Below are 53,377 nucleotides of genomic sequence, written 5' to 3' on the forward strand. Positions count from 1 at the left end.
GTTAAAGGCATAGACATCTTCCACCGAACCCGTGCGATCGAAGTTCCGGACCAGAGGCACATAGAGCGTAGTCTCTCGCGCCGACACGGGTGTCGCGATGTTCATGATCTTGAGCACGCCTTCGTTGGGGAAATCGACAGTGAGGAACGCGACAAATGGTGGATGGACGTCGAAGGTGCGCTTCCAGATGAAGCCTTCCGGCTCCAGATGCTGAACGGCCTTCGGGAAGTTGCTGACGTCGCTGATGTATATGGTTTGAAAGCCATAATCGGTCGATTTCGTCTGATAAAGTGGGACCATGCTTTTCTCGCGATTTGCGAAAGCCTCGTGATGTATCCATGCGAAATGAGCGACGTCAATGAAGCCTTCTACCTGCCGCCCAGGGGCGGCCTGCATCGTAACTGGAGGGCATACAATGGCTTGAAAGTCGGAACCGTCGAACTCGGGAAATGGAGGGATCTCTCCTGCCGCATTATCCGGATCGAGACAGGTCCAGACCAGCCCGTAGCGCTCGACAGCCGGCAAGTTCGTTGCCCTAAAACGGTCCGAGGGAACGACGTTAGGCTGAGCCGGGATCTTGACGCAGCGTCCGTCGGCAGCGAAGCGCAGCCCGTGATAGGCGCAGACCAATTCGTCGCTCTCGACCCATCCCATGCTGAGCGGCACCCCGCGGTGGGGACAGAGGTCGCGCGCAACGTTGATTCCTGAAGTCGTGCGGTACACCACGAGCTTCACGTCTAGGAGTTTCGATGCGACCGGCTTGGCCCCGATATCGTCGGCTCGGGCGACAGGGAACCAGAATTTTGATAGAATTTCCCAGTCATCTTCGGCGTAGGAGCAGTTCCTGGGGCGTCCCATCCGCGGCAGGCGCGCCCTGGCCTGAAGCTCTGGAGCGGCGGCCTCCTGCAAAAGCGACGATGCCTGGTTCATACCGGCACTCCGGGAAAGTTGATGCGGAACGCGTTGCCGTCGGGATCGCGCAGGACTGATTGATACCAGCCGTAGTAGGTCGCAAACGGCTCCTTTACGGTGGCCGCGCCGAGCGACCCCGCCTTCTCGGTCAGGGCGCGCACTTCTTCCGGGCTATCCACGTTGAAGGTTTGGAACACGCGATCGCCGGGAGCGGTCTGGGGCTCCATGCCGAGGAGTTCGTACGCGCCGATTCCGCTGAACCCCAGCGAAGTCCCGCCGGCGGCGAAGCCGCGGAAGATCGGCGAGCGGCTCTCCATATATTCCGTAAAGCCGAAAAGCGTACTGTAGAACTCAGCTAGCCGGTCGATGTCGGCGGTGTAGATGTTTGTATAAGCCAGAGCGGGCATGATTTTTTCCTTTACGCTGCGAGGCCGTAGGTCTTGCGATACATTTCCGCGATGTGTCCGCCGACGGTGGTGGCGGCGTAGTCCGGCTTGCCATTTTCCGGCATGCAGGTCGGAGCGCAGCTCACCTCATAAAAGTAATTCGGGTCGAAGAAGGTCGGAACAGAGTAGCGATCACGGCCGCTCTGGTTGTTCAGCACGCGATGCATGTTTGCGTGATACAGTCCGTTGGTGAGGAGACGGACCATCTCCCCGAGATTGATGATGAACGTGCCGGGGATCGGCGGGGCCGCGATCCATTCGCCCGCCGCATTCTCGACTTCCAGGCCGCCAACATCGTCCTGAAGGAGGATGGTGATCATGCCCCAGTCTGTGTGCGCACCCGCGCCGATCTGGTTGAATGCGGCATCAGCTGGCTGAGGCCCGTATTTCAGAAGGCGGCCGTTGAATAGCGGCTCCCTCAAACCTTCGGCGAAGTAATCCTCTGGCAGGTCCAGCGACAGGGCAATCAGGCTCATCAGGTGCCGTCCGATCCGGAACATCTCGTCCACATAGCCCTCATAGCGGGGGCGAAAGCCCTCCGGCTTTTCCGGCCACTGGTTAGATCCGCAGTTGGGAACGCCGTCGCGGACATAGGGGTGATCGTCGGCCAGATCGACACCAATCAGGAAGCCCTCCTTGAGGTCGGGCGGTGAGCCGTCGTCGAGGGTCTGGAGACCGGGCGATTCATAACCGCGCGTGCAGCTTGACTTGCTCGCGTCGACCTTCATTTTCTCATCGACGGGCAAGTCGAAAAATTGCTTAGCCAGCTCGAGCTGGCCGTCCATGGTTGCCTGCGGCACGCCGTGGTTGGTAATGTAAAAGAAACCCGTGTCACGGGCGGTCTTGTGGATCTCCCACGCGACCGCCTTCTTGAGATCTGTGTCGTCGGCGAAGCTCGGACCCAGGTCGATCACGGGGATGTTATCTGCCGGCTTCGGCGGTGTGTAGACGATCATCGCGCGTTCCTCAGTTGGGATCGGCCTCAGGCCGTTTCAGCGTCCTTGAATTTCGGGGTGTCGTTCATCTGGTTCATCTTCATCTCCAGATGCTCAATCGAGGTCGTCTTGGCGTACTTTGGGGCCTTCTCGACGGCGCAGGTGGGGATGCACTCAATCACTGCGTCGTAATTGGGTTGGTGGAAGAAGACCAAGGACTGGCGACGGCTGCCTACGCCCAGATCACGCGGCGGATTGACGACACGGTGCATCGTCGACACCCAATCGTCGTTGGTCCACTGCGCCATCAGGTCGCCGAGGTTGATGATGAAGGCGCCGGGGACAATGGGCACCGCTTCCCAGCGGCCATCGGAAGTCTGGACTTCGAGGCCGCCAGGCTTATCTTCGGTCTTCAGGATGGTGAGGCCACCATAATCGGTATGCGCGCCAGCACGCAGCTGACCTTCCTCCAGCGCTTCGGGCTGATCGGGGTAGTTGCTGACAACCATGTTGGTGATGTGCTTATCGATCTTGTCCGCGAACCAGTCTGGCGAAAGGTCGAGAGCCCGTGCGCACAGCTCCATCAGAAGTGCGGCCAGCTTCTCCATTTCGCGATAGTAGGCCGTCATCGCAGGCTTAAATTCCGGCACGTCGCGTCGGGCCAGATGTTTTCGTGGAAGATTCGCTGAGCTGTGGAGGTCGAGAAATACGGATCGGCATCGTTGAAGTCGAAACGGCCGAAGTTGAAATACTCGCGATGGTCGGGCTTGGCCTCCTCCTCGCCGATGGTACTGGCGAGATTTCCGGTTTCGATGCCGAAGTAGCCTCGATAAATCTCAGTGCTGGGCGAGCGGTACTTGCCCTTCTCCTCGGGGGAGAGGTCAAACAGGTTACGACTTGCAACCGACGCGCCTTCGATGATGGCGGCGGGCACACCGTGGCCGGAAACGACCAGGAAACCGATGCTGCGGGCAGCTGCGCCGACCTTGTCGGCCACAGCCTGCTTTTCCGCTTCAGAACCGGTGCGCGCTGGAGTGAGATCGATAATTGGAACTACGCTACCGTCGAATTTCATTTCAGCCTCCTATAGTGCCGGACGTCGCGGTCGGCAGGCCACGGATGTCAGTGTCCCGCTGATCAGCATCGCTTTCATTGCGATTCCGTCCAGCGCGGAGAAACAGGTTGAGCGCAATCGCAGTCACAATGCCAAGCAGAACTCCGCTATGCGTGAATGGTGCGAGGGCAGGGGGCGCCGAGGCAAAGAAGCGATCGGAAAAGGTTGGGATAAGACCCACGCCCAAACTTATCGCGACAACAAGCAAATCCTCTCGGGAATGGTCAAGGCCTGCTGCCGCTAACGAGCGGATGCCCGACGCAGCGACCATTCCGAAGAGGACAAGCGCCGCGCCGCCTAGAACGCTCGGCGGGACCGCCGCAACGACGGCCGACAACTTCGGAAAAAGTGCAAGAATGAGTAGGATTACGGCGGCGCCAGCGCAGACGAAGCGACTCCGCACCCCTGTCATGCTCACGAGTGCGATGTTTTGCGCATAGGACGTATACGGGAAGCTATTGAAAAGGCCGCCGATGACCGCGCCCATGCAGTCGGCACGCAGGCCTCGCGAAAGGTCCCGGGTGGTAACAGGCCGATCCACTATGTCACCGAGCATTGTCAGCATCCCGCTCGACTCTACGAGCGTAACAAGCAGAACAACAACCATCGAAGCTATCGCGCCTAGGTCGAAGATGGGCATGCCGAAGTGGAACGGGGTGATCAGTTGCAACGCGGGGGCCGCCGTCGCATCAGTGAGGTCCACCAAACCCATTGCGGCCGCGAGTATATAACCGGACGCCATCCCTATAAGGATTGCACAGTTCGCGAGGAATCCCACCCCGAACCGAGTGACAAGAAGAATGATTCCAACCGTCACGCTAGCGAGCAGCAGATGCGTTGGTGATCCATAGTCCTTGGCACCCTGACCACCGGCGGACCAGTCCACCGCAATTCCCATGAGCGAAAGACCGATGAGCAGCATCGCGGTGCCGGTGACGGTCGGTGTAAGCACTGACCGCAACCGTCCAATTAGAGGGACAAGCGGGATCACGATCAATCCAGCAGCGATAGCTGCGCCATACACCGCTGGGAGACCCATACCTGGCTGGTTCGCGATCGCAATTGACGGCATGACACCTACAAAGGTCACGCCCATGATGATCGGCAAACGAATTCCAAACGCTCCGACGCCTAGCGACTGCAGGAGTGTGACGAGACCGCACGCGAAGAGGTCGGCGCTAACGAGATAGGCGGTATTTTCAGACGAAAGGTGAAGCGCAGAGGCTACCAGCAGGGGAACCGTGATCGCGCCGGCATACATTGTGAGGACATGCTGGAGGGCGAGCGCTCCCAGCGCCCCGACTTGCGGGACGCTGTCGACTGGATGGACCTCGGCGCGATTAGAACTCATATTTCACCGAGCCGATGACTTGGCGGGGCGGAATATACATGTCGCTGGTCGTGAAGCTGCCGAACGGGTTGGAATAACGTGACGCGATCCCCGCCTTGTCGAAGACGTTGGTCAACGTCACGGCGATCGTCCAATGCGTGTCCTGCGGCGTAAAGGCGAAGTTGGCGTTCACCTGCGTATAGTTAGGAACCACGTCGCGGGCGCCATCGTTGAAGATGCGATACTGGTACTTACCGCGATAGATAAACTCGGCGTGGGATTTCAGCGTGCCGAACGAAGCGACCTCCAGCGTGTGGCTGATCCCGATGGCACCCTGCCACTTGGGTAGCTTAGGTGGCAGGTTTCCGTTGGTGTTGCGAACCGCAAGCGCTCGTTGGCCAATCGTGTAGCCGTCAAAAGGACCAAAACCGAGAGCTGCCGCTGCCAGTGTTGCCTGATGAGCGCGCGAAGGGTCGAGAGTGATATAGTCTCCGACCAGTTCGCCATCGAGATAGGTCAGGTTGCCATCGAGCTTCAGGTTTCCAGTGATCTGGACCGTGGCTTCAGCCTCGGCACCCCAGATCCGGGTCTTGGGTACGTTGGACACACCGCCTTGGAATGGGATGGGGTCTTCTTCCTGATATTGCAGGTTCTTATAGTCGTAGAAGAAAGCGGCCGCATTGAAGGTGACTCGGTTGTCGAAAAAGCGGTTTTTGGTGCCTAACTCATAGGCCCAGACGTGCTCGGGCTGGTAGGTCAGCGGCACAAGCAGCGGCGTGCTGTTGTTGCTAACGCCACCTGGCTTGTAGCCACGGGACACGCTGGTATAGACCATGTTGCGCGGGGTCAGCTCGAAATCGAGTTCACCCTTGCCGGTCAGCGCGTTCTCCTTGGTCTGCGCATATACCGTCGGTGCGAAGATATTGAACAGCGTGCTGTTGCTGCTTGTGAAATAGTCATGGTTATAGCGCAAGCCAACGGTTCCACTTAGCCGATCTGCAAACTTCCACTTCGCTTGAGCAAACCCAGCATAGCTGTAGCGACGCTGAGCTGAGTTCAGGGCATAGTTGAGGTTGTAGGGATAATTGGCGAAAGTGAGCGGCAGCGTCAGATTATAGGTCGGATTGGCATCCGTCCCCGCGTATTCGAGGATGTCTTGACCGAGCTTTTGGTAAAGGAAATAGGCGCCCACGATGTAGGTGAATGGTCCATTGCCATTGGAACTCAGGTTCAGCTCCTGGCTGAACGCATCGACCCGATTGTTCCAATAAGGCTGAGCATCATAGGCGCCAGTAGTAGCGAAATCGGAGCGATCGACGTCGATCTGGTTGTGGTTCCGGGTCTGCTGGTAGGAGGTCAGCGACTTTATGGTGCCAAAGCCTAGGTCATATTGCAGGTCGGCATACGTCAGGAAGAAATCGAGCTTGTATTTGTTGGGATAGTCCTGCGAGATACGACGCGGATCGGGATCAAGATCGTCGAGGTTCTTCTGCGCAGCTCCATGCTCGTCGGCATTGAAATATTGAGCGGTCAGCTGCGCGGAGAAGCGATCCGACGGCGTCCAGAGTACCGACAGCTTGGCCGAAATGCGGTCAGCATCGTCGAGGCCATAATTGCCGTAGGCTGAGCCAAGACTAGTCTGCTTCGCGAAGCCTTTATGATAGTAGCGCTGAACCGTTCCACGAATTGCGAGCGTATCAGTCAGCGGCACATTCAGCGTCGCCGTCGCACGGATTAGGTCATAATTGCCGCCCTCAATCTGAGCAGAACCACTAAGTGCCTCTATGCTCGGCTTTTCGGTAATCGCGTTGATGATACCGCCGGTTGCGCTCTGCCCAAATACGGTTCCTTGCGGTCCGCGCAGCACTTCGACCCGCTGCAGATCCAGGAAATCCTGCTGCAGCGCATAGGGACTGGCTACATAAACGCCGTCGATATGGAAAGACGTGCCCGGCTCGGCGCTCAGGTTATCTGAAGCCTCATAACCGATGCCGCGGATCGAGACGACCCGAACAAAGCTGCCGCTGTTGGCGACAGTTAGGCCCGGCACGAAGCCGTTCATGTCAATGAGTTGGGTGATGTTCGACTGCTTGAGCGTGTCATTGGACAGCGCAGTAAGCGCGAGTGGAGCCCGCTGGAGCGTCGTGGCCTGCTTTTCGCCAGTGACGATGATGTCGCCTGCGTTTACGCTTGCAGCATCAGCATCGGCGGCCACCGGAACCTGCGCATTTGCTGCCGCGCTGAGTCCGAGTGCCGCCGGAAACACAGCCCCTACGAGAAACTTCGATTTGCCCCGCATAATTTTCATTCCAAAATCCCCGCTTCGAAAGGGCGATCACCTGATCGCTCGGTTGACTCGCCCTCTCGCTTTTTTGCTGTGCGTCAAAAGTGCCATTGAATTGCGTCCTGATCCATCGCAGAATACAGCAACGCCTGTTCGCAAAATGTGATCACTCACCAATTCTGGAGATTTGCGATGTTACTTGGTCGAGCTGCGATCTATTTCGACGAAGTTGCGCGGCGAGGCGCGCTTCGCAGAGCAGCAGATGTGCTTCATATTGCCCCCTCCGCTGTTGATCGACAGATCATCCAGCTCGAGGAGGAGCTCGGAACTAAGCTTTTTGAGCGCACTCCGTCCGGTATGCGCATGACCGCAGCCGGGGAATTGCTAATCGACGGCGTGCGTCGCTGGCGTCGCGACCTACAGCGGATTCGATCGGAGATCGACAATTTGGTGGGATTGCGCAGGGGCAGTGTGGCCATTGGTCTGGTTGAAGGCGCCACAGAATTCATGGCGTCCGCTGTGTCGGCATTTCAGCAGCACTATCCTGCGATTCAGTTCAAGATGGAAGTGTTTGGAGCTCAAGGCGTCATAGACCATGTGCTTTCTGGCGAAATTGACGTTGGTGTCACCTTCAATCCGCCGGACAATCCAACAATTAGGCTGGATCGGACAATGATCTACCGGCTCGGACTTATCGTAAAGCCGGGCCATCCGTTGGCTGATCGAAAAGAGGTAACGCTCTCGGAATGCGTCAGCTTCCCCCTCATCGTGCCAAGCGAAAATCTCTCCTTGCGACGTGTCCTTGATCTTGCATGGTCGCGACATGTGGGCGGCACGCCACGCGCCGCGGCTGAGGTCAACAGCATCGGCCTGATCAAATCCCTGACAATGCGCGGGATGGGAATTGGGTGGCTGACCGCTTTCGATGCCATCAGCGAGATTGAGGAGGGTTCGCTCATTTTCATCCCTCTTTCTCATGAGAGAGTTGAACTCTCCACACTTTCAATCGTCAGTGCAGCTGGGAGAACATTGTCTGTACCGGCGTCGCTGCTCATCCAGCATCTTGCACAAACGATGGAAGAACATGGCGTCCCGGTAGTATGATTTTCCAGCGCAACTCGTGGTGCGAAGGCGCTATAATGCTGAATGAAAACGGCGGCGCCGGCAGAAGACCAGTTAGAGCTCCGTAATGAGATTACCTACCGTTTTAGGCATTAGAAATAGGCCTATCATTTGATGCGGAGTCGAAGAAGCGACCGGTCTTGCATGAGCACTCTTTCAGAAATTAGGGCAGGAACGGGCTGATGTCGTCTAAAGCTGCCGGCTACAATGCGCCACTTGTCGCCATTCGAGCGCTGTTTTCGCCCGCTCTGAAGGGGACATTCGTTTAGGGCGCCCAGCGCCCCGATATCATCCCTATATACCCTTGAGGGTCGCTCGGGGCTGAGTGGCTGCACTCATCTATTTTCACGACCTGGGAACCAAGGTAAATTATCCTCAGATTTTTTCGTAACCTTTCAAGAATCACGATATACGCCAATTGCCCCAGCGCGTGGCCATGCCATCTATTATGCATGGGGAACAATCTATCTCATTTGCAGACGATGGCCGCCAAGATGAGCACCAGCAGTGCGATGAACCCCGGCCTGATATTCTGCTTGATGATTTGTCCGTTGTCGCTGGGTGGGTCGATTACGCTATTTCGCTTTGGTATGCCCATCCCGGCGTCTGCGTTGCTGGCAATCTGCTGCTGGCCTATCGGCATCGTGGGATGGCAGCTTATCCGCTTCACTATTAAGGAACCTGATCGGCTCCAGCGGGACGAGCATTTGCAGCGCATGTTTGAATTGAAAAGCACGGTCGGGATTAAGGATCACGGCCAGATCAAGGAAGTCACGGTCAGCAGCCAATTGGCAACGAATCCTGCTCTGGAGAATCGCAGCGAGGAGGCACAGGCCGGTGAATAACTACCTGCTCTCATACAACACGTTTGCGCTAAATCCAACCGAGCCGCAATTGCTAAACCATGTGCAGGTAAACCGCTATATCACGCAGTATTACCAGCCCTTCATGGGAACATATATTCTCAAGAGCGAAGCGCCAATTGATGCCTTGTCGGAGAGCTTGAAAGGCTTCTTTCACAATTCGCCCTACATGCTTTCGCAGCTATTCGCGCATTTGGCTGGAGGATCGCTTCCTTCTGATATTTGGCACTGGATCAACTACGGCTTTATCCCAGCACCGCAAGCACCCCCTCCACCGCCTCAAGGTACTACTCTCGCGCAGTTGGCTGGGATTGGCGCGCGTTCATTATCGAAACCGCCAAGTACGCCTTAATGGGTGATGTTGGTTCCAAGATGTGTATCGCAGAGGCAACTATGACATTCCCGGCGTTCACTAACTTGGCGGCAGTGGCGGAAGAAATTGCTAGCCACGGAAACGTAAAACTGCGGGCAATCGTCACGCAGGCATGGCGTGCGCAATCTTGTTTGGGTGACCTGAGACAGGCGAATGATTGCACGGACGTATTGCGGGATATGCGTACGCCTCCGTTGAGAGTCGCCTTCCCCCGGGCGTGATGGACCGCTCTTAAGTTCGCTCTTGAGAGCGGTCGTAGGAGCGGTTTTGTGGGTCAAATTACGGTTTTCGGCGGGCCTGAGCGTCGGCGACGCTGGCGTGAGGACGAGCGGGCGAAGATTCTGTCCGAGGCATTCTCACCGGGTGCCTGCGTAGCACGGATAGCCCGGCAGTATGATGTATCGACGGCGTTGGTTTACACTTGGCGCCGCAAAGCTGAAATGCAGGCCGCTGCGTCGCCGGCGGAGGTCGGCTTCGTCGAAGCCGTCATGCTTGACGAGGCAGGCGGCAACCAGTTGTCATCTGCGCCAGCTGTTGTGGTGGATTTGCCTGGCGGGCGACGCGTGAACATCTTCGCCTCGGCGCCGCCGGATGTGGCCGCTGCTGTTCTGAAGGCGCTGATCCGATGATCCCGGTCCCGAGCGGCGGTAAGGTCTGGCTCGCGCTAGGGCATACAGACATGCGCCGGGGAATGAGGTCGCTGGCCTTGCAGGTTCAGCAATCGCTGAACAAGGACGTCCATGCTGGTGACCTTTATGTCTTCCGGGGCCGGAGCGGGTCGCTTTGCAAAATTCTGTGGCATGACGGCCTCGGGATGTCCTTATACGCAAAACGTCTGGAAAAAGGGCGTTTTGTGTGGCCCGCCGCAAAGGACGGAACGGTCGCGATCTCGGCTTCAGCGATGGCCTGCCTGCTCGAGGGCATAGACTGGCGTAACCCCCAGGAGACCTGGCGCCCGACGCAGGTCGGCTGATCCCCAGCGTCAATCAAGGTGAGAGAAATCCCGCCTGTCCAGGCACCTTGGCGGGAAAAATATGCGGGAAAACTGGCTTAAATCCTGGGGTTTTCGGCAAGTTCGTGCTATAAAAGAGCATGGCCGCAAGCGACCCATCCGACGAGCTCGTCCAGCTTCGCGCTGAGGTTGCCGTCGTTCGGGAGCGGGCCGAGCAGGCCCAGGTAAAGCTGTTCGTAGCCGAGGCCGAGGTCGCGAAAGTTTGGGCGATCAACGCTGATCTGCTGGCCCGCAACGCCCACCTCGAACTGATGAACGAGACGATGCGCCGCGACAAATACGGCGCGAGTTCCGAGCGCAGCCGGCGTCTGCTGGGTCAGCTCGAACTCACCTTCGAGGAACTCGAGGCCAATGCCAGCGAGGCCGAACTGCTTGGCCAAATTGCAGCCGACAAGACCAGCACGGTTGCAGCGTTCACCCGCAAGCGTTCCACCCGCCGCGACTTCCCGGCCGACGTGCCGCGCGAGAAGGTCGTTATCCCGGCGCCAGAACTCTGCCCGTGCTGCGGCTCGGACGATCTGAGCCATCTCCCCCCGGCGATCACCGAAACGCTCGAGAGAGTTCCTGCCCGCCACAAGGTGATCCAGACGGTCCGGGAAAAGGTCTCGTGCCGTAAGTGCGAGAAGATCAGCCAGCCGCCGGCACCCTTCCACGTGACGCCGCGCGGGATGTTCGGGCCGCACTTCCTGGCAAACCTGGCCTTCCAGAAGTACGGTCTGCACCAGCCCCTCAATAGCCAGCGTGATCGGCTCGAGGCCGAAGGCATCCCCTTGAGCCTCTCGACGCTCGCCGATCAGATCGGCGCGATCTGCGTGGCGGTGAAACCCCTGTTCCTGCTGCTGGAGGCTCATGGGCTCGCCGCTGACCGCCTGCATGCCGACGACACCACCGTTCCACTTCTGGCCAAACTGAAAACCAGCGTGGCGCGGATATGGGACTATGTGCGCGACGATCGCCCGTTCGGCGGCCCGGCGCCGCCAGTGGCGCTGTGCTACTACTCCAGCGATCGCAGGGGCGAGCATCCGCGCGCCCACCTGGCCGGCTATACCGGTATTCTCCAGGTCGACAGATATGCCGGCTTCAATGCCCTGTTCGCGGAAGGCTGGGCGGATAAGCCCATGACGCGCGCAAATTGCTGGGTTCATGCACGCCGGGAATTCTTCAAGCTCGTCGACATCCGGCAGCAGCTCAAGCGCAACAAGAAAAAGGGCACCGCGCCGCTCATCTCGCCGCTGGCAACCGAGGCGCTCGAGATCATCGATCGGCTCTTTGCCATCGAGCGCGACATCAACGGCAAGCCTTCCGCCGAGCGCCTGGCCGTTCGCCAGGAGCTGTCCGCTCCGATCGTTGCCGAACTGGAGGCATGGATGCACGAGACGCGCAGCAAGCTCTCTCGTCACGATGCCGTGGCCAAGGCCATCGCCTACCTTCAGAACGACTGGGCGGGCTTCACCACATTCCTCGCCGATGGCCGGATCTGCCTCTCGAACAACGCCGCGGAACGCCAGCTGCGCAGCGTTGCCCGGGGAAGAAAAGCCTGGTTGTTTGTGGGCTCAGACCGCGGCGGCCAGCGCGCCGCGATGATGTTCAGCCTGTTCGGCACGGCTCGGCTCAACGACGTTGATCCGCTCGCCTGGTTCACCGACGTCCTCGCCCGGATCGCCGACATCCCACAGAACCGCCTTCACGAACTCCTCCCTTGGCATTGGAAAGCTGCTCAGCAGCAGGCCGCCGAAGAAATCGCCGCCTGAACCCCCGCACCGCGACAACTCGCGGCGGCTATCGGATGCGTACGTTAGAGATGTCACTCTCGACGTAGCAGTGCGGGTCATCGGTGGCATGGTCATCTCCTGATACAGGAGGTGGCGCTTATGACGGTGATTGGCATGAGCCATGGCGAGCTTTCCCGTTACGATACGCTGCTGCGGGTCGAGCGTGGCGAATTGCGTGTTGAGGATGCGTCGGCGCTATTGGGCCTTTGTCGAAGGCAGATATTCCGGTTGCTGTCACGATTACATGCGGCCGGTCCCGAAGGCTTGATTTCGGGTAAGCGTTGCCGACCAAGCAACCGGCGTTATGATGACGATTTCCGCGAGCGCGTCGTCGCGATCGTGCGCGAGCATTATCATGATTTCGGACCAACCCTGGCTCGCGAGTATCTTGCCGAGCGGCACGATATTCATCTGGCCTGCGAGACGCTGCGCCAGTTGATGATCCAGGCTGGTTTGTGGAAAGATCGCGATGCTCGTCGCCCTCGCCCGTATCAGCCTCGCTATCGCCGGGATTGCCGTGGCGAGCTGATCCAGATCGACGGTTCAAAAACATTGGTGGTTCGAAGACCGCGGGCCGCAATGCACCCTGCTGGTCTATATCGATGACGCGACCAGCGAGCTGATGCACCTCCAGATGGTCGAGAGCGAGAGCACCTTCGCCTATATGGAAGCGACCCGCGCGTATATCGAACGGCACGGCAAGCCGGTGGCCTTTTATTCCGACAAGCACACGGTCTTCCGCAACCCAAAACCTACAGCCAGGCGCGATGGCATGACGCATTTCGGGCGGGCACTGGATGCGTTGAACATCGAGATTATCTGCGCCAATTCGCCGCAGGCCAAGGGCCGGGTCGAACGGGCCAATGCAACCTTACAGGACCGGCTGGTCAAGGCGATGCGCCTTGAAGGCATATCGTCCATCGCGGAAGCCAATGCATTTCTGGCGGCCTACATGGCCAGGCACAATGCTCAGTTTGCTCGCCCCGCCTTCGATGCCCGCGATCTGCACCGCCCCCTCGCCCCGCATGACGATCTGCGCTCGATCATGGTCTGGCAGGAACAACGGACGGTGACGGCGGCACTGACTCTGCATTACAACAAGGTGATGTTCATTTTGGAGCCAAGCGATCTTGCCAGGAAGCTGGCGCGCAAGCGGGTGACTATTTGCGAGTATCCCGATGGCCGGCTGGAGATCGAGCATGAAGGGCATGTCCTGCCCTATCGCCAGTTCGACAAGATGCGGCAGGTCAACCAGCCAGCCATTGTCGGGAACAAACATCTGGACGCGGCTCTGATCCTGGCAAAGCAGCTGCAGGCGATCATGCCGCATCATCGTAAGCGCAATAATGACGCCCCTGCCCGCCGTGACCAGCCCATGCATCTGTTCCCCGAGCCAGACCCGCCACCAAAGATCGATCGCCGCAAACTGGGTGGCTCCAAGCTCAAGCGCGGCCCCAGGCTGAGCGACGCAGAGTTGCGCGAACGCGGTACGCTCAGGTTCGTGCAGACGACATGACCGGGCCCACTGCAGAGCAGCGGGTCCATGGCTCAGCTACCCCGAGGTTAGCGTATCAGCAGGGTCTGCGCTGCGCTAACCCGATGGCTCCACGCAGCCCCTGCTATTCCCCACCCTGTGACATTTCTATATGGCACAGATTGTGACTTCTCTATTTAGCGAGAACAGGGACCATGACTGCAGTCTCACCCTCTGTGACCGCAGAAGCGTTTGACGTCTGCCCATTCAGCGCATAGGCGCATGGCCACATTCACCCACGGGGTGTCCTGGCGTTGTCAGGGCTGAGACGCGGATCGGGCGCAAGGGGCGCTTAGTCTGCAAACCCGCGAACCTGATCCGGGTCATACCGGCGGAGGAATAGGGACTATGCGTCGTTACGCCATCATATCGTCTGCCTGCCTGACTACCCTGCCCGTCGCCATCGCGCTGGGCGGCCCAGCGCAGGCCGCCGAAGGAGTCGAGGCCGATCGCATCATTGTGACAGCGCGAGGCCGCGAAGAAGCCGAGATCGGCGTACCCGATACGGTGACGGTCTATGGCCGCACGGCCATTGTCGCGCACAAGATGACCAGTATCGACGATTTCATCGCGGCAACGCCAGGTATCTTCATCGTAAACGATCAGGATCCGGGTACGAATTTGATATCGGTACGCGGCGTATCGACCAATCGCAGCCAGTCACCCTCTATCGCCTATATCGTCGACGGTTTGGCGCTGGCGGATTCCGAACTCTTCACCCTGCGAACTTATGATGTCGCACGGGTCGAAATATTGAAGGGACCGCAGGGCGCGCTATTCGGGCGCTCGGCATCGGGCGGCGCGATTACAGTCGCAACGAACGATCCCGGACCGGACTGGGGCGGCGAGGCGGCGGTCGGTATCGGCAACGGGCTTAGCTGGACCGCCGATGGCGTGATCAATGCGCCGCTGTCCGACCGGGTGCAAGTGCGGTTGGCGGGTTCTTATCGCAACAGTGAGGGGTTCATCCGCAACAGCTTCCTCGACAAGAAGGTCGATGGCCAGATCAGCCGCAACCTGCGGTTGAAGGCGACGATAGCGCTGAGCGAAACCGCGACGCTGAAGGTACGCGCAAGCTGGGCGGACGAGGAAGGCGGCGCGGCCTATATCTCGTCGGGTAACGTGACAGGCTTGTATGGCGGGCGACTGGCAGGCGAAGCGCTGACCGATCCGTTCGGCGATTTCGAGGGGCGTTCCGACCGCAATTATTGGGGTCTTCAGACCACTTACGAACAGGTGCTGAGCGATGCCCTGAGCCTAAGCTGGACCGGTGGCTATGATGAATATCATAAGAATTTCGTGGAGGAACTGGATTTCCGCAATGATACGCCGGTCACGCTGGGCGGCCTTCCGCTCTTTCCAAATGGCATTCAGCCTATCTCTCAACCCGTTGATATCCTGGCATGGACCAGCGAGTTGCGACTGACATCGCGGGGGGAAAGTCCGCTGCGCTGGCATGTCGGACTTTTCTTCCAGCGGCTTGAGCGTGATCGGACAGACGATTTCGGGCCGTTGCTGTTCGGCGCGGAAGCGCTGCGCGCGGAAACACGGTCGAACCAGATCGGTGTCTTTGCCCAGGCAAGTTACGACATTGCGCCGCAGATCGAATTGACCGCCGCGCTGCGCTACGACCGCGACCGCCGCAAGGAAGATACGGTTGGCACGACAAGTGGGGCGCTGGTGGCGGAGCGGGCACGGACCTTCGACAAATGGCAGCCCAAAGTCTCGCTGGCGTGGCGGCCTAATGCGAACCTGACCGCTTATGTGACCGGCGCGGTCGGCTTCAAGGCGGGCGGGTTCAATCCTCTGCCGGGCGCTACCGATGTGTGGCAGGCGGTGTTTCCCGGCGAGACGACCAAGTCGGTCGAGGTCGGCATCAAGGCACAGAGCAGCGATGGCCGGGTGCGCGGGTCGATCGCGGGCTTTGTCACCGATTACAGCAATTTCCAGAATACCGTGTTTCTGGGCAATTCGGTGGTACTGTCTGTGGCGCAGGTCGATGTCCATGGGTTAGAAGCATCGGGTGATGTGGCGTTGGGTGCCGGATTCCGCGTTGATGGCGGCGTCGCCTGGACGCATAGCCGGACGGGTCGCTATCTGACCCCCAATCCGACGCCGGAGTCGGGCGAACCGGCTATTGTCGACATGAGCGGCAAGCGGACGCCCAATGCGCCCGACTGGACCGTCAATGGCGGGATCGGCTGGCAGAGTGCAGCGGGACCGGCGTTGGTCGATGCGCGGCTGAGCGTTGCCTATGTGTCGCGGGTGGATTTCGAGATCGACAATATCCTGCATACGCCGGGCTATACATCGGTCGATGGGCGGATCGGCGTGACGCAGGGCGCTTGGACGTTTGATATCTGGGCGAAAAATCTGTTCGACAAGCGCTGGGCGATCTCCGCCTTTGGCCAGCAGCAATTGCCGCTTTTGTTGGGTCTTGGTCCCAACGGGCCATTCGATAGTTTCACGATCAATACGGGCCGCCAATTCGGGGCGAGCGCTGCGGTCAGCTTCTGACAGGAGACAAGATGATGGGCTTTTGCGCAGAGATATGGGACGAGGTTGCATCGTTGCGGCGGGCGATATTAGCCCACCCTTTCCTGAGCGAACTGGCAGCGGGGACATTACCGCCGTCTAGTTTCCAGCACTATATCTTGCAGGATAGCCTGTACCTTGCCGAATATGCACGGGTGCTGGCGATCGCGGCGGCGCGCGCGCCCGATGCGGCCGGGCGGCTGGAATTTTCTGATGGGGCTAAGGTAGCGGTGCAGGTAGAGGAAGGCTTGCACCAGGCCTTTTTCGCGCAGTTCGGCGTCAGCGCGGACATGGCGGCGACGATCGAACCCAGCCCGGCGTGCCTGGGCTATACCGGCTATCTTTCCAGCCTGGCGGCGACGCGGACGTATGAGGAACTGATCGCGGGAATATTGCCCTGCTTCTGGGTCTATTGGGACGTGGGCTGCGCGATCCGGCCGCAGGCTGTCAGCCCCAACCCTTATGCACCCTGGATCGATACCTATGCCGCGCCGGAATTTGGCGAAGCGACCGATCGGGTGCGAACCTTGGTGGATGCGGCGGCGGAGGCAGCGAGTCCGGCCGTGCGTGACGCCATGGCCAGGGCGTTCCGGGTGGCGACGCGCTATGAATGGATGTTCTGGGATTCGGCCTATCGGCGCGAGGCCTGGCCCATTTGATCGGGCCAGTTAAAGCGTAACGCCGCGCTTCCAGATGGCGATGTCGCGTTCGCCGTTGATTTCGTTGCGGGCGGGTTCGCCCGAGGCGATCGCGCAGATACGGGTCATCAGTGCATCGGTCGCGGCGTCCATTCCCTCGTCCAGCACGATAGCCGCGTCGAAGTCGATCCAGCCGGGTTTGCGGCGAGCGAGGTCGTGGTTGGTGGCGAGTTTGAGCGTAGGGATCGGGCTGCCCAGCGGCGTGCCGCGGCCGGTAGAAAAGAGCGTGATGGTTGCACCCGCCGCTGCCAGCGCCGTGGTGGAGACGGCATCGTTGCCGGGGGCTTCGAGGATCGTCAGGCCGGGGCGGCGCAGGCTTTCGCCATAAGCGAGGACGTCGGTGACGGGGGCATGGCCGCCCTTCTGCACCGCGCCCAGCGATTTTTCCTCCAGCGTGGTGATGCCGCCCGCGACATTGCCGGGGCTGGGATTTTCGGAGATCGGTTCGCCATGGTCGATGAAATAGCGCTTGAAGCGATTGACCAGGGCGACCAGCGCATCGAAGATGTCACTATCCCCAGCGCGCTGCATCAACAGCCGTTCGGCACCGAAGATTTCGGGAATTTCGGTGAGGATTGCCTGCCCGCCCGCGCCGGTGACGACATCGGCGGCGCGGCCGACCAGGGGATTGGCGGTCAGGCCGGAGAGGCCATCCGAGCCGCCGCATTTGAGGCCGAGGCGCAGGGCGTCGATGCCGACTTCTTCCCGCTGGTCCTGCGCGGCGGTTTCAACCAGTTCGTCGATGGCCGTGGCGGCGTCGGCATATTCGTCGGCGCTCAGTTGTGCGCCGACGCTGCGGATGCGGGCGCGGCGGTCGGGCGGGATGCGTTGCAGCAGGGCGGCGAGTTGGTTCTCTTCACAGCCCAGGCCAATGAGTAGGACGCCGCCTGCATTAGGATTGCAGGCAAGCGCCGCCAGCAAGCGCGCGGTGGCGTCGAGATCATCGCCCAGTTGCGAACAGCCAAGTGGATGCGGAAAGGCGAGGATGGCATCGACGCGGCCAGCGTGGCGGAGGGCGGCCTGCTGCGCGACGCGATCGGCGGTGCGGGCGACGCAGCCGACGGTAGGGATGACCCATATTTCATTGCGGGTGCGACCGATCCGTCGGCGCGGCGATAGCCCCGGAAGGTCCAGCGCGAGGTCGGAGCGGCGGCGACCGAGGGGACCGGGACGAAGGCATAGGGTTCCTCCGCCTTCAGGTTGGTGGCGAGGTTATGGCTATGGACATGATCGCCGGGGGCGATGGCCTGGGTCGCGGTGCCGATAGGCCAGCCATAGCGCAGCACGGCTTCGCCCGCCACGATGGGGCGAAGCGCGAACTTATGGCCGCGCGGAATTCGTACACCGACCCGGACATAGGTTTGATAAATTGACACCGTCTCGCCCGCTTCCAGGTCGCGCAGGGCGATGCCGACGGTGTCAGTTTCCGCGATGCGGATGGCGGCGGGGAGTTGAATTTCGGGCGGTGCCAATTGGTCCATGGATGGCGGAATAGCAGCTATGATACCGGTGGCACAAGGGCGCTGCCCTGATGTTGGACAGCCCTGTCCATCAGGCGCGGGCGGCGGTGATGATGATTTCGACCTTATAGCCGGGGTCCGCCAGCTTCGCTTCGCCGGTTGCACGGGTTGGTGCGGCGACGTCCGCGATCCAGCTGTCCCAGACGGCGTTCATTTCCGCAAAATCGGCCATGTCGGCAAGCCAGATGGTGGCGCGCAGGATATGCGCCTTGTTGCTACCAGCCAGTGTCAGCAGACGCTCGATCTCGGCGAGGGTTTCCCGGGTCTGGTTGGTGACGCTATCGCCCGGTGTGCCGACCTGCCCCGCGAGATAGACAGTGTCGCCATGGATGACCGCTTCGCTCATGCGCGGGCCGGTTTCGATGCGGGTGATGGTCATGAGTCTTCTCCTTGAATGTCAGCGGCTGTAGCGGGCAAGGCCCAGATCCGCAGTTTCGATGGCCGGGGGGCGGCCGCCGATAATGTCGGCGATCACTTGCCCCGATCCGCAGGCCATGGTCCAGCCCAACGTGCCATGGCCGGTGTTGAGGAAAAGATTCTCGAGCGGCGTCACGCCGATGACGGGCGTGGAATCAGGCGTCATGGGGCGCAGGCCGCTCCAGAAGGTCGCCTGCGACAGGTCGCCTGCGCCGGGAAAGAGCGTACCAACACTATGGTCGAGCGTGTCGCGCCGCGCTTGGGGCAGATCATTGGTATATCCCGATAGTTCGGCCATGCCGCCGACCCGGATGCGATCGCCCAGGCGCGTGATCGCAACCTTGTAGCTTTCATCGAGCAGGGTCGAGACCGGGGCGGCGTCTTCCTGGACGATGGGCACGGTGATCGAATAGCCCTTTACCGGATAGACGGGCAGACGCAGGCCGAGCGGGGCGAGGAGCAGCGGCGAGAAGCTGCCCATCGCGACCAGATAGGCATCGCCAGTGACGGGGCCGTCAGTGGTGACGACATGGCTGATCCGTCCAGCTTCGCGCGCCAAACCCTGAATGGTGCGACCCATCAGAAATTCGACGCCGCGTGCGCGGGCCATGTCGGCAAGGATGTTGGTGAATTTGAAACAGTCGCCCGTCTCGTCATTGGGCAAACGAAGCCCGCCTGCGATCGGCGATGCGCTGGCGCCGAGGCCCGGTTCGGCGGCGATGCAGCCAGCGCGGTCGAGGACTTCGAAGGGCACATTGTCGGCGCGCAGCACCTCAATATCCTTGGCGATGCCGTCCAGCTGCTTTTGTTCGCGGAACAGTTGCAGCGTCCCCTGGGTGCGTTCGTCATAGCGAATGCCGGTCGCTTCGCGCAGCGCGATCAACTGGTCACGGCTATATTCGGCGAGGCGCACCATGCGCCCTTTGTTGATGCGATAGTCGGCCGCGTTGCAATTGCCGAGCATCGCGATCATCCAGCGGATCATCGCCATGTCGACATTAGGGCGCAGGATCAGCGGGGCATGTTGCATGAACAGCCAGCGCAGCGCCTTGGCCGGGATGCCGGGCGCGGCCCAGGGGGAGGCATAGCCGGGCGAGATTTCGCCTGCGTTGGCGAAGCTGGTTTCTTGCGCGACGCCGGTCTGACGGTCGATGACGACGACCTCATGGCCCGCCTGCGACAGATACCAGGCGGAGGTGACGCCGACGACGCCGCCGCCCAGAATTACGATCTTCATGGCTTATTGCTCCTGAATGGCGGCGGCAGGCGCGGGCAGATAGGTGCGCGCGTAGCGGGGGCCGAGCCGGGTCAAAATCTCGTAAGAAATCGTTTCTGCCTGCGCGGCGACATCATCGATCGACTGGTGCGGGCCGATGAGTTCGACGGCTGCTGCGGGATAGAGGAGATGGTCGGGGACGTCGGTGACATCGAGCGCGAGGCTATCCATCGAGACGCGGCCGACGATCGGTGCGCGCACGCCGCCGATATAGGCAAAGCCGCGGTTGCTGAGGTGGCGCGGCCAGCCATCGGCATAGCCGACCGAGACAGTGGCAAGGCGCGCGGGGCGGTCGAAGCGGTGGGTGAGGCCATAGCCCACCCCTGCCCCGGCTTCGACGGTGCGCAGTTGGACGATATAAGCGTCGAGCGCGACGACGGCGTGCATCGGGTTGGGCTGGCCATGAGGCGCGCCGCCATAAAGGGCGATTCCGGCGCGGACGATGTCGCCATGGGCAACGCCCGACGTCATGGCACCGCCTGAATTGTCGATCGAGCGGGGCACGCCGGGGAATTGCCGGGCGATCGCGTCGAAGGTGGCGCGCTGATGCGGGTTGAAGCTGTCTTCGGGATGATCGGCGCAGGCGAGATGGGTCATGATCAGTCGCAGGTCGATGCCCGCCAGCCGATCCGGCTGATCGCGCAGGGTTGCGAGTTCGGTGGATGCGAGGCCGAGGCGCGACATGCCGCTGTCGACCTGGATCACCGCCGGGAGCACACGGTTCAGTGTGCGGGCCGTCGCGGCCCAGCCGTCAATCTGCTCCAGCGAATTGAGGACCGGGAGCGCGTCGATCGCCGCGCAAGCCGCCTCTACGCCGGGTTGCACACCATTGAGGACATAGAGCGTCGCGTCGGTCGGCAGATGGGGCCGCAAGGCCGTCGCTTCGCAAAGATGGGCGACGAAAAAGTGGCGGCAGCCCGCATCGAGCAGTGCGCGTGATACTTCGCTGCGCCCAGACCATAGGCGTTCGCCTTGACCACGCCCGCGACACTGGCGGGGGCGACCTGCGCCGCGATCAGCCGGTAGTTGGCGACCAGTGCGGCAAGGTCGATGCGCAAATTGCCGGCCATCTGCAAATCCATGCCGCTTGCCCTTCACATCCTGCCGCAATGTAGATCACGTTTCTTCAAAATGGGATGGCCATTGATCGACGATTGTTCCATTTTATGCTGTAAAGTCGCAGAATATTCCAATGGATTCGCATATATGGCCATTTCCTTCGATACGACTGACCGCGCCATTCTGCGCCTGCTCAAACTCAACGCGCGCCGCTCCAATGCCGAGATCGCAGCGGAGGTCGGCCTGTCGCCGTCCGCCTGCCATCGGCGCATCCGGCAATTGGAAGCGCAGGGCGTCATTCGCGGCTATACGATCGTCGCGGGCGGGCGCGATGACAGCCCGTTGGTCAATGTCGTGGTGCAGGTGACGCTCGACCGGCAGACCGAGGATTATCTCGCGCGATTCGAACATGCGGTGCGGCAATGCCCGGAAATCCGCGAATGTTTCCTGATGACCGGGGCGGTCGATTATTGGTTGCGCGTCGAGGCGGACAGTGTGGACGCCTATGAACGCATCCACAGCGAAATATTATCGCGCCTGCCCGGCGTGACGCGGATCAATTCCAACATCGCCATGCGCGACACGCTGCGCCCGCGCCGGAGCAAGGGGTAAATGCGCGGGTTAGAAAGCGTCGGCCTCCAGCGCCATGAGCGTGTCTTCACCTGCCATGATGCTGGCGGCCAGAGCGTCGGCCTGGGGCAGCATGCGTTGCGCGAAGAAGGCGGCGACGGATCGCTTGGCCTGGTGGAGCGGTGTGTCGTCCTGCGCGGCGGCAGCCATGCGGGTCCACATCCAGCCCATGGCGACCAGCGCGAAGAGGCGCAGATAGTCGACCGCGGCCGCGCCCGACGCATCCACCGATGCGCCGCGCAGAGAGGCGGTGACATCGCGTAATTTGCCAAGCGCCTCGCGGGTGCGGGTTGCGATCGGCAGGTCGGTGGCGTCGAGATCGGCGGCGATCAGGTCGAAAAAGCCTTCGACCACCGCGCCGCCGGACTGGGGCAGTTTGCGCGCGACCAGATCCATCGCCTGCACGCCGTTGGTGCCTTCGTAAATCTGGGCGATGCGGGCGTCGCGGACATATTGTTCCATGCCCCATTCGCGGATGTAGCCATGGCCGCCGAACACCTGCTGCGCTTGTACCGCGCTTTCAAAGCCCATGTCGGTGAAGGCCGCCTTGACCACCGGGGTCAGCAGCGCGACCAGCGCGTCGGCCTTTGCCCGCTCGGCGGCATCGGGATGGGCATGGGCGCGATCAAGCTGGAGCGCGGTCCAACCCGCTAGCGCGCGGCCAGCCTCGACAAAGGCGCGGATGGTGAGCAGCATCCGGCGGACATCGGCATGTTCGATGATCGCGACCGGGTTGCGGGTGCCATCGGCGCTGCGGCCCTGTAGCCGTTCCTTGGCATAGCTGGCGGCCTGACCATAGGCGGCACCGGCAATGCCCAGTCCCTGGATGCCGACCATCAGCCGTTCGGCGTTCATCATGGTGAACATGGCGGCGAGGCCGCGATGCGGTTCGCCCACCAGCCAGCCGGTCGCTTCGTCATAATTCATGACGCAGGTGGGTTGGGCATGGATGCCCATCTTCTTTTCGAGCGCGCCGACCGACATGCTGTTGCGGATGGTAAATCCGCCATCGGCGTCGGCCAGGAATTTAGGGACGAGGAAGAGGCTGATCCCCTTCACGCCGGGCGGGGCGTCGGGGAGGCGCGCGAGGACGAGGTGGACAATATTGCCGCCGAAATCATGGTCGCCCGACGATATAAAGATTTTCTGGCCGGTCAGGGCATGGCGGCCATCGCCGAGCGGCACGGCCTTGGTCTTGAGCAAGGCCAGATCGGTGCCCGCGCCGCTTTCGGTCAGCGCCATAGCGCCGGTCCATTCGCCGCTGACCAGTGGGGCGAGATAGGCGGCTTTCAAGTCTTCGCTGGCATGGGCGATGATCGCTTCGACAGCGCCGCGCGTCAGGCCGGGGAAGAGGCCAAAGGACAGGTTGGTGGCCGAGAGCATCTCGTCCAGCCAGAGTTGGAGGATGAAGGGCAGCCCCTGCCCGCCATGGTCCGGCGACGCGGCGAGCGCGGGCCAGCCGGCGGCCACGAACTCACGATAGGCGTCGGCAAAGCCGGGCGGCGTGATGACGGCGCCCTCGACAAGGCGGCTGCCCAATTCGTCGCCTTCGCGGTTGAGGGGTTGGAGCCGGTCGGCGCATAGGCGCCCCGCCTCTTCCAGCACGGCGACAGCGAGATCGGTGTCCACATCCTTGCCGACGTCGGCCATCGCTTCATCGAAGCGCAGGATATGCGTCAGCAGGAAGCGATAATCGTCGATCGGTGGGACGTAGCTGTACATCGGGCCTCTCCTATTGGCGCAGTCGAGGACTATACCAAACGCCTGTTACAGTCAATCGTCGGTAGGCGAGACCGCTTTCGGCGCGGTCCCTTTAGCGGATCATCGCATCAATCCGGCCTTGCGCAGGGCGTCCTCAATGACGGCGGCGACGCCCGTGGCTTTATGCGGTGCCTTGGGAATCGGCTTCTTGGCCTGCGTGGGTTGCGGAGCGGTGTTGAGCGGCCGGGGGCGCTCGCTCTGCGTTGCCGAGGCTGGGCGTGTTTTGGCCTTGGTCATCAGCCCCCAGGCTTTTGCGATCTGTCCGGTCGAGGAGATGCCCGCTTCCAGCATATAGGGGGCGGCGCTGCCATGCCCGTCCGGCCCAACCGTGTTCAGCGGCGTTCCATGGCCCATGCCGACGATTTCATAAGCTTCGATTACCGCCCGGCCCATTTTGTCGTGCCAAGTGCGGCGGGGGCTGCCGTCGACGATCGCCTGCTCGGTCGGGATGTCTCCCACGCCATGCAGCGCCTGCCACTGGGCGATGATTCGTTCTGCGTTGGACGGCGCGACGGTCTTGTCGGCGCTTCCCTGCCAGACGGAGATGGTCGGCCATGGCCCCTGATGGCCGGACGCGGCCCGGACCAGTTCGGGCAGGCGATCGTCAGAGGGGTAGCCCTCCCCCCGCATGCGGGCAAAGGCGTCATTCACCGAGGTGGCGCAACCGAAGGGGAGGCCAGCGATAATCGCGCCGCCCGCGAAGAGTTCGGGATAGCTAGCCAGCATGATCGACGTCATTGCGCCGCCCGCAGACAGGCCAGTCACGAAAATGCGGCTTTGGTCGATGTCATGGGTGGACACCATGGTATCGATCATCTGGCGAATCGACAGGCTTCGCCGGAATTGCGCCGGGAATCGACCGGCGAGAACCAGTTGAAGCAGAGGTTGGGATTGTTGGACCGCTGCTGTTCGGGGAAAAGCAGCGCAAAGCCCTGCTCATCGGCAAGTTGCGACCAGCCCGCGCCATGATCATAGCCCGCCGCATTCTGGGTGCAGCCATGGAGGACGACGACCAACGCCGCCCCTTTGGCGAGATTTGCGGGCACATAGATTCTCGCGCGCAAGGCACCTGGATTGCTGCCAAAAGCCTGAAGATCGTCCAGCCGATCCTGAACCGGATCAGTCATTGCGCCAGGTGCCATCGCGCGGAATTTGGCGAGCTGGGATATGGTCGAACTTAAACGGGTCATCATTTGGTCTCCGGTGCGGCTTACGCCTTCAATTACGCTATATCGCTCCATCTGCCCAGATTGTTGCTGCGCCGCACAATAGCGTGAGTGCCATTATCTACCTATCTATATAGGGTCGTCGGGATAAATTATCTTATTATGATGCATTGCAGCGCATTTTAGGCGTCCGGTTCGCTTTCATGTTCAGCCCGTCGGGCCGCTTCGATCAGGCTCTTGCCCGTTTCGGATGCGGCATAGGCGGTCATGGTCACAGCGACGCCGTTGGGCCCGTCGAGCAGGACCAGCCCGCCCTCCACGGTGGCGACACCTGGCCGCGTTTGCGTGCCGACGATGGAAGGGGTGGCGCTCATGAGCCATGACTTTCGTTGGAGGATTGGGTCGGATCGGCATCGATATAGAGATAGTCGGGGTCGAACTGTCCGCGCCTGGCAAGCCCCTTGACGTCCAGAATGTCGACGAGCGAAGAGCGAAAAACGCACAAGCCTTCCTCGCGCAGCTGACGTAGCACACGATTGGCGTGGACATTGGTAATGCCACATATTTCGGCGATGTCGTTCTGAGTCACGCCCAGGGCAAAGCGGCTTCCGTCGCTCAGGCCCACAGGCAGGAGCCGGGCGTTCGTTTCGCTGAGAAAATGGGCGACGCGGCCGACTGCATCCAACCGACCGAGGCGGAACAGCCAGGCCCGGTGGATGGCGGCATCGAGCAGGGTCGAGAACCATAATTTGCGGGTGAGTTCCGGCATGGCCGCGTTGATTCCGTCCAGTTCCCGGTGAGGCACGATCGCGACGGTCGCGGCGGTCAGCGTCGCGACATCATGATCGAGCGTCTTGAGCGGGTAGGCATGGAGATCGACGAAATCGCCTGGCACTTGCACCGCGACGAGCTGGCGCATGCCTTCCCTATCATCGAGATAGCGGCACATGAAGCCGTCGATCAGCAATGTGCTGTGGGACAACGGCTCGCCAGCGCGGACGATGGTAGCGCGCGCATCAATGGTGCGGACTTCGGATATGGCACCTTCCAATACAGCGCGTTCTTCCGCCCCCAGTTGGACGCCCCGACGCCCTTTCAAAAACCGATCCGTGAACAAGATAGTGTCCTTCACATATGATGGCGACCTTTGCCCCGATCACCTTTGACTGCCTAAACGGGCCGATGCGCCAGTATATCCAAGCCATGGCCGCAAAACGTTATGACGCAGATTAGTATTTGTCAGACAGCCGCAACTTGCAACGGTGCCGAGTGTTTTCCGGACATAGCATTTCTGCAGACCGTCCCTGCGTGCATAGCTGAGCATGGCATTGTCTCTGTTCGCGTATGCGCGCGCTCTCACAATGAGGATTTCTCATGGCTAAGTCAGACAAACCCGCCAGCGCATCAGGCAAAGTAGCCGAGCAATCCGCTCGCATGATGCCGCCCCCCGCCCCAGCGGATGGCGTGTCGGAAGTTTTTGCCGAGCCGCAGGCAGCCGGCGGCGAAACGCATCAGACGGCCGGCGGCGATGTGGCCACATTGACGACGGCGCAGGGCATCCCCGTTGCGGACAATCAAAATTCGTTGAAGCAGGGCGCACGCGGGCCGACCCTGTTGGAAGACACGCATTTTCGCGAGAAGATGTTCCATTTCGACCATGAACGTATTCCAGAGCGCGTCGTCCACGCCCGTGGCTATGGCGCGCATGGCTATTTCGAGCTGACGGAGTCACTGAGTGACGTGACGCGCGCCGACGTGTTGCAGCGCGTGGGTGAAAAGGTGCCTGCCTTCGTGCGCTTTTCGACCGTCGCCGGATCGAAGGGGTCGGCCGATCTCGCCCGCGATGTACGCGGCTTTGCGGTCAAGCTCTACACGCAGGAAGGCAATTGGGATCTGGTCGGCAATAATATCCCGGTCTTCTTCATCCAGGATGCCATCAAATTCCCCGACCTGATCCATGCCGCCAAGCCCGAGCCGGATCGCGATTTCCCCCAGGCGCAGACGGCGCACGATAATTTCTGGGATTTCATCAGCCTGTCGCCTGAGTCCATGCATATGATCATGTGGACGATGTCGGATCGGGCCATTCCGCGCTCGCTACGCACCATGGAAGGCTTCGGCGTCCATACGTTCCGCCTGGTCGATGCCGAAGGCAAGTCGACCTTCGTCAAATTCCATTGGAAGCCCAAACAGGGCCTGCAATCGGTTGTCTGGAACGAAGCGGTCAAGATCAACGGGGCCGACCCCGATTTCCATCGCCGCGACCTGTGGGATGCGATCAATGCGGGCGACTTCCCCGAGTGGGAATTGGGTGTGCAATTGTTCGACGATGCCTTTGCCGACAGTTTCGACTTCGACGTGCTGGATGCCACAAAGCTTATTCCCGAAGAACTGGTGCCCGTTCGCGTCATCGGACGTCTGGTGCTCGACCGGGTGGTCGACAATTTCTTCGCCGAAACCGAGCAGGTTGCCTTTTGCACGCAAAATGCGCCGCCGGGCATCGACTTCAGCAACGATCCCTTGTTGCAGGGGCGGAACTTCTCCTATCTCGACACCCAGCTCAAACGGCTGGGCGGCCCCAATTTCACGCATATCCCCATCAATGCGCCCAAATGTCCGATGGTCAATTTCCAGCAAGACGGACATATGGCCATGCGCAATCCCAAGGGCCGCGCCAATTACGAACCCAATAGCTGGGGCGCGGAACAGGGTGGCCCACGCGAAGACCCGGCACGTTGCTTCGTCAGCGACGCGCGGGTCGAGGATGGCCTTAAGCAGCGGGTCCGTTCGGAGAGTTTCGTGGACCATTATAGCCAGGCACGCCAATTCTATGTCAGCCAGATGCCGATCGAGCAGAAGCATATCGGCGATGCGATCGTGTTCGAACTGAGCAAGGTCGAACGGCCCGACATCCGTTCGCGGACGGTATCGCATCTGCGCAATATCGACGAAACGCTGGCGGCCACCGTGGTAGATGGCCTGGGCATGCCCTTGCCGGATGCCGCGCAGGCGGCACGCGCCCCGATCATGGACTTGCCACCCTCGGATGCGCTCAGCATCCTCAAAAATGGGCCGGACAATTTCAAGGGTCGTAAGCTCGGCATCCTGCTGACCGATGGTGCCGACGCCGCGATTTTCGAGGCGCTGGTGAAGGCGGTCGACAAGGAAGGCGCGGTGTATGAAGTCATTGCGCCCAAGATCGGCGGGGTCACCCTGTCCGATGGCACAGCGGTTGCCGCCAAACAGAAGATCGATGGCGGGCCATCGGTCCTCTATGACGCGATTGCAGTGGTCGCGTCGCCCGATGGCGCGGCGCTACTGGCGATGGATGCTGCGGCCAAGGACTTCGTCACCGATGCCTTTGCCCATTGCAAGTTTATAGGGCTTACGGCAGAGGCACAGACCTTATTCGAAAAGGCGGGTATCGCCGACGATCTGGATGAGGGCTGCCTGCCGCTTGCTACAGCGAAGGATGCCACGACGCTGCTAACCGCCTGTCGCGGGCTGCGCCATTGGCCACGGGAAATGACCGTGGATTTGGACGCCGTGCCCGACGCCTGATCTCGATCTTCGATCAACCGGGGGCGAATGCGTTTTGCTCCCGGTCCCTATCTTGCCCAAAGGATATCGTTGATGCGGATTGGCATTATCGCCCATCTCAAGCATCCTATCGCAGAGCCGTTTGCGGGCGGTTTGGAGATGCATACGCATCTTCTAGCCCGCTCCTTGCGCGATCGCGGCCATGCCGTGACTGTCTTTGCGTCGTCCCAGTCCGAACCCGCATTGGGACTGGAGGCGATCTGTACCGAGACGGCGATAACGTCCGTTGGCACGACGGAAGCGAGCGACATCGCCTTCTTTCGCGAGCATCACGCGTATCTGAGCCTGATGACCGGTTTGCGAAACCGGAATTTCGACATCATTCACAACAATGCGCTTCATTATCTGCCGCTAACCATGGCTGACAGCCTGCCCATGCCGATGGTCACGACGTTGCACACGCCGCCATTCTGCTGGCTGGAAAGCGGCATTCGCCTGTGCGAAGCGCCCAATCATGCGCTGGTGGCGGTATCTCAGTCGGTGGCGTCGCAGTGGAGCCATGTCGCGCCGGCAGATACAGTGATCCTCAATGGCATCGACCTGCGTAAATTTGCCTTTCGGGCGCAAGCGGACAGCGATGCCTATCTGGTCTGGTATGGTCGCATCGTCCCGGAAAAGGGCCTGCATCTGGCAATCGAGGCCGCTCGGTTGATTGGATTGCCTCTGCGCATAGCCGGGCCGATGCTGGACGAAAATTATTATCGGACGGTGATTGTACCCGCGCTGGGCGCGGATATGATCCATGTCGGCCATCTCGCGCATAAGGAATTGGCGCAATTGGTGGCGGGAGCCAGCGCTTTCCTGTGTACGCCTTTGTGGGACGAACCTTATGGGCTGGTCGTGGCCGAGGCGCTGGCCTGTGGCGTGCCGGTCGCCGCCTTTGCACGGGGGGCGATCCCGGAAATTCTTGATTCCAGTTGCGGTGTTCTGGCGACGCCCGACGATGTCGGGTCGCTGGCGCAGGCAGGACGGGCGGCGCTGGCGCTGGATCGTCGGGCCTGCCGCGCGCGGGCGGAGCAGATGTGCGATGCCAACCAGATGGTGGAGAGCTATGAAGCGCTCTATCAAAGACAAATCGATCTGGGCAAACCTGTGCCGCGCGATGGTCGAGCCGCGATGCATCTGGTGCCGCCATCCTCGCCCGAGTCCTTGCGTGCGATGTTGAATGGCTGACACCGAGCCTGTCCCGGCGATGACGCTATGCGTTTGCGTTCCCGCGCGGAATGAGGCCGAACGGTTGCCGGTGCTGCTCGACGCGCTGGCCGCGCAGGATTGGCCGACGCCGGTGATGGTGTCGATCGGCATCAACAATACGACCGACAATAGCCTGAACGTCATTGGCGCGGCGCAGCGGCGGCATGGCGATCGGCTCGACATCGCAGTTGTGACCGCTGATTTTGCGCCGGAACTGGCGCATGCCGGGTCCGCCCGCAGGCTGGCGATGGATGCCGGGTTGGCGAGGATTATAATGGCTGTCGACGGCGTGCTGATCAGCACGGACGCAGATAGTCGGCCGCCCGCCGATTGGCTGCGCAATATCGCGGCGGCGCTGGATCGTGGTGCGGATCTGGTGGGTGGTCGGATCGACATCGACGGGCAAGAACCCCTGCCCCCGCCTGTGCTGGCTCTGCGCGCTGCATGGGACGGCTATTGGAGCGCGGTGCGCGCGATCGAGGATGCGATCGACCCCCTCCCCTGGGATCCGGCACCGCGCCATGGCGATCATACCGGCGCATCGCTGGCCATTCGTGCTGAGGTGTATCGGGCGTGTGGCGGTGTGCCGTTGTTGGCGACGGGCGAGGATCTGGCGTTGGTGATGGCGGCGCTTGCCATCGGCGCGCGGCTCGCGCATCCGGCTGATGTGCGCATCGCCGTGTCGCCGCGCCTGGAGGGGCGCGCGCAGGGGGGTATGGCGAGCGCGATGCAGCAGCTTTACAAAGTTGCAGAAGACGGCGGGCGACCCTTGGCACCGGCGTTCGATCATTGGCGGGCGCGCGCGATGTGGCGCAAGCGCCTGCGCGCGCGGGCGGATGGCCATGCGCTGATCGCACGGCACGAACCGCTGCTGCCGCCTATGCCGCACGACATGGCATTGGAGGTGGGGACATGACGCGACGACCGATCGGCTATTATGTCCACCATCATGGTGCCGGGCATCGGGCACGGGCGCAGGCGATTGCCGCCGCAAGCAGCTGGCCGATCACTCTGTTGGGAACCGGGGTTGGCGAGGCCGGGATCGATTTGGCCGATGATCGGCCGGCGTCGGGCCGGTTCGATGGGGTGGATGCGAGCGGTGGGCGACCGGCGGCGTTGCATTATGCGCCGATCGACCATGACGGGGTGCGGATGCGGGTGGCGCGGGTGGCGCAATGGATTGCGACGGAACGGCCTGCGCTGATGGTAGTCGATGTGTCGGTGGAAATGGCGATGCTGGCGCGGCTGGCATCGGTGCCGACCGTTTGCGTTCGGTTGAACGGTGAACGGAACGATGCGCCGCATCTTGCGGCGTTTCGCAGCGCGGCGGCATTGCTGGCCCCCTTTCATGCCGATCTTGAGCTGGCATCGACGCCGACATGGGTGCGGGAGCGGACATGCTATTTGCCCGGCATCACGCAAGCCGCCCCCGGGACGATGCCGTCGTCCGGGCGCATATTGGTGGTGTTTGGACGTGGCGGTGCGCCAGGCGATGGCGCGCGCCTGGCCGAGGCCGCGCGGGCCTGCCCGGATGTGCAGTGGCGGGCGATTGGGCCGGTGTCGCCCGTTGGCGATTGCCCGCCCAATCTGGAGATCGCGGGTTGGGTTGACGATGCGGCGCGCGAGATCGGTGCGGCCGACGTGGTGATCGGCGCGGCGGGCGAAGGGCTGGTCGGCGCGATTCTGGTGACGGATCGGCCATTTATCTGCCTGCCCGAAGCGCGCCCCTTTGGTGAACAACAGGCAACGGCTAGTGGTCTGGCGCGGCTGGGTGCGGCGGTGGTGCTTCAAGATTGGCCGGAGGCAGCAGCGTGGCCCTCCTTGCTGGCGCAGGCAAAGGCCTTGCCGTCGCAGGCGCGGCAACGGTTGCACAATCCGCAGGGCGCGCAGGCCGCCGCTCAATGGCTCGGCCGTCAAGCGGCGAAGCTGTGCGCAGGGACGATGGCGGCATGAGTGCGTCACCCTCCCCCGCCACGGCCATCGATCTGCCCGCAGCGCAGGCGAGTGCCATTGCGCCAAGGCTGACGGCGTTAGGGGCACGCTATGATGCCGCGCCGGTTTTCCCGATCGAGAGTATGAAATGCTTGGCTGACGCTGGGCTGCATCGCTGCTTTGCGCCTGTCGCCAGTGGTGGGCATGATTTCGGGAGCGTTGACGCCTGGCATCTCTGCTTGTTCAATGTCCTTCGGATTATAGGTAGGGCAGACCTCAGTGTCGGGCGGCTCTATGAAGGGCATGTCAATGCGATGATCCTGTTCGATCGTTTCGGATCGGCGACGCAGCATCATGGCTTAGGGCAGAGGCTGGACGCGGGGGCTTTTTACGGCATGTGGGCGACCGAGCCGCCGCCGGGCGTGCAGATGATCGGCCGGGTGCTAAAGGGCGCGAAATCCTTTGCGACCGGCGCGGGCGGGCTGGCGCATGCGATCATCACGGTGCAGCCCGAAGACGGCGCGCGACGGTTGATCGTGGTGGCGGCGGACGATGCGGCGCGGGCCGACCTGTCGCAATGGCGGGTGCGGGGCATGCGCGCGACGGGGAGCGGCCTATATGATCTGACCGACATGATCGTTGCGGAAGATGACCTTCTGGGGGGGCCGGGCGACTATGATCGCGAACCGCTGTTCACGACCGGTGCGTGGCGGTTCACGGCGGTGCAGCTGGGCGGGATCGAAGCGCTGTTGATCGAAACCCGCAAGGCGATGTCGGACGCGGCGCGCGGCGACCCGATGCAACGCGCGAAATTCGCCGATGCGGTGGCGGCTACGCGCACCGCCTATCTGTGGGTGCGCGAAGCGGCTCTTCGCGCCGCGCGGGAGGATGCCGATGGCCCGGCCTTTGCGCGGATGACGCGCGGGGTTGTGGAGCGTGCCGCTTTGGATGTCATGGAACTTGCGGCGCGCATCGTGGGTACGCGCAGCGCGATGGACGGGCAGCGGATCGACAAGATCAGCCGGGATTTGAGCCTTTATCTGCGCCAGGGCGGTCCCGATTATGCGCGGGATCAGGCGGCGCTCACCTGGCTGGATCATGACGCTTGGGGCGCGGAGGATCCATTATGGTGACGGCCACTCTGTCCTCGCGCCAATGGCGTGATCTGCGCTGGCTGGTGCTGGCCCCGCATCCCGACGATGAGACATTGGGGGCAGGCGCGCTGATTGCGCAGACGGCAAGAGCGGGTCGGTTGGCGGGTCTCGTCTATCTGACCGATGGCACCGGATCGCATGCGACGGCGCAAAGACTGGCGGCGGCGCGGCGGCGCGAGGCGACCCGGGCGGTGCACCGGTTGACCGGTGGACGGGTGCGGCGGCCCGTGCATCTGGATTGGAAGGATGCAACGCCGGCACGTCCCGGTGACCCGCTGTTCGAACGGACGGCGCGCTATCTCGCGGCCTTGTGTCGGCGTTGGCGGGTGGATGCGCTGGCGGTCACGGCCAGGCATGAACCGCATTGTGACCATGCCGCAGCAGCGGCGCTGGCCTATGCCGTGCATGCGCAGGCAATGCGCAATTTGTTGGTGGCGGAATATCTGGTCTGGGCGGACAGGCCTGATCACCATATGCGGCGCGTGATCCAGACGGCGCCAATGCCTGCGGGGCAGCGGCGGTTGGCGCTGGCGGCGCATCGCAGCCAGTTGACCGCAGCGCATGGCCCCGGCTTTCGCCTTTCCCCCGATCAGCGACGCATGGCGGCGCACGACATCCTTTATGTGCGGAGACGGCCATGACACGGCATGTGAACAGTCTGGAGCCCCTCTATTTCGAACAGATGTTTCAGGGGACGCCCGATCCCTGGTCGTTGGAAACGAGCGCCTATGAGCGGGCCAAATATGCGCATAGCGTTCGGGCGCTGGGCGATCGACCCTATGAATTGGGGTTCGAGGTCGGCTGCGCAAAGGGCATGTTGACGCGCGATCTGGCCGAACATTGCCGGGCGCTGGTGGCCATCGACGTCAGCGAAACAGCGCTGCAGGGTGCGCGTGAGCGGTGCGCGGCGTTCGATCATGTCTCGTTCAACCGCATGACCTTTCCCGCGCAAGTGCCGCTGGGTGGCCCGTTCGACCTCATCATCCTGTCCGAAGTCGTCTATTATTGGGATGATGACGATATTCGCAGGGCGGCCCAATGGGCTGGCACACACAGCGCGCCGGGCGGCGACATATTGCTGGTCCATTGGACGGGCGAGACCGACTATCCGCAAAGTGGAGATGAAGCGGTGGAGAAGTTTCGCGCGGCGCTGCCGGAGCCGATGGAGGTCATCGCGACCGATCATCGGGAAGACTATCGTCTGGACCTTTGGCGCAACTGCGCATGAGGATGAGCGTCCTGACGATCGTGAAGGACCGACCGGAGCATCTGGCGCAGTTGATCGAGGGCTTGGGACGTAGCGAAACGCTTCCGGGTGAATTATTGATCGTCGACATGGGCAGTGACCCGCCCGTCGAAGTGCAGGCCACGCCATACCCCGTCCATATCGTGCGGCTCGATCAGGCGGGCCTGCCGCTTGCCGCTGCACGCAATGCGGCGGCGCACGCGGCGCGCGGCGACATGCTGCTGTTCTTGGACGTCGATTGCATCCCAATGCGGGGGCTGACGACGGCTATGGCCGATGCGCTGGACGGGCAAGACGCTCTGATCTGCGCCGAAGCGCTGTATCTTGGCCCCAGGGATGCCCGCGGCCAGTGGGACGAAACGGCATTGATGTCACGCGCCAAGCCGCATCCGGTGCGCCCTTTTCCCGCTGTAGGACTGCGGGAGGAACAAAATGCCGGGCTGTTCTGGTCGTTGATCTTTGGTATCCGGCGCGAGCGGTTCGTCGAGCTTGGTGGGTTTGACGAGGGCTTTTCCGGCTATGGAGCGGAGGATACCGATTTCGGCTTTCGTGCGAAGGCGGCGGCCATGCCCTTGCTCTTCATGGGCGGGACGGGTGCTTTTCATCAATATCATGATGTGATCGACCCGCCGCTGCAACATCTGGCCGATATCGTGCGCAATGCACGACTGTTTCGGAAAAAATGGGGTATGTGGCCGATGGAGGGTTGGCTCGACGCATTTGAAAAGGCGGAGTTGATCGCGCGCGTGGGCGATTCAATATCGTTGCTTCGATTGCCGACCGTCATCGAACTAGATCGAGCACGGGTCGCAACGCCGGATTGAGCGGCGGTAACGGACAGTCGGCGGGGTTGCCCCCGCCGATCTGGTTTTAGTGCTGCATCGAATGCTTGATGTCGCGCATTTCGTCATGCCCGGCCTTGACCGAGGTATAGCAGCCTTCGATCACGCTGCGCACGGCGGGCGTCAGTTCCATGTCGCCCAGCGCGTCTTCGAACTTGGCCTTGATATGATCTTCGCCAGCTTCGACTTCGTTGACGATCGCCTTGTCGTCATGGCCGGTCACAACCGCCTTGAGGTTGAGGAACATGCGGTGCGCGCCGGCAAGGACGGTGCCATCATCTTCCGGATTGCCGCCGAGACGGGCAACTTCCTGCTGCAAACGGGCAGCGACTTCGCGCCGCTCAGTCGCGCGGCTGGTGAAAAGGGTAACGAAGCGGCCGCCGTCGCTGTCCTTGGCAGCTTCGGTATAGCCATCGGCGCTGTCTATCGTCGTTTCGATCAGGCCGTTCAGGGTCGAAATATCATGGTTGTTGTCGGACATAGTGGTTCCCGTCTTGAAAGATGAAAACCGGCGCCAGTGGCAACCGGATATCTCCCCAACGACGGGCCACTGGGAAAGTCGCATATAAATATGGCCCCTTAACCTCCATCAATGAGATTGATTGGCGGGCCGTCAATCGCCTGCTGCGGCCAGCATCCGATAGTCGCGGATGCCCAGTTCCAGCAATCGTGCCTCCGCGCGCAGCAAATGGGCGCGGCCCAAGGGGTTGGGGGCATGGAGCGTGGTTTGCAGGGTCGCATCGGTCGTGACGGTCACGATACGCTCAAGGCCGGTCATCAGCGCGGTGGCCATGCTGAATGCGGGCGATTGCGGTCTGGTGAGGTCGCCATCCATCTGTTCGACCATCAGTCGCATGACCGGCTGGGCCGCGCGGATACGGTGCATCATCATCCGCTCATTCTGCGCGTCGGCCATGCGGTTACGCAGATGGAGCAAGCGGGAATGTTTGACCCAGAAGCCATGATAGGCGGTCACCAGCGCCAATGTATGCTCGCCGAGGGCCTCATCATCCCAGCGGGTGCGAAGCAGGCCGACATATTCTTCCTCGGCGGTTGCCATCACCGGCTCCAGCACGGCGAGGAGCAATTCGGTCAGATCGTTGAAATAATTGTAGAGCGACGTCATGCCGAGCAAAGTCTGGCGTGCGACGGCGCTCAGCGACAGTTCGACATCGGCGGGACCGGCCAGCAGTTCATGGGTCGCAGCCAGGATGCGGTCGCGCGTGTCCCGCCCCTTGCGCCCCAGCCGCTGGCCGTTGAGATTATGGCTGAGCGTCTTGATCTCGGCGGACGGGCGCGGGCGTGTCGATTTGGCTGCCCCCTGCCCTGCTTTTGTGTCCGCCTTTGCGCTCAAGAGCCGATCCTTGCTATCCCGTCATGCGCGCCATGCGATCAATTTGGTTTCGAGAAATTCCTCGATTCCCTCAAGACCCCATTCGCGGCCGATTCCACTGGCCTTGTAGCCGCCAAAAGGCAAGTCCCCAGCGATGCACATGCCGCCGTTCACGCTGACCGAGCCGGTCCGTATCCGCTTGGCGACGGCCATGGCGCGATCAAGATCGGCTGAAAAGACACCGCCGCACAGGCCATAGGCGCTTTCATTGGCAATCCGGACGGCGTCATCATCATCCTCGAACGGGATGACGACCAGCACGGGGCCGAAAATCTCTTCCTGCGCGATGCGCATGTCATTGGTGACATCAACAAAGCAGGTGGGTTCGATGAAATAGCCGCTGCCCTTGTCGGTTCGCGCCTTACCGCCCGCCAGCAGCGTCGCGCCTTCGGCCTGGCCGATGTCGACATAGGACAAGACCCGTTCCATCTGCCGCTGCGACACGACCGGCCCCATGATGTGCGCGGGATTATCATAGTCGCCCCAATTGTCACCGAAGCTGGCATAGGCATGTTTGAGGACGGCCTTGGCTTCCTTATAGCGGCTGCGCGGGACGAGCAGGCGCGAATGGACGGCGCAGCCCTGGCCCGCGTGGAACACCAGCATCGACTGGGCGACGTCCATCGCGAAATTGGCGCTGTCCTCCAGCACGATCTTGGCCGATTTGCCGCCCAGTTCGAGGAACACGCGCTTCAGAGTGGCAGCGCCCTGTTCCATGATGCGCTTGCCGACGCCCGTGGAGCCAGTGAAGGAAATGAGATCGACGCGCGGATCGGCGACCAGCATTTCGCCGGCCAGTGCCGGGTCGCTGCCGAAGATAACGTTGAGGATGCCGGCGGGGAAGCCCGCTTCCTGCGCCAGCTCGCCAAAGATCGCGCCCATGCCCGGCGTGTTGGGCGCCGGTTTGAGGATGACGGTACAACCGGCTAGAAGCGCGGCGACGACCTTGCCCACATTGACATAGAGCGGGACGTTCCAGGGCGTGATGGCGCCGACGACGCCGACCGGTTCATAGACCGCCTTGCGCTGCGTTTCGAAGCCATAGCCGGTGCGCCCGCCATAATCCTTGTTCCACTTCAATTGCGGGAAGAGACGCATATAATCGTCCCAGCCATCGAGCGCCATGTCGACATGGGCGCGTCCGACCGCGCCGACCGCTGCCCCGGCTTCGTTGCGGGCGAGGTCGGACAGGCGTTCGCGGTTGGCTTCGAACAGGGCACGCAATTTGGCGACGAGGTCGATCCGCTTTTCGACATTGGTGGACCAGTCGGTCGTGTCGAAAGCGCGACGGGCGGCGGCGATGGCTTCATCCACATCAGCGGCGGAGGCGTCGGCCGCCTTGCCGACCGGCTGGCCGGTCCAGGGGCTGATGACGTCGAAGGTCTTGCCGCCCTGCGCGTCGCGCAGCACGCCGTCTATGGTGAGTTTGGCGTCGGGGAGAGTGGCCATGGCTACGGTCTTTCTGTCGATATTCGGAGAAAAGAAGATCAGCGGCGGCGCGCCGTCAACGCGACCGTGCCGATGTGCAGGTCGGCGGGCATGTCGATGACGGCACGGAAGGCGTCGGTGACGGAATTATAGTGGGTGATGGGCCGCTCACGCGGGTTGAGGCCGATCTTGGCATTGTCCTGCATGAAACGCATGGCTACATCCATCGGCCAGTTGGTGCCGGTCTTGGTTTCGTCCATCATCTGCCCGGCCTGGACGACGGTGACGCGCACATCGTCCGCCGCCAGTTCCCGTCCCCACATGTCCGACATCAGTTCAAGCCCCGCCTTGCCGCCGGCATAGAGCCAGAGCATCGCCATCTTGATCGCGACGGATTCGCTGCTGACATTGATGATATGCCCGCCGCCCCGCAGCAGCGGTAGCGCTTCGCGGGCGCAATAGATCGGCCCGGCGACATTGATGGCGAGGGACGACTGGATCTGGTCGTCGCGCACGTCGGCGAGGGTAAACGGCTCATAGATGGCAGCGTTGTTGATGAGGACGTCCACCTTGGGATGGCGCGCGGCGATCTGCGCGAAGGCAGCGCGGACCGAGTCGGGATCACCGACATCGCATTGCAGGGCAATATGCCCCTCGCCCAGTTCGGCTGCCACCGCTTCCAGTTTCGACAAGGTCCGACCGAGCAGGATGACGGTTTCGCCGTCACGCGCAAAGCGCCGGGCCAGGGCGCGACCGAGGCCATCGCCCGCGCCGGTGATGATGATTGTTTTGGCCATGTCCTGCTCCATCTTCACTTTATCGTTGCTCTATCCCATTCCGCACTGGCGCGCACACGGCAAGGGGGACGGCCATCGCGCGCGCGATGGCTGTTCAGGCGCCAGCAGCGGGCCGCGCGAAATCGGCCGGGTAGACCGAGAGGTCGCCATCATAGGCGATGCCGCCGGGCCAAAAGGCCGGGCCGCTGACTTTGCCGAAATAATGGACCGTGCGGGCGACCGAGCCGGAGGCGGAGCGCGGGGCAAAGGCGACGCCGCTGGGGCTGACGCCGCGGGCGCGGGCGCTGAAATCCTTGACGGTGAAGAGCAGGTCGTCGGTCTGCTGCGCGCAGAGAACCAGGTCGCTGCCGGGGCAATAGCGTCTGGGTTCGAGCTGCACCGGCGACAGGCGGCCGCGCTTCATGCCGACCTTTCCGGGGACGCGGGTTACTTCGAGCGCATGGACCGTGTCATACCAGTGATGATATTCGACTTCGCGCCCGGCGACGAAATTGGCGAGGATGATGCTGACGCCCGAAAAGGGCTGATCGGTGCGGTGGTTGGGGCTGAAGGCCCAGTCGGCATACATGGCATAGCTGTGGATGCGCTCGCTTTCGTCGCTATCGTCGATCAGCCCGGTGTCGCGTGCCTGGGCCAGGAGGGGGGCGAGCGCGGGCAGGTCGATTTCCGGGGTGGCGGTGTCATGGTCGTAGATGGTCAGGAACCGCCAGGGCTGGGGGATGTCGGGCATGATCTGCTGCGGCGTGATGGCATAGCGGTCGGCCGAGCGAAAGCCGCGCAGGCGGGCGAGGTCGTTACGATGGGGGCCGTCGAACCAGGCGGCATAGTCGCCTTCCCGTCCGGCCGGGACGTTGTGGAGGTGGATGGTGGTGTGCAGGCTCATTCCTCTGCCCTCTGGCTGCGCGCGCCGTGGCGCTTGTCAGGTACTAACCCAGCATGGACGGCGACGGCACGCCAGAGGCTTGGGCGGGCGTGATCGATTGATCGCCGGGGCAATGGCGATCAGGCGGGCATCAGAAGCGGAACCCGCGCATCTGGTTGCCGCCGTCGCACAAGATGACCTGCCCGTTGACGAAACTGCCTTCTTCCGACGCGAGGAACAAAGCGAGGTTGGATATGTCGGCTGCCGTCCCCTGCCGCTTGACCGACTGCATGGCTTTGAGCCGCTCCCAATTGGCGGGATCGACGCCTTGGAGCGCTGCTTCGGTTTCCATGAGCCTGGCGCGATGCCGACGCAGCGTATGTCGTCGATGCCGAATTGCTGGGCCATGGCGTGGGTGAAGACGGTCAGCGACGCTTTGGTGATGCCGTAGGCGGTGGCGGGATTTTAGCTCGCCATCGAGCATTTGTTGATGATGACGCCCTTTGCGCGGGCCAGCGCGGGACGCAGCGCTTCGGCGAGCAGCAGAGGGCCGAAGGTGTTGACGGCGAAAAAATGCTGCCACTTGGCCATGCCGAGGCCGAAAAAGCCGCGCGCGATTTCACCCGCATGCAGGCCCGCATTGTTGATGAGGACGTCGAGCCGTTCATGCGCCAACAGGATGGTGGCGGCGAACGCCTGAATGTCGGATTCCTGGCCCATATCGACGCGGTGGATGGACGCAGTGCCACCGCCCGCTTCGATCAGCGCCTGGCTTTCGGCCAGCCCCGCTTCGTTGATATCGGCGAGGATGAGATGCGCGCCATCCCCTGCAAAGGCCAGTGCATGGGCGCGGCCGAGGCCGCCGGCTGATCCCGTAACCAGCACAGTCTTGCCGCTGAAACGATGGGCCATGATCCTCTTGTCCTTCATGCTTGGTCGATGCGGGTGAAGGTCACTTGCGCGATCCGCCATCCCTGGGGTGTGCGGCGAAAAAACGTCGCTATAGCGGCCCATCACCGTATCGATTGCGCCGGAACTGCACCGCTTGAGCTTGACCAGGACCGTCCAGTCGCCGGTGGCGCGATCGCCGTCGATCAGGATTCGTGGCGAATGGAGCATGTGCAGCAGCCACGCGCTGTTGCCCGCAATGGCGGTGCAGAGGAAATCGGTGATCGCCTGCGCGCCGATCAACCGCCCCATGCCATAGTCGCCGACGAAATCGGGCGCGAAGATGGTCGCCAAGGTTGTGCGGGCCTGATCCGGGTCGCTGGCGGCGAGATCGGCAGTGGCGCAGTAGCGGGCCTTGAGGTTGGCGATCGCGAGCGCCTGCTCTGCGCCTTCGCTCATGCCGGTTCGGTGGAAAGCTGTTTGACCACCAGCGCTTTCAAATCCGCCGTCTTGATCTTGGCGCTGCCGGTCAGCGAGAGGTCGTCTTCGCTGAAGAAGAGGACGCGACGTGGTACTTTATAGCTGGCGAGCTGGGCCTTGGCGAAGGCGCGGATGGCGTCTTCGTCCAGCGGTGCGCCGTCATGGGGGACGATGCAGGTGACGACCAGTTCACCCAAGGTTTCATGAGGCACGCCGACGGTCTGGGTGACCTTCACGCCTGGGCAGCTTTTGATGACGGTGTCGATCTCGATCGGCGAGACATTGGCGCCGCCGGTCTTGATGATATCGTTGAGGCGCCCTTCCCAATGGAGTCGTCCTTCCGCATCGAACCAGCCGCCATCGCCGGTATGGAAGAAACCGTCTGCGTCCAAGCTTTCGTCCAATGGCACGCCGACATAGCCCAGCATCAGCGTCGGTCCCTTGACTGCGATCTCGCCGCGCTGGCCGAACGGCACAACGGCACCGGTCAGGGGATCGAGTATCTTGAAGATATTGCCGGGCAAGGGGATGCCATGGGTGCCCGCGATCCGATCGTCGGGCGTGCCGGAATCGAAGATGGTGCTGATGGTGAAGGTTTCGGTATTGCCATAGGCGGCCATCGGTTCCTGCCAGTCGGTACTGACGGTCGGATGACGGCCAAGCGGGGTGTGCTGCCCCACATAGTGGAGCTCGGACAGGTCCACGTCGTTCCAGTTCGCCGCCGCCTCCAGTTGCGCCCATTGGTGGGGCCAAGCGAAGGCCATAGTGGCGCGCTCCCGCTCCATGAGGGTCAGCGCTTCTTCGGGCTGGAAAGTGGCTTGCAGGATCAGACTGCCCCCCGACGAAAGCCCGCCGCCGATCGCCATGGCGAAATTGCCCGACCAGAAGAAGCCGTTGGCCGACCAGGCGCGCGCATCCTCTTTGGCGGCGAGAAAGCGTTTCCAGCGCCACAGTTGTAGCGTGACGCCGCGGTGCATCGAGAGGATGCCCTTGGGCTTGGCGGTCGAGCCGGACGAGAAGAAGAGGACGCCGGGGTCGGCGGGGGTAACGGTGGCAGCGGTCGCATCGACCAGCGCCTGATCGACGCTATCGCCGCGCCTCAGGAAAGCGTCCCACGGCTCGATCATGCCCTCGCCACCGCCGAGCGAGGTGATGTGGCGGAGGAAGGGAAAATGAGGCAAAGCGAGCGCACCGGGGCTGGCCGTGGAGATGCCCGGTTCCAGGCCGGTTAGGATCGCGGCAAAGTCCTTTTTGAGGACAGTGCGCTCCATCAGGAGGATGTGGCAGGCGGACGATTGGAGCAGATGCTCCAGTTCGGCAGGCGTCGAAAAGGTACTGAGCGTCGCGGCGACGCCGCCCGCCAGCGCCGTGCCGAAGGCCGCCGCCAAAAATTCGGGGCGGTTGGTCATCAGGATACCGACGCGGGTGCCCTTGCCCACGCCGCAGGCGATGAGCGCGCGCGCCACTTCATTCGCGCGCGCCCACAGATCGTCATAGGTCCAGCGAGTAACGCTGTCCCCTTCGTGCATCACCAGCGCTTCAGCCGGGCCGGAGCGCGTCGTGACTTCGCGCAACCAGCCGCTCAAGGTCAGCGCCCCCAGCCCCGGCTCTTCACTGAGCGGAGGACCGGCGACAATCGAAAGCGGCTGGTCGGTCATGATGCGTCCTTGGGGTAAGGTTTAGCGGTTCACGTCGACGATGATGCGCCCGCGCACCTTGCCATCCATCAGGTCGGTGGCCGCCGTGACGGCTTCCGACAGGCTGATTTCGGTGGCAATCACGTCCAGCAGAGCGGGATCGAGATCGCGCGCCAGCCTTTCCCACGCCGCTAGGCGCGGTGCCTTGGGTGCCATCACGCTGTCGACGCCGAGCAGGCGCACGCCGCGCAGGATAAAGGGCATGACCGTAGCGGGAAAATCCGCGCCCTGCGCCAGGCCGCAGGCGGCGACCGCGCCGCCATAGCGGGTCTGGGCGCAGGCATTGGCAAGGGTGAAGCTGCGACCGAGTCCACGACACCAGCCCAGCGCTCCTTCTGCAGCGGCTTGCCCTTTTCCGATAAGGTTGCGCGGTCGATGACGCCCTTAGCGCCCAATTGCGTCAGATAGTCGGCTTCGGACGCCTTGCCGGTCGAACCGATGACGGTGAAGCCTGCTTTCTTGAGCAGGGCAACGGCGACGCTACCTACCCCACCAGTCGCGCCGGTAACGAGGATTTCGCCCTGGTCGGGGGTGACGCCAGCCTTGACCAGCGCTTCGACGCAGAGCGCGGCGGTATAGCCGGCCGTACCGATCGCCATCGCCTGCGCGCCGGTGAAGGCGGCGGGCAATGGCACCAGCCAGTCGCCCTTCAGCCGCGCAACTTGCGCCAGACCGCCCCAATGCCCCTCGCCCACGCCCCAGCCGTTCAGCACGACATTGTCGCCCGGCTTCCAGTCGGCATGATCGGAGGTTTGCACGGTGCCGACCAGGTCGATGCCGGGGACCATCGGGAATTTACGCACGACCGGCGACTTGCCGGTGATGGCCAGGCCATCCTTATAGTTCAGCGTCGAATAGGCGACTTCGATCGTGACATCGCCTTCGGGCAATTGGGCTTCGTCGACCTGCTGGAGCGATACGCTCTGCTGGTCGTCGGTCTTGTCGATCATGATGGCTGAAAACATGGGGCTATTCCTTTTTGGGAGACGAAGAGGGTGCCGTTGGTGTCAGTCCTTTGCGGAGGCGATCGGCGATGCCGGGGAAGCGATCGGCGCGCATCGAGCCATACATGCACAGACGCAGCGATTCCTGCGCCACGCGCCGGGCAAGGTCGCGCCGCTCCTGGTCCGGGCGGCCATGGGATTGCGCCCATACCGGCCAGAGAAAAGCGCCCGACAGCATCATCACCGACAGCACTTCGACGTCGATGCCGTCTTCGGCCAGATCGGTTTCGGCAAAGCGCTGGAGCGACCCTTCATATTCGCGCCAGAAGGGGTCGGCCATGGGATCGGGCGAGGCTAATAGCTGGAGCAGCCAGATGCGGCAGAGTTCCGGGTTTTCCATCGCGAAGATGGCGAGGCGGTCGGTCGTGTCGGCAATATCGACCTGCTCCACCCGGCGTTCGCCGATGGTTTCAGGGTCGCCGAATACGGCGCGGAACATGCGGTCGGACACCCACTCCGCCGTTGCCTCGATCAGTTTCTCTCGGGTTTCGAAATGCTGGTAGGCGGTGCCGCGATTGACCCCGGCGAGCGTTGCGACTTCGGACAGGCTGATCCCCTCCGGCCCGTCCTTCGCCAGCAACGCGCGCGCCGCTTCCAAGATGACTTCACGTGTGGCTGCGGGATCGCGGGAGCGTCTGGTTCGCGTTTGCGTCATGGGGCATGCCTCTCTTGTCGTTCGGGCGGCTTGCCGTAACGGCCCGAACGACCGCCCGGCTGGCTCGCCTGGGATAAGAAGGCATAAATCAACATCAGTGTTGTCCATTAAGCAAGGGCCGTCATCGCCAGCGCCGGTGATGCGCGTCCTTCACAGAGACTGCGGGGGCGATCCGGCCGATCCTGTCCAAGGTTCGGACCACCCCCAAAAATCTCAACGCGATCCGAAGTAGAAACGCACGTTGATGCCGAATTCACGCGGGGGCGTGACCGTGCCGCCGGTATAGGTGCTGGTGAAAGTCTGCGCCGCCGTCGTCGCACCCGTCGCGGTGAAGCCGGTGATCTGCTGATAGCTGGTGAACAAAGGCGTGGTGCGGGTCAGAACCTTCGTCGTGTCGAACAGGTTCTTGGCGAAGAGCGATACTTCCCAGCCGCCATCGGGATCGCGGATGCCGGCATAGAGGTTAGCGAGGGCATAGGCGCCGACCTGATCAAAGTTATTGCTCGGATCCCCTTGCGACTTGCCGTTATAATTGACCAGTCCGCGCAGGAAACCATCGACCTTGCTGGAAACGGCGACATGATATTCGCCCTGCAAGGTCGCCGTTACCGGGGGCATGAAGGACGAACGTTGCGACACGGCGCAGGAGGACAGATTGTCCGCACCAACGGCCGCCTGCAGTTCCGCAAGCGATGGTGCCGCACTCACCAGGTCGGGTATGCCGTCAGCGTTCAGATCATTGCAAGGGATGGTGCCATTCTTGATCTTCCCCAGCGAATAGCTGGCGGTCAGGCCAAGGGTAAGGTTACGCGCGACATCGACGCTCAGTTCGCTTTCGATGCCATTCACTTCGACCGGCACGGCCCCGACGAAGTTGAACGACGCGACCTGCTGCGCCGTCCCGGTGACCTGGCCTGCAGCATTGCGGACGGCGACGGTGTTCACATAATAGACGCCATTGTTGGGGACGCGAAACGGGAAATTCTTGTAGGTCTGATGGTAGGCGGTCATGTTGAAACGTGCCCGGCCACCCATCAAGGTGCTTTTGAAGCCCAGCTCGTAGGATTTGGAGGTTTCGGGCGGCAGATTGAGGAAGCTGTTTTCCAGCGCCGACTTCACGATGTTGAAGTCGCCCACGACGTTGAGGCCCGGCCGCATCGAACTGCCCGTGGCGGCATAGACCAGGAAGTCGGGGGAGAAATTATGCTTCACCGACGCGCTGTAGATGAGCTTCTTGAGATCCTGGGTATCGTTGGCGATGATGGCACCATTCACGCCCAACTGGCTGAGCGAGTCATATTTGATCTGGCGCAGGCCGCCGGAGATTTCCGTCTTGTCGCCGATTTGGGCGGTCAGGTTGCCGAAGAAGGATTGTTCGTGCGTGTCGTTCGCGCGCAAAATGTTGGTCGTCACGATCGACGCGATCCCGCCTCCAAAAGCCGTGGGGAGACGCACGGGCGTCAGCTGACTAAGGGCCGTCGGCGAATCCAGCTTGCTGTCGAAGAAGCCGATCACATAGTCGAATATGCCAAGAACGCGCTCCTCATTCTGGAGCCGGATTTCATGCGACGTCCCCTTGGCGATCGTGTCGGTAAGCTGGTTGATGTCGCGACCGATGAAGAAATTGCCGCGGTCCAGATTTTCCGTCGATAGATATTCCTGCTTGCTGTACTGACCCTGATAAATCAGACGCTGACCCCACTGAGCCAGTTCGGCGCGCCAGTTAAAGATATCGAACCGCTGGTTGATGATGCGCGGCTGTTCCTGGATCGACAGACGATCCTTCGCCGTGATCAGTACCGGGCTGGGTGCGGCCGCCGGATTGGCTTCGCTGAAGGAAATCGCCTGATCATAGGTCCGCGCGTCGCGGTCCATATATTGATAGGTGCCTTCCAGCCTGATCCAGTCCGCCGGTTCGATGAGACCGACGACGCGATAGCTCTTGGTCCGCGAATGCGGGTCCGGCGCGCCGGCGCTGCGCACCAGCGGACGGACGCGATCGACTTCATTTTCGTCCCACACGCCCGACACGCGGATGCCCGCAATGCCTTCGATGACGGGGATGTTCAGCGCGCCCTTGAAGTTGAGGGTGCCGATATCATTGGCGGTCCAGTCCGCATAGCCGCCAAACTGGTTGAGATCAGGCTTGCGCGTCGTGATGGTGATCGAGCCGGACGGCGAAGCGCGTCCGCGCAAGGTGCCCTGCGGCCCGCGCTGCACTTCGATCTGGCCGATGTCGTACATCTGCTGGATGACGACACCCGGCGAGATTGGCGCGTCATTGAAGTAGAATTCAACCGTACCGTTGTTGCCGGACGCACTGGCGTCGAAATTGACGCCGCGCAGGCGGGCATTGCCGCCGATACCGTTGGGGTTGGAGGTCAGTTCAAGGCCAGGTGCCAACGATTTGACTTCGGTGAATTCGCGGAAGTTGAGATTGTCGATGGACTGGGCGGTTACGGCGTTGACGACGGCGGGAACGTCCTGAACGTCTTCGCCGCGACGGCGCGCTTCCACGATGATGGTGGGCGCATCGAAGCCATTTTCCTGCGGTGCTTCCTGCGCGATGGCAGGCATCGCCAGGGTGAGAACCGCCAAGCTGGCGCTCATGCTATAATAGGCTGTCTTCCGCATCCGAAAATCCTCCCCAATTTGGCGCCTCACCCGATCTAAAGCCGGGAACGGCGTAGTCATCATTGTCCTTTTGTGAGTCGCGTTATGCCCGATTAGACTGTGGCGCGAAGCCCTTAACCAACAGGGGTGTTTATATATCGCCGTCGCGATTCCAGCCTGATCGTCGCGGGTTGATCGCTGGCTTATGCGTCGGTCAGGCGTCGGGTGGTCCGTAGCGGAAGATGACGAGCTTGTTGCCATCGAGGTCACGGAAATAGGCGCCATAGAAGCCGTGGGGGTCGTCGCCCCGGATGCCGGGCTTGCCTTCGCACTGCCCGCCAAGCGCCAATGCCCTAGCATGGACGGCATCGACGGTCGCGCGGCTGTCAGCCTGGATGCCGACCTGATTGCCGTTGCCGGGCGATGCGTCGCCCGCGAAAGGCTTGCCGATGAGGAGCATGCCGCTGTCGGGGGTCTTATAGGCCACGACGTCTGGGCGGTCGAAGGCGCGGACGGCCCCCAGCAGGGCGGCCAATGCGTCGTAGAAACTCTTGGCGCGATCAAGGTCGCGGGTGCCGAAGCGGGCCAAGCTGATCATGCGGTGCGTCCTCCCATGGCGGCCCAGCGTTCGGGGACCATCCAGACATATTCGGTATAGTGGCCGAGCCACTTGCGGGTATCGAGATAGAGGAATTGGAGCAGGCCGGGCGTGCCGCCTTTCAACACGACGGGATAGGGTTGCCGGTCGACCTGCGCCAGAAAGGCGTCCCAGTCATCGACGCGGTGGCAGACATGGTGGAAGCATAGGCTGTCGTCGGTGGCCAGCGCGTCGCGGTAGAGGGCGAGAACGTCGCCCTGCCCCGGCTGGATCAGTTCGATTTGCATGTCGCCGATCCAGAGGAAGGCGAGTTTCTGCGTACCGATGCCTTCGCCCTGGGGGGTCCAGAGGGTGACGGAGACTTCGGTTTCCATAAGCAGGCGGATGTCGGCCCGCTCCCTGAACTGTGCCACGGCCTGGTCGATGTTTCGGGTCACATAGGCGTTTTGATAATGGCGTCCGACGATCATCCTGCCGCCCTCTCCTGCTGATGCGTTCTTATTATGCGTACAGCGACTAGGACAATGGATTGCGTTTTTTTCAAGGCACTAAATATCGCTATCGAGCCATTATATGGATAATAAGCCATAGGATGGTGGCGACAGACGCCGCTGGCGAAACTGGCGGGGCGTGGCACCGGTCGCGCGGCGGAAGGCGTAGGCGAAGCTGGAGGGGGAAGCAAAGCCGAGCGCGAAGGCGATTTCCTTGATGCTTTGCGGGGTGGCGAGATGGCGCTTGGCCATGTCGATCCGGGTCTGGGCGATATGATCGCCGATCGAACAGCCCCGCGCGGACCGGAAGCCGCGGGTCAATTGCCGGGCCGAGATGTTGCAGAGTGCGGCTAGTTCCGCCAGCGATGGCGGTGCGCCTGGTTCGTGGAGCCGCTCTTCGATCCGACGCAACTGCCAGGAGGACAGGCCGCCACTGACCGGCCCTTCGCCGATCGCGTGGCAATAGCGAGCCACTTCGATTGCCAGTTGCCGGGCTATAAGTTCGGCGAGGATCGCGCTGCCGGCCCCTGGATGACGGACTTCGTCGGCGAGCCGCAACAGGCAGGCGCGCATATGAGGATGGGTGATGTCGAGGCCAGCGGCGAGGCGCCGGTCGGTCCAGTCGATGCCGCCATCATCGAGCCAGCAATTGATCGCGGCGGTCGGAATTTCGCAGATGACCGAAGCCTGCCGAGCGCCGGTTTCGCTGCGGATATGGATTGCTTCGCCGGGCGGCACGAGGAAGATTTCGCCCAGCGGTTCGTACCGATGCGGTCCCCAACGGTCGCGATAGCAGCCGCGCGCCTTTTCCGGGCGGGGCGTCAGGCACAGGTCGAGCCAATAATGGTCGGTGCGATAGAAGAGCCGGTCGGTCGGCTGATCGAGATGCAGGCGCATGATCCGTATCAGTGCCGAGGGCACGATCAGTTCCGCCTCGAACAGGGATTCGGCATAGGTTTCGGCTGGCGGCACGGGCGCTCCGGGGCTGAGATGTATTGGCTCGATATATTGGTTATGACCCGATCTCTATAGACAGGTCAATTGCGGCCTGTCCCGCGCTGATCGACAATCGCGCACAGCAAAGGACCGCCGTCGGGCGGCGACATTTCATAGGAGAGCGATAGGTGGCAGGTCTTTTCGACTGTTCGGGCAAGGTGACGCTGGTGACCGGCGGCAATGGCGGCATTGGCCTGGGCTTTGCGCGCGGCGTGGCGAAAATGGGCGGCAAGATCGCCATTTGGGCGCGCAATGCGGACAAGAATGCAGCGGCGAAGGCGGATTTGCTGGCGGCGGGCGCGGCACGAGTCGAAACCTATCAGGTCGATGTCGCGTCGGAGGAAGCGATCATTGCGGGCTATGCGCAGTTGTTGGCCGATTTCGGCCGGGTCGATTGCGTGTTCGCCAATTCCGGGCGCGCGTCGCGCAGCCGGTCGGTGCTGACGCTGGATTCGACCGAATGGCATGACCTGTTGGCGGTGAACCTGCATGGCGCTTTCTTCACGCTGCGCGAAGGAGCCAAGGCGATGGTCGCGCGCGCCGAAGCGGGCGAGCCGGGCGGTAGCCTGGTCTATTGCGGCAGCCTGTCGATGTTCCACGGGATGCCCGGCATCAACAATTATGCGGCGTCCAAGGGGGGCATGGGCGCAGCGGTGCGCGGCATGGCGGCGGAATTGGGCAAATTTGAAATTCGCGCCAATAGCATCGCGCCCGGTTACGTCAAGACCGGCATCGGTGGTGACCAGGGCATGACCGAGGAAATGAAGGGGCGCATGGCCGCCGTGGACGCGCATTTTTCCGTCAAGACGCCGATCCACCGCCCCGGTGCGATCGAGGATTATGAGGGGATCGGCGCTTATCTCTGCTCGGACGCATCGCGATTCCATAGCGGCGATACGATCGTAATCGATGGCGGCAGCCTGATCTATCCCCCTTACGCCTTTTGATCGGGAGACGATCCATGCGCCTGCTCACCATCCATGACGTCAATGACGTGCGGCTCGATCCCTATGAACGGCCCGAAGCCGGGCCGAAGGATGTGGTCGTCAAGATGAAGGCCTGCGGCATTTGCGGCAGTGACCTAAGCTACATCAAAAATGGCGGCATCCCGACGCCCGGCAAATTGACGGCGCTGGGCCATGAGGGCGCGGGCGAGTTGATGTTCGTGGGCGCGGACGTGACCGGCGTGTCGGTGGGCCAGAGCGTCATCATCAACCCGATGATGACGCCCAGCTATATCGGCAGCGGCGGGCCGGAGGGCGCCTTTACCGAGGAACTGCTGGTCCGCGACGCCCGGCTGGGCGACAGTCTGCTGCCGATCCCCGACGGCATCCCCTATGATGTGGCGGCGATGTGCGAGCCACTGTCGGTCGCCTGCACGGGGTCAACCGGGCGCAGGCGAAGGCGGGCGACAAGGTCGTGATCTTCGGCTGCGGGCCGATCGGCTTGGCATGATATTATGGGCGGTGGACCGGGGGTGCGACGTGATCGCGCTCGATCTGGCGGAGGAGCGGCTGGAACGGGCGCGGGCACTGGGCGCACAGACGATCAATCCGGCGCGCGAGGATGCGATCGCGCGGATCAAGGCGATCCATGGCACGGTGATGGTGTTTGGGCGGAAGAAGGCGCTGACCGATGCCTATATCGATGCGGCGGGTGCGCCGTCGATCTTGCGAGACGTGGTGACGCTGGCCAAGACGCATGCGCGGCATGTGATTACGGCGGCTTACCTGAAGCCCATCGAACTGCCCGCCGGGCCGATGCTGACCACCGAGATGACGATTACGACGGCCGTCGGCTATCCGACCGAAATGCCCGACGTGATAGCGGCGATGCCGCGTTTGCAGGACAAGATCGCGGCGCTGATCAGCCATCGTCTGCCGTTCGACCGGGTGATCGAAGGGCTGGATATTGCTGCGCAGCCGCAGTCGGCCAAGGTTATGATCGAATTTGCGGACAGTGCGGCATGACCGACACGCCGCAAACGCCTTTAGGCGCGCTCGTCATGAGCGGTCAGGGGCAGACCGACGCCGAACGGATCGGCGAGGGCATCTTCATGGTGAAGGATATTTCCAATGCCTATCTGGTGACGACGGGCGATGGGGATGTGCTCATCAACACCGGGTTTCTGGGCAATGGCGCGCGCAACAAGGGGTTGTTTGCGCCGCATCGCAGCGGGCCGTTGCGGCGGATCATCGTGACGCAGGCCCATGCCGACCATTATGGCGCGCTGCCCGACCAGTGGGAGGACGGCACGCAGGTCATCGTCGGAGCGGGCTTTGGCGAGACGGTGGATTATTTCGAGCGGCTGGCACCCTTCCTCGGTCGTCGGTCGGGCAAGCTGTGGGCGTCGATGACCCGGCGCGACGGGCCGCTGCCCAAGCCACCGGTAATCGTGCCGGACGTGGACGTGGCGACCAGCCTTGCCTTCGCGCAGGGCGGGCGGACGTTCGAGGTGGTCAAGACGCCGGGGGGTGAAAGCCTGGATTCGGTATTCGTATGGATGCCACAGGAAAAGGCCGTCTTTACCGGCAATCTGTTCGGCCCGGTGTGGCGGGCGATGCCCAATCTGGTCACGATGCGCGGCGACAAGCCCCGGCTGGTGCGCGCCTATCTGCGTTCGGTCGAGCAGGTGCGGGCGTTGGGCGCGGACCTGGTGATTAGCGGCCATGGCGAACCGATCCGGGGGGCGGCGCGCATCCGTGCCGATCTGGACGCGATGCACGCGGCGGTCAGCTATCTGGAGCGTGATACGATCGCGGGGATGAATGCGGGCAAGACCGTGCAGGAATTGATGCGCGAGATTGCCCTGCCTGATGACCTGCAGATAGGCGAATTTCATGGCAAGACCAGTTGGGCTGTGCGCGCCATCTGGGAAGAGAATGGCGGCTGGTTCCATTATACCGATGGGACGACCGCGCTCTATGGCGTGCCGCGTTCGGCGGTGAGTGCCGATCTGGTCGAACTGGCCGGCGGCGCGGGCGCGATAGTGGGCCGGGCGCATGGGCATATGGCGGCGGGGCGGCCGCTGGAAGCGCTGCATTTGTTGGACATCGCGCTGGGCGTTGCGCCCGATCATGAAGCGGGCCTGACCGTGCGCAAATCGGCGCTGGAGCAATTGCTGGCCGCGAGCGGCAGCACCAACCTGTCGGAAACCATGTGGTTGAAGGCGGAGATCGCCGAGACGGAGAAGCGCCTCGCCAGCCAAACAGAAAAGGGAGAAGGATGATGACGACCACCACGGCAGGGCTGGACGCCGATGCGTTGATCGCCGCGGCGCGCGAACAGACGGGGCTGACCGATCTGGGCGATGAGGCGATATTGGGAGGGCTGCATGTTCTGATCGATGCCATGAATAGCGAGGCCAAGCTGACCGAAGCGGCGCAGGGGCGTTGGGCGCAGCAGATTACCGCCACGCTGGCGAACCGGTTGCAGGTCGAGGATTATCTGGCGAAGCATCCCGCGTTGCTGGATGCGCCGGTGGACAAGCCGCTGTTCGTGTTCGGCCTGCCGCGCACGGGCACGACTCTGACGATCAATTTGCTCAATGCCGATCCGGCGCGGCGATGCTTCCTGCGCTGGGAAGCGTTCAACAGCGTGCCGCCGGCTACCAAGGGCGCGCTGAGCAGCGATCCGCGTTATGTCGCGGAACAGGCGCGGCTCGACATGACGCTCAAATATGCGCCGCATATTTCGGCGATGCATCATGAGGATGCGGACAGCCCGACAGAGTGCCAATTCTCGATGGCACCCTCTTTCTGTGCGCAATATTATGACTCGGTTCTCAATATTCCGAGCTATCAGAGGTGGTTGTTCGGCACGAGCTATCTGCCTGCTTTCCGTTATCAGAAGCGGTTGTTCCAGATGTTGCAGGAGAATAATAGCGGACAGTGGACGCTCAAGAACCCATGGCATCCGTTGTTTTTGGATGATCTAACGGCCGTTTATCCCGATGCGCAATTGGTGATGACGCATCGCGATCCCGCCGATGTCGTCGCGTCGGCGTGCAGCCTTGTTTATCAGGTGCGCAAGATGTTCAGTGACGATGTCGATCCGGTCGAGGTGGGGAAATCGCAGTTGCGCACGTTCGACCTGATGATTGCGCGGATGATGGTCTATCGCGCAAAGCATGGCTGGGAGTCGATCCATGACATTCACTATGACGCGCAGGTGCGTGACCCGATCGGCGAGATGAAGCGGCTTTATGCGCGGTTCGATACGGCGCTGACGGCGGAAGCGGAAGCCGCGATGCAGGCGATGCTGGACGCCAATCCGCAGGGGAAGCATGGCAAGCATAGCTATGATCTGGCAGATTATGGGCTGGATCGCGCGGGTATGCATGCGCATTTCCGGGATTATACGGCGCGGTTTGGGATTGCGTGCAGGGCTTGAACATTCCTCCCCTGTAGGGCAGGGGAATCGCATATGGGCTTGAACGATTGATCGAATGGGATTCTTGGGTGGTCTCCATAGTTGGAGGCGACCGATGGATGATTTTTCGGCATATTTCGGTGAGGTTGACGATCCGCGCGCGGGCAATGCGCGGCACAATCTTCTCGAACTGATCTTCGTTGCGCTTGCGGCGGTTCTGTGCGGTGCCGAAGATTGTACGGATATGGCGGAGTTTGCCCGTGCCAAGCTGGGCCTGCTGCGTCAGGTGGTGGATCTGGAGCATGGTCCACCGAGCCACGACACGTTCAGCCGGGTCTTCCGGTTGCTCGATCCCGAACCGTTCGAGGCGGCGTTTT

At 62.0% G+C, this 53,377-nt stretch carries 52 protein-coding genes, 3 pseudogenes and 1 riboswitch (1 of these 56 running past the window's edge); of the genes and pseudogenes, 24 read left to right on the forward strand and 31 right to left on the reverse strand.

What is annotated here, in order from left to right; all coding sequences use genetic code 11:
* The 7 genes in view from BF95_RS05070 to BF95_RS05095 are tightly spaced (at most 26 nt apart) and all read right to left on the reverse strand, a layout consistent with a single transcriptional unit that may run on beyond the window.
* Nucleotides 1–930 carry the 5' portion of an aromatic ring-hydroxylating oxygenase subunit alpha gene (locus BF95_RS05070; protein WP_081764042.1) on the reverse strand. It extends 150 nt beyond the left edge of the window, so only the first 930 of its 1,080 coding nucleotides appear in the window; it begins with the start codon at nucleotides 928–930; its stop codon lies beyond the left edge, outside the window.
* On the reverse strand, nucleotides 927–1,319 hold the full coding sequence (locus BF95_RS05075; RefSeq protein ID WP_043149787.1) for a VOC family protein: 393 nt from the start codon (nucleotides 1,317–1,319) through the stop codon (nucleotides 927–929). The genes BF95_RS05070 and BF95_RS05075 overlap by 4 nt, the downstream gene beginning before the upstream one ends.
* Before the next feature lie 11 nt (nucleotides 1,320–1,330).
* On the reverse strand, nucleotides 1,331–2,314 hold the full coding sequence (locus BF95_RS05080; protein WP_043149788.1) for an isopenicillin N synthase family dioxygenase: 984 nt from the start codon (nucleotides 2,312–2,314) through the stop codon (nucleotides 1,331–1,333).
* 26 nt (nucleotides 2,315–2,340) lie between these two features.
* A complete protein-coding gene (locus BF95_RS25490) occupies nucleotides 2,341–2,922 on the reverse strand; it encodes an isopenicillin N synthase family dioxygenase (RefSeq protein ID WP_051519855.1) in 582 nt (193 codons plus the stop codon).
* Nucleotides 2,919–3,368: a 2-oxoglutarate and iron-dependent oxygenase domain-containing protein gene (locus BF95_RS25495; RefSeq protein ID WP_051519856.1), complete on the reverse strand. Its 450-nt coding sequence runs from the start codon at nucleotides 3,366–3,368 to the stop codon at nucleotides 2,919–2,921. Before BF95_RS25495 ends, BF95_RS25490 begins: the two co-directional genes overlap by 4 nt.
* A gap of 1 nt (nucleotide 3,369) precedes the next feature.
* A complete protein-coding gene (locus BF95_RS05090; protein ID WP_051519857.1) occupies nucleotides 3,370–4,758 on the reverse strand; it encodes a nucleobase:cation symporter-2 family protein in 1,389 nt (462 codons plus the stop codon).
* Nucleotides 4,748–7,045, reverse strand: a complete 2,298-nt coding sequence (locus BF95_RS05095) for a TonB-dependent receptor (protein ID WP_051519858.1) — start codon at nucleotides 7,043–7,045, stop codon at nucleotides 4,748–4,750. The genes BF95_RS05090 and BF95_RS05095 overlap by 11 nt, the downstream gene beginning before the upstream one ends.
* A gap of 168 nt (nucleotides 7,046–7,213) precedes the next feature.
* Here BF95_RS05095 and BF95_RS05100 point away from each other — a divergent pair, with 168 nt between their 5' ends.
* The 9 genes and pseudogenes from BF95_RS05100 (at nucleotide 7,214) to tenA (ending at nucleotide 16,891) form a co-directional block, all read left to right on the forward strand.
* Complete coding sequence (locus BF95_RS05100; RefSeq protein WP_043149789.1) at nucleotides 7,214–8,125, forward strand: LysR family transcriptional regulator; 912 nt, start codon at nucleotides 7,214–7,216, stop codon at nucleotides 8,123–8,125.
* A 500-nt stretch (nucleotides 8,126–8,625) separates the two neighbouring features.
* Nucleotides 8,626–8,988, forward strand: a complete 363-nt coding sequence (locus BF95_RS05105; protein ID WP_152542572.1) for a hypothetical protein — start codon at nucleotides 8,626–8,628, stop codon at nucleotides 8,986–8,988.
* Nucleotides 8,981–9,358 (forward strand): hypothetical protein, encoded by a 378-nt coding sequence (locus BF95_RS27235; protein ID WP_152542574.1) that lies wholly within the window; start codon nucleotides 8,981–8,983, stop codon nucleotides 9,356–9,358. The genes BF95_RS05105 and BF95_RS27235 overlap by 8 nt, the downstream gene beginning before the upstream one ends.
* Before the next feature lie 290 nt (nucleotides 9,359–9,648).
* Nucleotides 9,649–10,008 (forward strand): IS66-like element accessory protein TnpA, encoded by a 360-nt coding sequence (gene tnpA, locus BF95_RS05110; protein ID WP_043149796.1) that lies wholly within the window; start codon nucleotides 9,649–9,651, stop codon nucleotides 10,006–10,008.
* Entirely contained in the window at nucleotides 10,005–10,352 is a 348-nt protein-coding gene (gene tnpB / locus BF95_RS05115) for an IS66 family insertion sequence element accessory protein TnpB (RefSeq protein ID WP_043149800.1), read from the forward strand. Before tnpA ends, tnpB begins: the two co-directional genes overlap by 4 nt.
* 119 nt (nucleotides 10,353–10,471) lie before the next feature.
* Nucleotides 10,472–12,142 carry an IS66 family transposase gene (tnpC, locus tag BF95_RS05120; RefSeq protein WP_043149801.1) on the forward strand — a complete coding sequence of 557 codons (1,671 nt, stop codon included), beginning with the start codon at nucleotides 10,472–10,474 and terminating at the stop codon, nucleotides 12,140–12,142.
* A 120-nt stretch (nucleotides 12,143–12,262) separates the two neighbouring features.
* Nucleotides 12,263–13,679 (forward strand): annotated as a pseudogene (locus BF95_RS05125) (ISNCY family transposase).
* 247 nt (nucleotides 13,680–13,926) lie between these two features.
* A riboswitch (TPP riboswitch) is annotated at nucleotides 13,927–14,054 on the forward strand.
* The gene (locus BF95_RS05130) at nucleotides 14,046–16,214 is read left to right on the forward strand and encodes a TonB-dependent receptor (protein ID WP_051519859.1); all 2,169 of its coding nucleotides are present in this window, start codon (nucleotides 14,046–14,048) and stop codon (nucleotides 16,212–16,214) included. Its footprint overlaps the riboswitch before it by 9 nt.
* A gap of 11 nt (nucleotides 16,215–16,225) precedes the next feature.
* Nucleotides 16,226–16,891 (forward strand): thiaminase II, encoded by a 666-nt coding sequence (gene tenA / locus BF95_RS05135; RefSeq protein ID WP_235209567.1) that lies wholly within the window; start codon nucleotides 16,226–16,228, stop codon nucleotides 16,889–16,891.
* A gap of 9 nt (nucleotides 16,892–16,900) precedes the next feature.
* On the opposite strand, the pseudogene BF95_RS05140 reads toward tenA, so the two are convergent.
* From BF95_RS05140 to alr, 4 genes and pseudogenes are all read right to left on the reverse strand, one after another.
* Nucleotides 16,901–18,411 (reverse strand): annotated as a pseudogene (locus BF95_RS05140) (UxaA family hydrolase).
* A 70-nt stretch (nucleotides 18,412–18,481) separates the two neighbouring features.
* Nucleotides 18,482–18,829: a RidA family protein gene (locus BF95_RS05145; protein ID WP_043149802.1), complete on the reverse strand. Its 348-nt coding sequence runs from the start codon at nucleotides 18,827–18,829 to the stop codon at nucleotides 18,482–18,484.
* An 18-nt stretch (nucleotides 18,830–18,847) separates the two neighbouring features.
* Nucleotides 18,848–20,104 carry a D-amino acid dehydrogenase gene (locus tag BF95_RS05150; RefSeq protein WP_043149803.1) on the reverse strand — a complete coding sequence of 419 codons (1,257 nt, stop codon included), beginning with the start codon at nucleotides 20,102–20,104 and terminating at the stop codon, nucleotides 18,848–18,850.
* 3 nt (nucleotides 20,105–20,107) lie between these two features.
* Nucleotides 20,108–21,225, reverse strand: a pseudogene (gene alr / locus BF95_RS05155) (alanine racemase).
* Nucleotides 21,226–21,349: 124 nt separating this feature from the next.
* Between alr and BF95_RS05160 the strand changes: the two are divergent.
* On the forward strand, nucleotides 21,350–21,814 hold the full coding sequence (locus BF95_RS05160; RefSeq protein WP_043149854.1) for an Lrp/AsnC family transcriptional regulator: 465 nt from the start codon (nucleotides 21,350–21,352) through the stop codon (nucleotides 21,812–21,814).
* A 9-nt stretch (nucleotides 21,815–21,823) separates the two neighbouring features.
* Here BF95_RS05160 and BF95_RS05165 read toward each other — a convergent pair whose 3' ends face one another.
* The 5 genes from BF95_RS05165 to BF95_RS05180 all read right to left on the reverse strand — a co-directional run bounded on the left by BF95_RS05165 (nucleotide 21,824) and on the right by BF95_RS05180 (nucleotide 25,876).
* Nucleotides 21,824–23,554 carry an acyl-CoA dehydrogenase C-terminal domain-containing protein gene (locus BF95_RS05165; RefSeq protein ID WP_043149804.1) on the reverse strand — a complete coding sequence of 577 codons (1,731 nt, stop codon included), beginning with the start codon at nucleotides 23,552–23,554 and terminating at the stop codon, nucleotides 21,824–21,826.
* A 99-nt stretch (nucleotides 23,555–23,653) separates the two neighbouring features.
* On the reverse strand, nucleotides 23,654–24,409 hold the full coding sequence (locus tag BF95_RS05170) for an extracellular catalytic domain type 1 short-chain-length polyhydroxyalkanoate depolymerase (RefSeq protein WP_327195407.1): 756 nt from the start codon (nucleotides 24,407–24,409) through the stop codon (nucleotides 23,654–23,656).
* Nucleotides 24,406–24,786 (reverse strand): alpha/beta hydrolase family esterase, encoded by a 381-nt coding sequence (locus BF95_RS30595; protein ID WP_327195408.1) that lies wholly within the window; start codon nucleotides 24,784–24,786, stop codon nucleotides 24,406–24,408. Before BF95_RS30595 ends, BF95_RS05170 begins: the two co-directional genes overlap by 4 nt.
* 155 nt (nucleotides 24,787–24,941) lie before the next feature.
* A complete protein-coding gene (locus BF95_RS05175) occupies nucleotides 24,942–25,133 on the reverse strand; it encodes a hypothetical protein (RefSeq protein WP_043149805.1) in 192 nt (63 codons plus the stop codon).
* Nucleotides 25,130–25,876, reverse strand: coding sequence for a Crp/Fnr family transcriptional regulator (locus BF95_RS05180; protein WP_200866883.1), 747 nt, complete (start codon nucleotides 25,874–25,876; stop codon nucleotides 25,130–25,132). Before BF95_RS05180 ends, BF95_RS05175 begins: the two co-directional genes overlap by 4 nt.
* 317 nt (nucleotides 25,877–26,193) lie before the next feature.
* Here BF95_RS05180 and BF95_RS05185 point away from each other — a divergent pair, with 317 nt between their 5' ends.
* From BF95_RS05185 to BF95_RS05220, 8 genes are all read left to right on the forward strand, one after another.
* The gene (locus BF95_RS05185; RefSeq protein WP_051519860.1) at nucleotides 26,194–28,320 is read left to right on the forward strand and encodes a catalase; all 2,127 of its coding nucleotides are present in this window, start codon (nucleotides 26,194–26,196) and stop codon (nucleotides 28,318–28,320) included.
* A gap of 72 nt (nucleotides 28,321–28,392) precedes the next feature.
* On the forward strand, nucleotides 28,393–29,532 hold the full coding sequence (locus BF95_RS05190) for a glycosyltransferase family 4 protein (protein WP_043149806.1): 1,140 nt from the start codon (nucleotides 28,393–28,395) through the stop codon (nucleotides 29,530–29,532).
* Complete coding sequence (locus BF95_RS05195) at nucleotides 29,525–30,469, forward strand: glycosyltransferase (RefSeq protein ID WP_043149807.1); 945 nt, start codon at nucleotides 29,525–29,527, stop codon at nucleotides 30,467–30,469. Before BF95_RS05190 ends, BF95_RS05195 begins: the two co-directional genes overlap by 8 nt.
* Complete coding sequence (locus BF95_RS05200) at nucleotides 30,466–31,506, forward strand: glycosyl transferase (RefSeq protein ID WP_043149809.1); 1,041 nt, start codon at nucleotides 30,466–30,468, stop codon at nucleotides 31,504–31,506. Before BF95_RS05195 ends, BF95_RS05200 begins: the two co-directional genes overlap by 4 nt.
* Nucleotides 31,503–32,618 carry an acyl-CoA dehydrogenase family protein gene (locus tag BF95_RS05205; RefSeq protein ID WP_043149810.1) on the forward strand — a complete coding sequence of 372 codons (1,116 nt, stop codon included), beginning with the start codon at nucleotides 31,503–31,505 and terminating at the stop codon, nucleotides 32,616–32,618. The genes BF95_RS05200 and BF95_RS05205 overlap by 4 nt, the downstream gene beginning before the upstream one ends.
* Nucleotides 32,612–33,280, forward strand: a complete 669-nt coding sequence (locus BF95_RS05210; RefSeq protein WP_081764044.1) for a PIG-L deacetylase family protein — start codon at nucleotides 32,612–32,614, stop codon at nucleotides 33,278–33,280. The genes BF95_RS05205 and BF95_RS05210 overlap by 7 nt, the downstream gene beginning before the upstream one ends.
* Nucleotides 33,277–33,867, forward strand: coding sequence for an SAM-dependent methyltransferase (locus tag BF95_RS05215; protein WP_043149811.1), 591 nt, complete (start codon nucleotides 33,277–33,279; stop codon nucleotides 33,865–33,867). The genes BF95_RS05210 and BF95_RS05215 overlap by 4 nt, the downstream gene beginning before the upstream one ends.
* Nucleotides 33,864–34,709, forward strand: a complete 846-nt coding sequence (locus BF95_RS05220) for a glycosyltransferase family 2 protein (RefSeq protein ID WP_200866884.1) — start codon at nucleotides 33,864–33,866, stop codon at nucleotides 34,707–34,709. Before BF95_RS05215 ends, BF95_RS05220 begins: the two co-directional genes overlap by 4 nt.
* A gap of 46 nt (nucleotides 34,710–34,755) precedes the next feature.
* Here BF95_RS05220 and BF95_RS05225 read toward each other — a convergent pair whose 3' ends face one another.
* From BF95_RS05225 to BF95_RS05290, 15 genes are all read right to left on the reverse strand, one after another.
* Nucleotides 34,756–35,208 (reverse strand): PA2169 family four-helix-bundle protein, encoded by a 453-nt coding sequence (locus BF95_RS05225; protein WP_043149815.1) that lies wholly within the window; start codon nucleotides 35,206–35,208, stop codon nucleotides 34,756–34,758.
* 132 nt (nucleotides 35,209–35,340) lie between these two features.
* Entirely contained in the window at nucleotides 35,341–36,081 is a 741-nt protein-coding gene (locus BF95_RS05230; RefSeq protein WP_043149816.1) for a TetR/AcrR family transcriptional regulator, read from the reverse strand.
* Nucleotides 36,082–36,102: 21 nt separating this feature from the next.
* The gene (locus BF95_RS05235) at nucleotides 36,103–37,569 is read right to left on the reverse strand and encodes an aldehyde dehydrogenase family protein (protein ID WP_043149817.1); all 1,467 of its coding nucleotides are present in this window, start codon (nucleotides 37,567–37,569) and stop codon (nucleotides 36,103–36,105) included.
* Nucleotides 37,570–37,607: 38 nt separating this feature from the next.
* A complete protein-coding gene (locus tag BF95_RS05240; protein WP_043149858.1) occupies nucleotides 37,608–38,345 on the reverse strand; it encodes an SDR family oxidoreductase in 738 nt (245 codons plus the stop codon).
* Nucleotides 38,346–38,439: 94 nt separating this feature from the next.
* On the reverse strand, nucleotides 38,440–39,228 hold the full coding sequence (locus BF95_RS05245) for a hypothetical protein (protein WP_043149819.1): 789 nt from the start codon (nucleotides 39,226–39,228) through the stop codon (nucleotides 38,440–38,442).
* A 130-nt stretch (nucleotides 39,229–39,358) separates the two neighbouring features.
* Nucleotides 39,359–39,559 (reverse strand): SDR family oxidoreductase, encoded by a 201-nt coding sequence (locus tag BF95_RS30290; RefSeq protein ID WP_268747145.1) that lies wholly within the window; start codon nucleotides 39,557–39,559, stop codon nucleotides 39,359–39,361.
* A gap of 113 nt (nucleotides 39,560–39,672) precedes the next feature.
* Nucleotides 39,673–40,554 carry an SDR family NAD(P)-dependent oxidoreductase gene (locus tag BF95_RS28735; protein ID WP_268747146.1) on the reverse strand — a complete coding sequence of 294 codons (882 nt, stop codon included), beginning with the start codon at nucleotides 40,552–40,554 and terminating at the stop codon, nucleotides 39,673–39,675.
* Nucleotides 40,551–42,233 carry a class I adenylate-forming enzyme family protein gene (locus tag BF95_RS05260; protein ID WP_043149820.1) on the reverse strand — a complete coding sequence of 561 codons (1,683 nt, stop codon included), beginning with the start codon at nucleotides 42,231–42,233 and terminating at the stop codon, nucleotides 40,551–40,553. The genes BF95_RS28735 and BF95_RS05260 overlap by 4 nt, the downstream gene beginning before the upstream one ends.
* A gap of 21 nt (nucleotides 42,234–42,254) precedes the next feature.
* The gene (locus BF95_RS30600) at nucleotides 42,255–42,476 is read right to left on the reverse strand and encodes a hypothetical protein (RefSeq protein ID WP_327195409.1); all 222 of its coding nucleotides are present in this window, start codon (nucleotides 42,474–42,476) and stop codon (nucleotides 42,255–42,257) included.
* A complete protein-coding gene (locus BF95_RS05265; protein WP_327195410.1) occupies nucleotides 42,428–43,237 on the reverse strand; it encodes an acrylyl-CoA reductase family protein in 810 nt (269 codons plus the stop codon). Before BF95_RS05265 ends, BF95_RS30600 begins: the two co-directional genes overlap by 49 nt.
* Before the next feature lie 4 nt (nucleotides 43,238–43,241).
* Nucleotides 43,242–43,931 (reverse strand): TetR/AcrR family transcriptional regulator, encoded by a 690-nt coding sequence (locus BF95_RS05270; RefSeq protein ID WP_043149822.1) that lies wholly within the window; start codon nucleotides 43,929–43,931, stop codon nucleotides 43,242–43,244.
* A gap of 213 nt (nucleotides 43,932–44,144) precedes the next feature.
* Complete coding sequence (locus BF95_RS05275) at nucleotides 44,145–46,565, reverse strand: TonB-dependent receptor (RefSeq protein WP_043149823.1); 2,421 nt, start codon at nucleotides 46,563–46,565, stop codon at nucleotides 44,145–44,147.
* Between the two features lie 193 nt (nucleotides 46,566–46,758).
* Nucleotides 46,759–47,142 carry a VOC family protein gene (locus BF95_RS05280; RefSeq protein ID WP_043149825.1) on the reverse strand — a complete coding sequence of 128 codons (384 nt, stop codon included), beginning with the start codon at nucleotides 47,140–47,142 and terminating at the stop codon, nucleotides 46,759–46,761.
* A complete protein-coding gene (locus BF95_RS05285) occupies nucleotides 47,139–47,612 on the reverse strand; it encodes a VOC family protein (RefSeq protein WP_043149826.1) in 474 nt (157 codons plus the stop codon). Before BF95_RS05285 ends, BF95_RS05280 begins: the two co-directional genes overlap by 4 nt.
* A gap of 99 nt (nucleotides 47,613–47,711) precedes the next feature.
* The gene (locus tag BF95_RS05290; protein WP_043149827.1) at nucleotides 47,712–48,605 is read right to left on the reverse strand and encodes a helix-turn-helix transcriptional regulator; all 894 of its coding nucleotides are present in this window, start codon (nucleotides 48,603–48,605) and stop codon (nucleotides 47,712–47,714) included.
* Between the two features lie 152 nt (nucleotides 48,606–48,757).
* Here BF95_RS05290 and BF95_RS05295 point away from each other — a divergent pair, with 152 nt between their 5' ends.
* The 6 genes from BF95_RS05295 to BF95_RS05315 form a co-directional block, all read left to right on the forward strand.
* Nucleotides 48,758–49,576 carry an SDR family NAD(P)-dependent oxidoreductase gene (locus BF95_RS05295; protein ID WP_043149829.1) on the forward strand — a complete coding sequence of 273 codons (819 nt, stop codon included), beginning with the start codon at nucleotides 48,758–48,760 and terminating at the stop codon, nucleotides 49,574–49,576.
* A gap of 14 nt (nucleotides 49,577–49,590) precedes the next feature.
* Entirely contained in the window at nucleotides 49,591–50,052 is a 462-nt protein-coding gene (locus BF95_RS28740; RefSeq protein WP_235209568.1) for an alcohol dehydrogenase catalytic domain-containing protein, read from the forward strand.
* Between the two features lie 28 nt (nucleotides 50,053–50,080).
* Entirely contained in the window at nucleotides 50,081–50,599 is a 519-nt protein-coding gene (locus BF95_RS28745) for a zinc-binding dehydrogenase (RefSeq protein ID WP_235209569.1), read from the forward strand.
* The gene (locus BF95_RS05305) at nucleotides 50,596–51,858 is read left to right on the forward strand and encodes an alkyl sulfatase dimerization domain-containing protein (RefSeq protein ID WP_043149831.1); all 1,263 of its coding nucleotides are present in this window, start codon (nucleotides 50,596–50,598) and stop codon (nucleotides 51,856–51,858) included. The genes BF95_RS28745 and BF95_RS05305 overlap by 4 nt, the downstream gene beginning before the upstream one ends.
* A complete protein-coding gene (locus tag BF95_RS05310; protein ID WP_043149832.1) occupies nucleotides 51,858–53,021 on the forward strand; it encodes a sulfotransferase family protein in 1,164 nt (387 codons plus the stop codon). Before BF95_RS05305 ends, BF95_RS05310 begins: the two co-directional genes overlap by 1 nt.
* A 94-nt stretch (nucleotides 53,022–53,115) precedes the next feature.
* On the forward strand, nucleotides 53,116–53,377 hold a 262-nt coding region (locus BF95_RS05315), incomplete at its 3' end, for an ISAs1 family transposase (RefSeq protein WP_043149833.1).

Origin of the sequence: Sphingobium sp. Ant17 (genome assembly GCF_000588875.1) — a bacterium.
Lineage (GTDB): Bacteria > Pseudomonadota > Alphaproteobacteria > Sphingomonadales > Sphingomonadaceae > Sphingobium.

Coding starts and splice junctions, on each gene's coding strand:
- BF95_RS05145 (WP_043149802.1), bottom strand. CDS start 18,829: ATGACCATCACCCGCATCGAAACCGGCCCGCGCATGAGCGAAGCGGTC.
- BF95_RS05205 (WP_043149810.1), top strand. CDS start 31,503: ATGAGTGCGTCACCCTCCCCCGCCACGGCCATCGATCTGCCCGCAGCG.
- BF95_RS05215 (WP_043149811.1), top strand. CDS start 33,277: ATGACACGGCATGTGAACAGTCTGGAGCCCCTCTATTTCGAACAGATG.
- BF95_RS05275 (WP_043149823.1), bottom strand. CDS start 46,565: ATGCGGAAGACAGCCTATTATAGCATGAGCGCCAGCTTGGCGGTTCTC.
- BF95_RS05080 (WP_043149788.1), bottom strand. CDS start 2,314: ATGATCGTCTACACACCGCCGAAGCCGGCAGATAACATCCCCGTGATC.
- BF95_RS05165 (WP_043149804.1), bottom strand. CDS start 23,554: ATGTACAGCTACGTCCCACCGATCGACGATTATCGCTTCCTGCTGACG.
- BF95_RS05245 (WP_043149819.1), bottom strand. CDS start 39,228: ATGAGCCTGCACACCACCATCCACCTCCACAACGTCCCGGCCGGACGG.
- BF95_RS05285 (WP_043149826.1), bottom strand. CDS start 47,612: ATGATCGTCGGACGCCATTATCAAAACGCCTATGTGACCCGAAACATC.
- BF95_RS05220 (WP_200866884.1), top strand. CDS start 33,864: ATGAGGATGAGCGTCCTGACGATCGTGAAGGACCGACCGGAGCATCTG.
- BF95_RS05270 (WP_043149822.1), bottom strand. CDS start 43,931: ATGACGCAAACGCGAACCAGACGCTCCCGCGATCCCGCAGCCACACGT.
- BF95_RS05305 (WP_043149831.1), top strand. CDS start 50,596: ATGACCGACACGCCGCAAACGCCTTTAGGCGCGCTCGTCATGAGCGGT.
- BF95_RS05105 (WP_152542572.1), top strand. CDS start 8,626: ATGGCCGCCAAGATGAGCACCAGCAGTGCGATGAACCCCGGCCTGATA.
- BF95_RS05175 (WP_043149805.1), bottom strand. CDS start 25,133: ATGAGCGCCACCCCTTCCATCGTCGGCACGCAAACGCGGCCAGGTGTC.
- BF95_RS05195 (WP_043149807.1), top strand. CDS start 29,525: ATGGCTGACACCGAGCCTGTCCCGGCGATGACGCTATGCGTTTGCGTT.
- BF95_RS30290 (WP_268747145.1), bottom strand. CDS start 39,559: ATGGAAACCGAAGCAGCGCTCCAAGGCGTCGATCCCGCCAATTGGGAG.
- BF95_RS28745 (WP_235209569.1), top strand. CDS start 50,081: ATGATATTATGGGCGGTGGACCGGGGGTGCGACGTGATCGCGCTCGAT.
- BF95_RS05310 (WP_043149832.1), top strand. CDS start 51,858: ATGACGACCACCACGGCAGGGCTGGACGCCGATGCGTTGATCGCCGCG.
- BF95_RS05170 (WP_327195407.1), bottom strand. CDS start 24,409: ATGATCGATACCATGGTGTCCACCCATGACATCGACCAAAGCCGCATT.
- tnpC (WP_043149801.1), top strand. CDS start 10,472: ATGGCCGCAAGCGACCCATCCGACGAGCTCGTCCAGCTTCGCGCTGAG.
- BF95_RS25490 (WP_051519855.1), bottom strand. CDS start 2,922: ATGACGGCCTACTATCGCGAAATGGAGAAGCTGGCCGCACTTCTGATG.
- BF95_RS05100 (WP_043149789.1), top strand. CDS start 7,214: ATGTTACTTGGTCGAGCTGCGATCTATTTCGACGAAGTTGCGCGGCGA.
- BF95_RS05185 (WP_051519860.1), top strand. CDS start 26,194: ATGATGCCGCCCCCCGCCCCAGCGGATGGCGTGTCGGAAGTTTTTGCC.
- BF95_RS05265 (WP_327195410.1), bottom strand. CDS start 43,237: ATGTTTTCAGCCATCATGATCGACAAGACCGACGACCAGCAGAGCGTA.
- BF95_RS05075 (WP_043149787.1), bottom strand. CDS start 1,319: ATGCCCGCTCTGGCTTATACAAACATCTACACCGCCGACATCGACCGG.
- BF95_RS05090 (WP_051519857.1), bottom strand. CDS start 4,758: ATGAGTTCTAATCGCGCCGAGGTCCATCCAGTCGACAGCGTCCCGCAA.
- BF95_RS05240 (WP_043149858.1), bottom strand. CDS start 38,345: ATGGCCAAAACAATCATCATCACCGGCGCGGGCGATGGCCTCGGTCGC.
- BF95_RS05235 (WP_043149817.1), bottom strand. CDS start 37,569: ATGGCCACTCTCCCCGACGCCAAACTCACCATAGACGGCGTGCTGCGC.
- BF95_RS05225 (WP_043149815.1), bottom strand. CDS start 35,208: ATGTCCGACAACAACCATGATATTTCGACCCTGAACGGCCTGATCGAA.
- BF95_RS05095 (WP_051519858.1), bottom strand. CDS start 7,045: ATGAAAATTATGCGGGGCAAATCGAAGTTTCTCGTAGGGGCTGTGTTT.
- BF95_RS05190 (WP_043149806.1), top strand. CDS start 28,393: ATGCGGATTGGCATTATCGCCCATCTCAAGCATCCTATCGCAGAGCCG.
- BF95_RS05160 (WP_043149854.1), top strand. CDS start 21,350: ATGGCCATTTCCTTCGATACGACTGACCGCGCCATTCTGCGCCTGCTC.
- tenA (WP_235209567.1), top strand. CDS start 16,226: ATGATGGGCTTTTGCGCAGAGATATGGGACGAGGTTGCATCGTTGCGG.
- BF95_RS05150 (WP_043149803.1), bottom strand. CDS start 20,104: ATGAAGATCGTAATTCTGGGCGGCGGCGTCGTCGGCGTCACCTCCGCC.
- BF95_RS05210 (WP_081764044.1), top strand. CDS start 32,612: ATGGTGACGGCCACTCTGTCCTCGCGCCAATGGCGTGATCTGCGCTGG.
- BF95_RS05130 (WP_051519859.1), top strand. CDS start 14,046: ATGCGTCGTTACGCCATCATATCGTCTGCCTGCCTGACTACCCTGCCC.
- BF95_RS05280 (WP_043149825.1), bottom strand. CDS start 47,142: ATGATCAGCTTGGCCCGCTTCGGCACCCGCGACCTTGATCGCGCCAAG.
- BF95_RS05260 (WP_043149820.1), bottom strand. CDS start 42,233: ATGACCGACCAGCCGCTTTCGATTGTCGCCGGTCCTCCGCTCAGTGAA.
- BF95_RS28740 (WP_235209568.1), top strand. CDS start 49,591: ATGCGCCTGCTCACCATCCATGACGTCAATGACGTGCGGCTCGATCCC.
- BF95_RS28735 (WP_268747146.1), bottom strand. CDS start 40,554: ATGAGCGAAGGCGCAGAGCAGGCGCTCGCGATCGCCAACCTCAAGGCC.
- BF95_RS25495 (WP_051519856.1), bottom strand. CDS start 3,368: ATGAAATTCGACGGTAGCGTAGTTCCAATTATCGATCTCACTCCAGCG.
- BF95_RS05200 (WP_043149809.1), top strand. CDS start 30,466: ATGACGCGACGACCGATCGGCTATTATGTCCACCATCATGGTGCCGGG.
- BF95_RS30600 (WP_327195409.1), bottom strand. CDS start 42,476: ATGCCCTTTATCCTGCGCGGCGTGCGCCTGCTCGGCGTCGACAGCGTG.
- tnpB (WP_043149800.1), top strand. CDS start 10,005: ATGATCCCGGTCCCGAGCGGCGGTAAGGTCTGGCTCGCGCTAGGGCAT.
- BF95_RS30595 (WP_327195408.1), bottom strand. CDS start 24,786: ATGATGACCCGTTTAAGTTCGACCATATCCCAGCTCGCCAAATTCCGC.